This window comes from Agathobacter rectalis ATCC 33656 (genome assembly GCF_000020605.1).
Classification (GTDB): domain Bacteria; phylum Bacillota; class Clostridia; order Lachnospirales; family Lachnospiraceae; genus Roseburia; species Roseburia rectalis.
The window spans coordinates 3386271-3443941 of sequence record NC_012781.1 but is presented as its reverse complement, the minus strand read 5'-3'; the positions used below and the strand labels follow the sequence as shown (position 1 = coordinate 3443941).

Below are 57671 nucleotides of genomic sequence, written 5' to 3'. Positions count from 1 at the left end.
TAAGAAAATACATGGTCTGTTCAGTGGTGGACAGTTCAACGGTTCGTCCGGATATGAGGAGGCAGCCTGTCAGGGACTTATCGCCGGCATTAATGCAGCAATGAAGATACTTGGCAAAAAGCCATTGATACTTGACAGGTCAGAAGCGTACATAGGTGTGTTGATAGATGATCTGGTCACTAAGAAAAATAGAGAACCTTACCGCATGATGACTTCAAGAGCGGAATATCGTCTCCTTTTAAGACAGGACAATGCAGATTTGCGCCTCACCGAGAAGGGATACGAGGTTGGCCTGATTTCAAAGGAAAGATATGACTATGTATGTAAAAAGAAAGAGCTTATTGACAAAGAAATAGAGAGAGTGTCGCATGTAAATATCGGTGCAAGGGCTGATGTACAGGAGATTTTGAAGAAATACAACAGTATAGAGCTAAGCAACGGAACCACACTTGAGGAGCTTATCAGAAGACCTGAGCTGGATTATGACAAGCTTGCTCCGATAGATCCCGACAGACCTAAGTTATCGGATGACACAAGAGAACAGATTAATATTCTTATTAAGTACGCAGGGTATATTTCAAGACAGATCAAGCAGGTCTCTCATTTTAAGAAGCTTGAGAAAAAACTGTTACCTACTGATTTTGATTATAATACTATTTCGGGTCTGAGAATTGAAGCACAGCAGAAGCTGAATGAATTTCAGCCGCTTAGTATAGGTCAGGCATCCAGAATTTCAGGTGTCACACCGGCTGATATATCGGTTTTACTGGTATTTCTGGAACAATTAAAATACTCAAATCCTGATTTATTTTCTAGATTAAACCCAGATAATACAAGCGTTGAACAATAATAATGGAGAATAAAATATGAAATATGATTTCACACACTTCACTGATGAATTATCAAAAATTAAATGTACATTAAATAATTCACAATTAGAGCAATTTGAGCTATATTATGACATGCTTATCGAAAAAAACAAGGTTATGAACCTTACTGCCATCACAGATTTCGACGAGGTAATAGAGAAACACTTCCTTGATAGCTTGTTTTTATGCCACACATTAGATTTAAACGCGGAAAAAAACATCATTGATGTCGGAACCGGAGCTGGTTTTCCCGGTATTCCTCTTAAGATAGCTTTTCCTCAGCTTAAGATTACTTTATTAGATTCACTTAATAAGAGAGTTGGATTTTTAAATGAAGTTATTGAAGCGCTTGAGCTTAAGGATATTGAAGCAGTCCATGGCAGGGCAGAGGATTTTGCCAGAGATAAGGAACACAGGGCAGCTTATGATATTTGTGTATCGAGAGCAGTTGCAAATCTATCTACTCTTTCAGAATACTGTCTGCCGTTTGTGAAAATGGGAGGCTGCTTTGTGTCATATAAATCAGGTGAGTGCGAGAGCGAGGTGGCAGATGCAAAGTCGGCCATTTATCTGTTGGGAGGAAAGCTGAATAAAATAGAGCAGTTTGGCTACTCGGATAATCATCGCTCTTTTGTCATAATTGATAAGGTTATGAATACGAGCAACAAGTATCCGAGAAAAGCCGGACTGCCTTCAAAGAAACCATTGTAAAAAACCGTTATAATTGTTGAAGAATAGTTATAGGCGGTGCCTTATTTTAGATTAAAGTATAGAATTAGTTAGTAACAATTTTTTTAATAATTGAAGCTGTCTTCTCCGGTAACTCTAACTGAGGATAAAGCTTTGCATTTGCAATATGGATGATGTCGCATTTACTGTTTAGCTTATGGTAATTGTTGATAACATCCATATTATTTTTTATTCCTGTTGAAGCTATAATTGATACATCTTTGTCCAGGTTCTTGAGAGCGGGCGCGATATTAGTATTAATGTAGTTTGATAAAATGCTAGAGTAAAGATATTTGCCGCGGCTTTGCCCTTTATGTGCGGACTCATAGTATGCATCCTTCATATTATCTGATATGAGCTGGCTTCTTGAAATAAATTTATTTCTGAAGAGTAAATCTACCTTGATAGGGCTCATAAGCTTATTGTATATAAATGTACCTACGATTGGTAGATTAATTATGTTCTGCTTAAATTTGGTGCTCTTGTCAGGTATGCATTTAAGCTGTTGCAATGATACAGGGTTTATAAGTATGATTTTATTAAATAAATCCTTTGACAGAGCATTTGCCATGATTACAGGAGCTGTTGAAAGATTGGTTGCAGCTACGTTAACAGGCTTTCCGATTACGTCATCTACAAAGGCTGTGATAATCTGTACATACATGTAGCTTGTATATTGGATGGAAGGCTTGTCCGAGCGGCCACATCCAAGTAAATCAATTGTGTATATGGTATTGTTCTTTGCAAGCTTTTTAGCTACTTTAGCCCATTCTTCACCGGATGCTCCGGAGTCGGTGTCGTGTATTAAAAGTATTGGCTTACCGGTGCCGGTTTTTGTATAAAAGATATTTCCTTCTTTCCATTTGTAGTAGTGGCCATTGTCTACTTTGAGTGCATTTTTCCTTTCGGCATTAGAGTCTACAACTCTGTTGTATATATGCATTCCGGCAATCACTGCAGATGTGAGAAAAAGCAGATTTTTTGTACTTTTTTTCATGTTATAACCTCCTTGTTTTTATCTGAAAAATTTGATATATTGATTTTGTATTCTTATAACTATATTATAACAAAAAAGAAGTTTTATACAATTATTTTTTATAATTGCTTTTAAATATAGTAAAAATGATATATAATTATATCGTAGATAAATTAATTATACAAACAAAAGTTCGGTGATTATGGTTAAAAAATATTTAGAGAAAACAAGAGATGAATTTTATGACAGCAAGTATGCGCTTATAGAAAAGCTTACTGCCGCTGAGAATCATTTTAAAGAAAATATCAAGATTATCCAGATGCTTGAAGGAAAATCCGATGAAAGCTTTGAGGCTTTTACTCCACGTGAAATCAATTCATATAATAAGAGTAAAGTTAAGGAACTTAAGGAAGAACAGAAGCTGATTGAGCCTCAGATAAAGTCTTTACACAAACAGATATCTGATGTTGATTGCAAGATTGATGAAATCAACAGTGTTATCAGAGTGTATAATTCTGATGAGACAACTAATGAAGTAGAAATTTCAGAGGCCATATCTGATGTTATCAACGAAGAGGATAGTGATGCTTTTAAGAGGGTGATTTTACAGACTGTTGAGAGTGAGAGACAGCGTATCGCTCGTGATTTGCACGATTCTACTGTACAGAGTCTGACATCACTCACTCACAAGACAGAGCTTTGTCTTAAACTTATGGATGTTGACCCTATCAGGTGCCGGCTTGAGCTCACGTCTCAGGGAAAGATACTGAAGGATATTATCAATGAGCTTCGAAATATGATTTATAATTTAAGACCTATGTCATTTGATGATATTGGATTTAATATTACTGTTGAGCGTGCGCTTGATAAGCTTCGCAATTCAAATAATATAAGATGCAATTTCAAGACATCAGGTGATGAGTATATGGTAGACAGTCTTGTGTCACTAACCTTACTCAGGGTCATTCAGGAGGCTTGCAGTAATTCTATCAAGCATGGTCATGCCAAAGAAATTAATGTTTCATTAAAGTATGAACCAAAATCACTTACTTTGACGATAAAGGATGACGGAGATGGTTTTGACACATCTGCTATTCCTGAGTTTACAAGAGAAGATAATTCAGGATTTGGATTGTCTATGATGAAGGAAAGAATTTATCTTCTTTCCGGTAAAATATCTATTTCATCAAAACCTGGTGAGGGCTGTATAGTTAGGGTAATTATACCTGTAAATAAGGAGGATTAAATTATGGCTATTAACATTATGATTACAGATGATCATTCTATGATCAGAGAGGGACTTAAAAATCTGCTGGAGCTCGACGGTGATATCAAGGTTATTGCTGAGGCAGAGAATGGTGAGGATTGTCTTGATAAATTAAAGACTTTTAGACCTGATGTATTACTTTTGGATATCAATATGCCAAAGATGAATGGTCTTGAGGTATTAAAAGCATTAAAGGACAGAAAGTCTAAGGTAAAGGTACTTGTTCTTACTGTTCACAATGAGACTGAATATCTTATGAAGGCTGTAGATATCGGAATCAATGGATATGTATTGAAGGATTCTGAGTCTGCTGAGCTTAAAAAGGCTATTTTCACTATTGCTGATGGTGAGACTTATATACAGCCTAGTCTTATTCCGGCTCTTAATTCTAAGATGATTCAGAAAAATGAGGATGAGCTTAAGATAGATGCTCTTACTAAGAGAGAGATGGAAGTACTTAAAGAAATGGCTGTTGGTAAGTTTAACAGAGATATTGCTAAGGAAATGAAGATTAGTGAGAGAACTGTTAAGAATCATATTTCAAGTATTTTCAAGAAGCTTGAGGTTACTGATCGTACACAGGCTGCGGTATTTGCAATCCGTAACAACATTATTCAGATTATGTAGTATATTTTACATTATTTATTTTACATTAAAGGAATGTTTCACGTGAAACATTCCTTTTTGATTATTTAATATAGTTTATTGACAGTAATACGGAATCCGTCATACATATACATTCCGCATTCGTTTTACTCCGCAACTAAGAGTATGTAAGAAATCACATATAGGTTGAGACAATAGTACGCAACCGTCCATATTCGCCATCGTGGCTCAGTATGGACTCGCTCGTACATCCGTGTACGAGCGTTGCTATGCATAGAAGTGATTTCAAACATACTCTAAGTTACTGCGTAGACTCGTTTGGAATGTATATGTATGCCGGATTCCTTACGCTGTGAATGTACTATAAAAATCCTATGGTATAATACTCGAGAATTAAATAATAAAATATAGTGTTTCACGTGAAACATTCCTCTTCTAATATATGATTTAATTTATAGTGATTAATATTGTTTATTGACAATAGTACGGTATCTGACATACATATAACATTCCGCACTCATTTTACTCCGTAACCAAGAGTATGTAAGAAATCACATATAGGTTGAGACAGTAGGACGCAATCGTCCATTTTCGCCATCGTGGCTCAGTATGGACTCGCTCGTACATCTGTGTACGAGCGCTGCTATGTATAGAAGTGATTTCAAATATATTCTAAGTCACTGCGTAGACTCGTTTGGAATGTATATGTATGACGGATTCCTTGAATTGTGGATTTACCATACATATATATTGAATTATACAAAATGTTTCACGTGAAACATTCCTTTATTGATTATTTAATATAGTTTATTGACAGTAGTACGGAATCCGTTATACATATACATTCCGCACTCGTTGTACTCCGCAACCAAGAGTATGTAAGAAATCACATATAGGTTGAGACAATAGTACGCAACAGTTCATATTCGCCATCGTGGCTCAGTATGGACTCGCTCGTACATCCTTGTACGAGCATTGCTATGTGTTGAAGTGATTTCAAACATACTCTAAGTTGCGGCGTGGACTCGTTTGGAATGTATATGTATGCCGGATTCCTTATGTTGTGGATGTGCTTAAATGTAATATAGTATAGTACTTATAAAAATAAATAAGGTGTGAATTTATATTATATAGGTTAATATTTTACGTTTTAAATTATATGATGGTGTATAATCAATTATTATGTAATTTGATTGTATAGAATTAAATAAAATATTAATTGATAAGTATAAGTATTAAATGATAAAATGGGAATGTTTCACGTGAAACATTTAAATGATATAATGAGTGAATACGAGAAAGCAATGTTTTAATAATTAGACTATTAAAAATTTAAATAAAGGATATAAAAGGTGACATAATTTGTATGAATAAAAAAGTTTTAATAATTAAAGGAAGTCCAAGAGCAGAAGGTAATACTGCAACAATGGCTGATGTATTTGCCAAAGGCACAATTGAAAACAATAATACTGTGACAGAACTTTTTTAATTGAAGATAGTATATTTCATGCTTCGGAAAAAATGAAAGTGAAGATGGCAGTATTATTTTGCGTATGACACAAGAAAACAGAGAATGTAAAAAAATAATGTGCATACATAGTGGAATTTTATAGCATTATACAGTTAAGAGTGATATAATAATTTGAGTGTGTAAGATTTCAATTTACAATTTAAAAATATGATGATTCGGCAGAAATTTTAAGTTAATTGCGAAAGGATTTATAATGGGAAGAATTATAGCAGTTGCAAATCAAAAGGGTGGGGTTGGAAAGACCACTACTTCTATCAATTTGGCAGCGTGTCTGGCTGAAAAAAAGAAAAAGGTGCTGGCAATTGATTTAGACCCGCAGGGTAATATGACAAGCGGCCTTGGTGTAAATAAGGACGAAGTGGAGAATACGGTATACAATCTCATGCTTGATGAGTGTTCAATTGCAGAGAGTATTGAAAATACGGTGGTGGACAATTTATATGTCATTCCATCAAATGTAAATTTGGCCGGAGCAGAGATTGAGCTTTTGGGCATAAATGATAAGGAATATATATTAAAGGGTGCAGTTGATTACATAAAAGAGGACTATGATTTTATTATTATAGATTGTCCTCCTTCACTCAACATGCTGACAGTAAATGCAATGACTACTGCAGATACAGTTCTTGTTCCTATTCAGTGTGAATATTATGCCTTGGAGGGACTTAGTCAGCTGATTCATACAATCAATCTGGTGCAGGAGAGACTTAATCCGGAGCTGCAGATTGAGGGAGTTGTTTTCACCATGTATGATGTCAGGACAAATCTGTCAAATCAGGTTGTAGAGACAGTAAAAGAAAATCTGGATACAAAGATTTACAATACAATGATTCCAAGAAATATCAGATTAGCTGAGGCACCATCATATGGTATTCCGATAAATATGTATGACAGTAAATCGGCCGGAGCAGAAAGCTACAGAAATCTGGCAAAGGAAATAATAGCAAGAAAGGATATTTAAGATAGTATGGCGGCAAAAAAAGGATTGGGTAAGGGACTTGATTCATTAATTACAGACAAGGTATCAAAGCCGGTAAAACCAAAGAGCAATCATGCAGCGGATGCTGTAATGATAGATATTAATAAAGTAGAGCCTAATAGAGAACAGCCTAGAAAGAAATTTGATGAGGATGCACTTATAGAGTTATCAGAATCGATAAAACAGTTTGGCATTTTACAGCCTTTACTTTGCCAGGAAAGGGATGATTACTATGAAATCGTCGCAGGTGAGCGAAGATGGAGAGCAGCAAAGCTGGCAGGTCTAAAGGAAGTCCCTGTCATAATCAAAAAATTGACAAATCAGCAGATTATGGAAATCTCCCTTATAGAAAATATTCAGAGAGAGGATTTGAATCCAATTGAGGAGGCTTTGGCATACAAGCGTCTGCTTGAAGAATTTAAACTGAAGCAGGATGATGTGGCAGAGAGAGTATCAAAGAGCAGAACAGCAGTTACCAATTCAATGCGTTTACTCAAGCTCAATGAAAAGGTACAGCAGATGGTGATAGATGAAATGCTCACTACAGGCCATGCAAGAGCATTACTTGGTATAGAAGATCAGAATCAGCAGTATGTGGTAGCACAACAGATTTTCGATCAAAAGCTAAGTGTCAGGGATACAGAGAAGCTTGTTAAATCATTACAGAAGAACAAGAAAAAGACAAAGTCCGAAAAAACAGTTAATCCTCAGATGGAAGCAATCTACAAGGATCTTGAGGAAAAGCTTAAAAAGAATATGGGAACAAAGGTTCTAATCAACAGGAAAAATGAAAATTCCGGAAAGATAGAAATAGAATATTATTCTCATGATGAACTGGATAGAATAGTAAACATGCTCAATTCAGTCCAAAATCAATAGAAATAATTAGATAGTATTTAGATTTTGTATATTTAATGAAAAAAATAATAAAATCATACAGAAAATGAGACAAAGAGACTATTTAAATTTTATGCAAAATATACGACAATATAGATAGGAGTAAAAAATGATTTCTGAATATTTAGGATTCGATTCCGACTACATTATATTAGGATTGGCGGGAGTGGTAATTATTCTGCTCATCCTCATAATCACAAATATGGTGCAGATCGGTAAGCTCAAAAAAAGATACAAAGTGTTTATGAGTGGAAAAACTGCAAAGTCATTGGAGGACACAATTATCAAGAGACTTGACGAGGTAGATGAACTTGTTGCAGCAAACTCATCAATCAAAAAGAATATAGAAGAATTATTTGCTAACATGAAGTGTTCATACCAGAAGGTAGGACTTGTGAAGTATGATGCATTCAATGAGATGGGCGGAAAGCTAAGCTTTTCACTTGCCATGTTAAATGGAAAGGATGATGGCTTTGTACTCAATGCCGTTCACAGTCGTGAGGGTTGCTATACATACATCAAGGAGATTGTTGGCGGAAATTCCATTATTGTTTTAGCAGATGAAGAGCAGGAAGCGTTGAATATGGCCAAGGAGGCAAATATGCCTGCAGAAAAATAACAATGGGGTGTTTTAGTTTATGAGGATAAAAGCAGTCAGCAGCTTAGTTGGCGGTGAAGTACTTGCGGAACCAATACTAACAGAAAAAAATGATATTTTAATACCAAATGGCACAAGGATTAAGCCTGATTATGTGCCACTTATAGAGTCACTTGGAATAGAATCAGTGATGGTAGAGGATCCGTATGAGAATTACGAAAGTCCGAATTCTATAGTAGACCCGGCTATTTTCGACAAATACGTGAAAAAAGTGCGTAGACTGATGGAAAGCCATATATATCATGATGGCAAATCCTTAAAGGAATTTGAAATAATCGCAAATGATATTGTCCATGATATAAATGATATGCCATATGACGTGATTGTTGATATAAAAGAGCGTAATTCGGACTTATATGAGCACACAGTCATGGTGACACTTTTATCAGTACTTGTTGCAAGAAAGCTAAAGCTTGACGAAAAGCGAAAGTATAACATAGCGGTGGGATGTTTATTACATGACATCGGGCTGCGTTTTATTGTCACACGATATAAAAACAGGGATTTTTCCAATGCAAATCCTGCGGAGCTTTTTGAATATAAAAAGCATACCATTTTAGGATATTCGGCATTGGATGAGGAAAACTGGATAGCGCCAATATCAATGAAGATGGTTTTATCACATCATGAAAATATGGCAGGCACAGGTTTTCCTATGAAGCAAAAGAATAAAGAACTGGAATGTAGAATAATTCAGGCATGTGATGCGTTTGATTCGCTGATAAGCGGTATGGAGTGTAAGCGCATTTGTGTGCAGGAAGCCATAAATCAGATAAAGGAAAATGATGGCGGCAGATTTGATAACAAAATTATTAAGTGCCTGCTATCATCAATAGCCAGATATCCTGTCGGTACAACAGTAAAGACCAATGCTGAAGAAGAGGGAGTAGTAGTTTCCCAGACAGTAGATCCGGAGAATCCTATTATCATGATTTTTGGAAATGAAAATAATGGCAAATTGATGCTTCACAACAGATTGAATCTCATGCTTGATAAAAACATTTCAATTCTTCAGGTAATTTAAAGAAAAGAGAAATAAGTAATGCACCAATTCCTCAGAGCAATAGGATTTTCAGATATAACAAAGAAACAGTTAAACGAGGTAATTAACAATATAATTGATAAGCCGGAAAAACTAAAGGTAACAAAGGATTTCGAGGGCAATGAATTTGCCGAGCTGTCATGTGATGTGGCACCCAATATGGGAATTACAGTCAGAGGAATATACAATGACGATGATAGCTTTGACATAGATTATTACTATCCGTATTTCACGGGAAGCGAAAAGACTACAAATGAGATAATAGATATCGAAAAGCACTCAGAGAAGGAATCATATGCAGGCGTATGTGATGACCCTAATCTCGGCGTAACACTTATATTTTATCTGCAGAATGTGTGTGATTATCTGTCAGAGAAGGCATACATAAACAGAGAGGTAAGGGCAAAGGGAGCAGTGCTCTCAGGACTATCAGTTGATGGCTGTATTTTGCTACCAATGAAACAAAAAAAGGCTAAAACATTAAATACAGTTGATTCAGACAAAAAAGATAGAAAGCAGCTGATTGCAGAGGCCAGGGATGGCGATGAGAGCGCTATGGAAAGCCTCACAATGGAAGATATAGATTTATACTCATCCATTACGAGAAGAATCCAAAACGAGGATATTCTTTCAATCGTAACAACATATTTCATGCCATATGGCATCGAAAGTGACCAGTACAGCGTGCTGGGAGATATTATTGAGTTAACAGAAGAAAAAAATATCATTACAAATGAAAAAATATATTGCATAAAAGTATCATGTAATGATATAATATTTAGCGTGTGTATAAACAAAAATGACCTCATCGGTGAGCCGATGGTTGGCAGACGTTTCAAAGGAAACATCTGGATGCAGGGTAGTATTTGTTTGTAATATACATTTGTTTTCATAGTTAAATGGATATAACAAGCGCCTCCTAAGCGCTAGTTGGGGGTTCGATTCCCCCTGAGAACAGTTGTTTGAAGCAGTAATGATTAAGAAAATTCATTACTGCTTTTTTCATTTTGGGGTGGAAAAATCTGTAAAACGGGTTTTCTTGTCTGAGAAATCAGACATGAGAGATATAAAACGCTCAGATTAGATTTACAAAAAATCTAGTCTGGGCTTTTTTTTAGTCCAGGGAAAAGGAGGTCAAACATGAATATAGGTAGTGAGAAACAGAGAGACCATGATGAAAAAGTTGTGGAGATAGAAATGAAGGACGTTTTTGACGTCTGCTCTTGACATGCCCGAAATCATGTCGTATATATATAGCAAGAGCTGGAATACTGATCCAGATAAGCATTGTTACAACAGACACAATTTCAAAATCAGAAATTGTTAATGCACAGGCAATGTACAGCAATACCATCGGAAATGAGATATAATATTGTTTTTTCATATTTCAAAAAGAGAATAAAGAAATGTCAGAAAAAAGATGTTATACAGTTCAAGAGTTACAGGAAATCTTAGGAGTCAGCAGGTCTACTATTTATAATCGTTGCTGATGAAGTCGATTCGGAACTTCTGGCAAAAGTATTGGCTAATCCAGAGATGTGGGCATTTCTCAATTCACTGGCGAAGACGATGAAGTAATGAAAAACACGATTAAAATGCGGGATAAACACTGCTTCTAAAGAACATAATATGATTATGGAATAGAGAGAAAAACAGAAGGGAACTGAATTCATATGTTTACGCATGAGATGATAAAATCTTTTAATCAGTTGGAGATGGATGTGTATAATTACATCATCAGCAATGAAGAGAAAGTAGTATATATGAAAGTACGCGAGCTGGCAGAGGAGGTTCATGTTTCAACAACGACAATCCTTCGCTTTTGTAAAAAGGTAGGATGCGAGGGATATTCTGAATTCCGTTTGAAATTAAAACAGGAGGTCAGCAGCAAGGAACAGAAGAAAATCAATTTGGATCTTACTGCGGTTAAAGATTTCTTTGAACGGGTGCAGACACAGGCATTTGCTGAGAATATCCAGGAAGCTGTGAAGTTACTTACAAAGGCATCGTCAATTATATTTGTAGGTGTGGGGAATTCTTCTTTTATAGGAAAGTATGGGGCAAGATATTTTAATAATGTAGGCTGGTTTTCATTTGCTATTGATGATCCGTTCACGCCAGTATTTCGTGGAAAAGGTGAGAGAATAGCTACAATCGCATTGTCTGTATCAGGAGAGACGGAACAGACACTGATGTTGGCAGAAAAGTTGAAAAGAAGAGGGAGCAGCCTGATATCTATTACAAATAAGGCAAACTGTTCTTTGGCGAAGATGAGTGACTGCAATATAAATTATTATGTTTCAGAGTATAAATATAAACAAGACGAAGATTATGATCTGACATCCCAGATGGCAGTCGTTTTTATTTTGGAATTAATCGGAAGAGAATTGAAGGGCGTCCATAACGATACAGATGATCTGTTTTAAAATGATATGGAAGACTTATTTCATTAAGGTTGTAGAATGTAATGGTACGAATAGTAACCAGACAAGTAACAAAAAAAACAGAATATACTAAAAAGTATCATAATATACAAAAAAGGAAAAGGAAAACAGTGCATTTTACACAATAAAGTAGAATGCCCTGTTTTTTTTATGTAACAAATTCCGTCTATATGGAACAGAAACCAGAAACAGGAAAAAGTACTGACAAAACGAAAAATACTTGTTATACTAGCACCATCAAAGCAAATGAGAAAAAAATAAGGGAGGAAACAATCATGGTAATTCGATTATTTTGTGCAGCAGGAATGTCAACCAGTCTTCTCGTAAAGAAGATGGAAGAGGCAGCAAAGGAAAAAGGAAAAGATGTTGATATCGTAGCATATCCATTTACAGAGATGGAACGCGTGATTGAAGGCGTGGATGTAGCACTGCTCGGACCACAGGTAGGATATCAGCTTGCCAGAGCAAAAGAGATCTGTGATCCAAAAGGGGTTCCGGTAGATGTGATCCCAATGCAGGATTATGGAATGTGCAATGGAATGAATGTTTTGAAATTTGCATATAAGCTTGCGAAAAATAAATAAGAGAAAACAAAGATACACAATTTAAAGCAAAAAACAGAGCAAAGGGTAGTAGCAAATGAAAGAGAAATTTAACGAAAAAGTAATCCCTGTAATCCTTAAGTTTATTAATACAAAGGCAATACAGTCAATAAAAAATGGTATGGTGACTTCCATGTCTCCTCTGATCATCGGATCAATCTTCCTGATCCTGTCAAACTTTCCGGTAAAGGCAGTTGTCGATGTATTAGAGTCTACAGGAATCAAACCAGTATTAGATCAGGTATGTGGCGCAACATTCTCCATCAGTGCGTTGATTGCAGTTATCGGTATCAGCTATAGCTATGCGAAACTGGAAAATCAGGAACCACTCAACTGTGGAATTATTTCACTGGCAACATTCTTGATTCTGATGCCTTCGTCCATAACAACAGAAGGTGGAGAAGTTGTTAGTGGAATTATTAATAAGACATGGACAGCAGGACAGGGAATGATTGGAGCAATCATTGTCGGATTGATTGTACCGCCTATTTACTGTTGGTTCTTGAAGAAAAATATACGTATTAAAATGCCGGCCGGAGTTCCGGAAGGTGTAACAAATGCATTCTCAGCATTAATCCCGGCATTCGTAATCCTGACAGGGGCTGCAGTAATTCACGGTATCTGTTCTATTGGATTCGACACAACAGGTATTGAAATTATTTACAAAGTTGTTCAGACACCACTTCAGAAAATGACAGACTCCCTTGGTGGAGCAGTTCTGATGTGCTTTACAGGACCATTCCTGTGGTTCTTCGGAGTTCATGGTTCAACAGTAGTTGGTGGAATCATGACAGGACTATTACAGGCAAACAGCCTTGCAAATCAGGCTATTATTGACAGTGGTGTAGAACTTACAATAGCAAACGGAGGCCATATTGTAACACAGCAGTTTTATGATCAGTTTATCAATATAACAGGTGCAGGTATCACAATCGGACTTGTAATGTATATGTTCTTCTTTGCAAAATCAAAACAGTTGAAAGCACTTGGTAAATTGGGAATTATTCCGGCATTATTTGGAATCAATGAGCCAATTCTGTTTGGTGCTCCAGTCGTTATGAATCCAATGCTTGCAATTCCGTTTATTGGAATGCCTGTGATCGCATGTTTAATCCAGTATTTTGCACTGTATACAGGAATCTGCCCATTATATGGAGCAACACAGATCCCATGGACTTGTCCACCGATTATCTCAGGATTCCTTTTAGCAGGATGGAAAAGTGCTTTACTTCAGTTAGTGATCCTTTGTGTTTCATTCTTCGTTTATCTGCCATTCATTAAGAAGGTTGACAAGATGAATCTGGTTCAGGAGAAGAATCAGCCGGTAGAAGATGAGGATGAAGACTGGTAAAATCAGAATAAAAATAATAGCAGGATAGGAGAAAAAAATGAACGAAAAATTTGAATTGTCATGTTTTCAGATCATCACATATGTAGGTACAGCAAGAACACATTTTATCAATGCGATCCATTGTGCGAAAGAAGGAAAATATGATGAGGCAGCAGAGCTGATTAAACAAGGAGATGAAGCCTTTTCACTTGGACACAACGTTCATGCAGATCTTTTGGCAATGGATGCAAATGGTGAAATTTCCAATGGATACATGCTTCTGATGCATGCAGAAGATCAGCTTATGAGTGCAGAAGCATTCCGCATTCTTGCAGATGAATTCATTACACTGTATAAGAGAATTGATGAGAAATAATCATCAAGATGTAATTGAATATAGAAACAGAAAAGTTGGGGGCAAAAGCCCCCAACGCTATTATACAAAGTAATTAAGACAACAGGAAGGAAATAACAATGGGATTTCGAAAAGATTTTCTCTGGGGTGGCGCAGTTGCTGCCCATCAGCTGGAGGGTGCCTATGATCGAGATGGAAAAGGCTTGAGCATTATGGACGTTGTAACCGGCGGAGATGTAAATACAAGAAGAAGAATAACAGGTGAAATACTAAAAGGCGAGAATTATCCGAATCATGAAGCAATCGATTTTTATGATTACTATAAAGAAGATATCCGCTTATTTGCGGAAATGGGATTCAAGTGTTTCCGTACAAGTATCGCATGGACACGTATCTTCCCAAATGGTGATGAAGAACAGCCGAATGAAGCCGGATTAAAATTCTATGATGACATGTTTGATGAATGTCTGAAATATGGGATCGAACCAGTGATCACACTGAGTCATTTTGAGATGCCTCTGCATCTTGTACAAGAGTACGGTGGATGGAGAAACAGAAAACTGATTGATTTCTTCGTGAAATTTGCAGTAACATGCTTTGAGCGATACAAAGACAAAGTAAAATATTGGATGACATTTAATGAGATTAACAACCAGGCAGATATCGGTGATGGATTTATGCTTTATGCTAATTCCGGGATTATAATTAAACCAGAAGAAAATGCGGAAGAATTGATGTATCAGGCATCTCACTATGAACTGGTTGCCAGTGCCGAAGCGATAAAAGCTGGACATGAGATTAATCCGAAATTTCAGATTGGCTGCATGATCGCAATGTGCCCAATCTATCCGGCTACCTGCCGTCCGGAAGATATACTGCAGGCTGAAAAAGCCATGCAGAAAAGATATTATTATACAGATGTGCATGTAAAAGGAGAATACCCTGTAAATATTTTGAAATACTGGGAAAGAAAAGACCTTAAGATTGACGTAACAGAAGAAGATCTTGCAGTGTTAAAACAGGGCTGTGTCGATTACATCGGTTTCAGTTATTATATGTCTTTCTGTACAAAAGCAGAACCAGACAATCCGGAATATGATTACCGTGGAGAAAAGGATCGCATAAAGAATCAGTACGTAAAGGCAAGTGAATGGGGATGGCAGATTGATCCGATCGGACTGCGCTATTCATTGAACTGGTTTACAGATCGCTACAAAGTACCATTGTTTATTGTAGAAAATGGATTTGGAGCATATGATACGTTAGAAGAGGATGGAAGCATCCACGATCCATACCGTGTGGAATATCTGCAGCACCACATTTCAGAAATGAAAAAGGCGGTAGAGGAAGATGGTGTAGATCTGATGGGTTATACACCATGGGGATGCATCGACCTTGTCAGTGCAGGAACCGGTGAGATGGATAAGAGATATGGATTCATCTATGTGGATAAACATAACGATGGAACAGGAGACTTGTCCAGAAGAAAGAAAGATTCTTTCGAGTGGTATAAAGAAGTTATTTCAACAAACGGCGAAAATATCAATTAGTTAATTGAATGACTATTAAAAAAAGTGTCTATATCAAGAAACGATAAAAGGTTCTGATATAGACACTTTGACTAACCGATACATCAAGCAAGTTTCCATCAAGATATAATCTTGCATATTCAAGAGGTTCATCAATGGTGAGTGCGTTTAATGCACAGTCTGATCCTGGTGTGGTTTTTAAGTCCTTTTCAGCTTCCCAACAGTCAATGCGGAGCATATAGCCAACAGAGGTGTAAACATCAATACTGTTGCGCTTGGTCTTGTTTTTGCCCTTATCAGAGTTCGTAAACACTGGTGGGACGATATACCAAAGAGTTCTGTGATGGATTGCGTTTTGACAGAGTCCAATGTGAAATAATCGGACAAGGATGAAAAGAAAAAGGAGATTCTTATGGTAACAAATGAAAAAAATATGACCACTGGATCACCTGGAAAACTGATCATTACTTTTGCCATACCACTGATGCTTGGAAATATCTTTCAGCAGTTTTATACGATGGCAGATACCATGATCGTCGGACAGGTGGTAGGGGTTGAAGCACTGGCGGCAGTAGGCGCCGGAGACTGGCTGGTATGGCTGGTGTTCGGTATCATGACAGGTATCACACAGGGTTTTTCTATTCTGGTAGCTCAATTTTATGGAGCAAGGGAAAAAGAAAATCTGAAATGCGCGGTGGCGAAAAGCTATATCATGACAGCACTGCTTTCTGTGATTGTACTTGCGGTAAGTGAAGGGGCAGTTTATCATGTTCTTTTGTTTTTACAGACACCGGATAATGTCATTGACCTGACAATGCTATATCTTCGGCTGATCTTTGCCGGAATTCCGATCATAGCGGCTTATAATATATTTGCAGCGATTCTTCGAGCACTGGGTAACAGCAGATCTCCACTGATAGCAATGACCGTAGCAGCGTTGATCAATGTGGGACTGGACCTGTTATTTGTGGCAGTTTTTGGCTGGGGTGTAGCCGGAGCAGCAGTGGCGACAGTCATCGCACAGGGATTTTCAGCCCTGTACTGTCTGATGGTGTTACGGAAAATTCCGGATATCCGACTGGAAAAACAGGACTTCTACAGACAGCCGGCAATGAGTCTGCGGCTTTTGAAAGTGGCGACTCCTCTTGCAATCCAGAATTTGATCATCTCTGTAGGGGGGCTTACAGTACAGTATGTAGTCAATGGATTTGGATTCCTGTTTGTGGCTGGATTTACAGCATCAAACAAATTATATGGAGTTTTAGAGATGGCTGCCGTTTCATACGGATATGCAATTACAACCTATGTAGGCCAGAATCTTGGTGCAAAGAAATATCAGAGAATCCGGAAAGGTGTGCATAGCGGAACTTATATGGCATTGCTTACTGCTGTTGTGATCTCAGGTGTGATGGTGTTATTCGGACGCAATATATTGTCACTGTTTGTATCCGGCGAACAGGAACAGATCCGACAGGTGTTAGACATTGCATATAAATATTTGTTTATTATGGCAATTTTTCTATGGGTACTGTATCTGCTGTATGTATATCGTTCGGCGATTCAGGGTCTGGGTAATACCCTGATTCCCCTCGCCAGTGGCATTGCAGAATTTGCGATGCGTGTCAGTGTTGCATTATTGTTACCAAAACTGATCGGTGAAGACGGAATTTTTTATGCGGAAATTTGTGCCTGGACCAGCGCAGCTGTTTTATTGTTTATAAGTTATATGATTATTATACGAAAATACAAAGAGTATAACTGCTGACTGTTAAGTAAAAATAGTTCGACTCCATGGACAAAAAGGTGTATAATAAAATAAAACTTCAGTATATTAAGGAAAAAGATATTATAATCTTCCAGCAACTACGCAATGGCATTATGGGACAGACCATGAATCTTCAGGGTAAGGGAGGCCGCAAGATTTCGGTTGCGACTTATCGATTGTCGCAGAAGGTTGTCGGATTTAATTAAGAGGATAAAGGGGAATATAAGGGCAATTCGTTTGCAATTACACAAGTGAGGAGAAGAGATTATGGCAAGCATTCGAGAAGTTGCAAAGCTGGCACATGTAGCACCCAGCACGGTATCCAGAGCGTTAAATGGTAGCGGATATGTATCAGAGAAAAGCAAAAACAAAATTAAGAAGGCGGTAGAGGAGCTAGATTATATTCCTAATCAGTGGATCAGAAATCTGTATAAGAAAAGAACGGGTATTATCGGTGTTATGACACCGGATATTATCCATCCGTATTTTTCAACTCTTTGGAATTATCTTGAGGCAGAATTAGATCAATACGGATATAATGTGGTTATTTGTAATACCAGAGGAAATCAGGACAAGGAAAGAGAATATCTTGATACATTGGAACGTAATCTGTTCGATGGACTGATTGTAGGATCTGCGTTTCTTTCTGATGAATATTATATGAATATTGAGAAACCAATTATCTCACTGGATCGGATTATACCGGGAATCCCGCTGGTGACATCGGATCATCATCAGGGAGGAATTTTAGCGGGCGAATTGTTTTTGGAAAAAGGCTGTAAAAAAGTGATGTGCTTTAGTGATCCGACCAGGATGGAACTTGCCTCTGCCGATAGCGCGAGAGCCCTTATCGATGTGATGGAGAAGCATAATAGGGAGGTTATCATTGAATCTTTTCAATGGGAGGAAGTTATAAACTATCAATTGTGTATGAAACGTACCAGAACATTGTTGGATCAATATCCGGACGTTGATGGAATTATGGCTTTGGACTTGTGTGCAGCCGCCTTCCTCAAGACAGAAAAAAACAAAAAAATATTGGCTTATGATGGAACTTATGTCACGGACTTCAATTACCATTCGATTGATTCAATTGTACAGGATGCGAAGAAGGTTGCAAAGGAAAGTGTGAATATGCTTATTAAACTGATCAATGATCAACCACTTAAGAAAAGGGAAGTATTGGTTCCTGTAAAATATAAAAAGGGCGATACTTTGTAGAATGGAGAGCATTGGCACAAAGGAGTGTGTGAAACTTTTTCTGTAAATAGCTAATAACAGCAAGGTCTTCTATGGTAAAATATAAATCATAGGAGGCCTTTTATTATGGCAAGAAGAGGCTTCCAGCTCAATCATTATCATAGAAGATTATTATTTACAGACTTTTCTTCATAGTCTCCTTTTTCTAGTGATTTTTAATAAAAAATCAAGATGATTTTTGGATATAGTAACGAATCTGTGAATAAACTGCATTTTTATGTTGCAATATAGTTACGCATAGTGTATATTACAGATATGGAACAGTTCCACAAATGATGTGGACAGTTCCGTGGCACAAAACGAGGCATCCATAGAAGAAAAATTTTTTTTGATCAGATGTGGAACAGTTTCACAAAAAGGAGGAATATATATGAAAGCAAAGAAGTTAGTAGCAGTTGGAATGACAGTGCTAATGCTTGGGGGATTATTTGTGGGATGCGGAAATTCTGCAGATACCTCGACAGGAGCAAACAGTGGAAAAAATGTAAAGATTACAATTTTCCAGAGTAAGATTGAGGCAAATGAAGGATACAAGAAATTAATTGCAGCATATGAAAAGGATCATCCAAATGTAGAAATTAATCTTGAAGCTGTCACCGGAAATGATTTTGGCGCATCAATGAAAGCAAAGATGCAGTCGGATCCACCAACAATCTTTTCTGTAGCTGGTTTTTCGGACATGAAAGATTACGGAGACGTTATTGAAGATGTTTCTGATCTGGATATTATGCAGCACGCATTAGAAGGAACAACGGATACTTTTACAAAAGACGGAAAAGTATATGCCATTCCGTTATACATGGAAGGTTATGGATTCGTTATTAATAAGCAGATGTTTGAGGATGCTGGAGTTTCTGTAGATTCTATGATGAATTTCGAAGGCATGAAGGCCGGTTTTGATACTTTGAAAGAGAAAATCGATAATGGTGAGATGAAGGATAAATATCCGAATCTGGAAGCTGTTATGGAATACCCGACAAAGGAGTTATGGATTGCAGGAGACCATGACGCTAATGTTGCTTTAACACATGACTTTAAGACTCCGAATGAAGCATATGCGGCAGATTCGCTTCCGGGAACCGGCTTTGAAGACTATAAGAAAATGGTTGATTTTCAGGCCAGTTATACAACCAATGCCAACAATACGGCAAATCTTAATTCTGTAGACTACACAACATCATTAGAGGGTGGACTTGCCATTGAACGTGTTGCATGTATCAAGCAGGGAAACTGGGTAGCTCCAGCAGTAGAGACAACGGATCCGGAAGTCCTTCAAAAATTGGATATGTTACCATATTCTGTTCCGGGATATTCAGATGGCAAGTATTTTGTAGGTGTATCAGGATATTGGGCAATTCATAGCAAGGCAACCGATGCGCAGAAAGCTGCTGCAAAAGACTTCATCAATTGGATGTTCACCGATTCGGAAGCACAGAAAATTGTTGTGAATGATTGTAAGTTTATTCCTCCATATGATAATTTTGATGGAATAAAAGCATCCGATCCACTTTCACAGAGAATTATGGATGCAAATAATTCCGGAAATACCATGAACGGATGGGTATACAGTGGAGCTCCAAATACATGGGGTCAGCAGGTGGCTGGTGTAGAAGTACAGAAATATCTTGCCGGAGAAGCTGATTGGGATGAGGTTACAAAGACCTGTATCGAGCAGTGGAGTGAGTTAAGAAAACAACAGAACAACTAGTAAGAGTTAAAGAGGGTTCCGGGATAGAGCTTCTATCCCGGAAATTCAAATAAGGGTAAAATCCTTTGTTTGGAAAGGACGGATAGAAGAAGTATGAGAAAAAGTAAATTACGGTTTTGGGGCTTTTTGGCACCGTCATTAATTGCATTTTGTATTGTTGTAATCATACCTACATGTATTGGATTTTTCTATTCCCTTACAAACTGGAATGGAATTGTAGGCTCGGACATTAAGTTTGTAGGTTTTCAAAATTTTATTGACATTTTTACGAGAGATGACTCATTTGTACATGCTTTTTTATTTACTGCGCTTTTTTCGGTGTGCGCAGTTGTATTGGTAAACCTTGTTGGCTTTGCTCTGGCGTTGTTAGTGACACAGAAATTTAGAGGCGCAACGCTGTTACGTGGAATTTTCTTTATGCCAAATATGATAGGCGGATTATTGCTTGGATTTACTTGGCAGTTTATTTTTATATCGATTTTTGAAGCTTTTTCAAAAAAGACAGGAATTGCAGCCTTTAGCGGATGGCTGTCGAATCCGGAAACCGGATTTATAGGATTGTTGATTTTGACTGTGTGGCAGATGTCGGGATATATGATGATCGTATATATTGCGCAGATTCAGCAGATACCGGAATCGGTTAAGGAGGCAGCAAGAATTGATGGAGCAAACTCATGGCAGCTCATGAGATATATCATCCTTCCGTTGATGATGCCTGCGTTTACAATCGGATTATTCTTATCTATTTCGAGTTCATTTAAAATGTTTGATCAAAATTTAGCTTTGACACAAGGTGGACCATACAAATCAACAGAAATGATTGCGTTAAACATTTACAATTCTGCCTTTGGAGCAAATGAATTTGGTTTTGCACAGGCAAAGGCAATCGTTTTTCTGATTATTGTGGCAGGAATCGGAGTTACGCAGTTGGTTATAACAAAGCGCAAGGAGGTTGAAATGTAATGAAGAAAAAAATCGCTTATGGAGTAACAGGACTTATTCTTGGATGCATTTTTTTGTTTCCGATTTATATTTTGATTATGAATTCGTTCAAGACGACCAAGGGGATTTTTACAGATGTGTTGGGATTTCCGGCGAAAGGAACATTCACACTTGAAAACTATAAGAATGCGTTTCAAGAACTGGATTACATAAGATCTTTTATGAATTCGCTGCTTATCACGGTAGTGACAGCGGTTCTGGTGCTGTTGATATCGGCTATGGCGGCCTGGGTACTTGTACGTTATAAAACCAAAGCAAGTAAGATTATTTTTTTGATATTTGCCGGTTCTATGTTGATTCCATTTCAGTGTGTCATGCTTCCATTGGTTGGATTTGCAAGCAAAATCGGTTTGCTGTCTCGTGGTGGCTTGATCTTTATGTATATGGGCTTTCAAACAAGTATGGCAATCATAATGTTTCATGGGTTCATAAAAAATATTCCGGAGGAATTGGAGGAAGCCGCTACAATTGACGGGTGTGGTTCAATACGTCTGTTTATTTCAATCGTGCTTCCTTTGATGAGAACGATTATAGTCACGGTTGCAGTTATTAATGTTATGGGAACATGGAATGACTTCTTATTGCCATCGCTGATTATTAATAAACAGGGCTTACAGACGTTGCCTTTAAAAACATATCTGTTCTTTGGACAATTTGCAAAACGTTGGGATTTGGCTTCTGCCGGATTGGTTATGTGCATGGCTCCTATTATTATCTTTTATTTGTTTAGTCAAAAATACATTGTAAAAGGTATTACAGAAGGGGCAATAAAGTAAGGTGAGGAATTTGTGAATGAAAAACAATTGGTGGAAAGAGTCCGTAGTGTATCAGATTTATCCGCAAAGTTTTATGGATAGCAACGGAGATGGAATCGGAGATTTTAACGGAATTATCCAGAAGCTTGATTATCTCCAAAATCTAGGCGTAGATGTATTATGGATATGCCCGATGTACGCTTCTCCACTTGTGGATAATGGATATGATATATCGGATTATTACAAGGTAAATCCAATCTTTGGAACAAACGAGGATATGGAGCATTTAATAGAGGAGGCTCAAAAAAGAAAGATTAAAATCATATTGGATCTGGTGGTCAATCATTGCTCGGATCAGCATGAATGGTTCCAGAAGGCAATGAAGGATCCTAATTGTGAGGAAGCGTCTTATTTTTACTTCCGAACAACGGAGAATGATAAAGAACCGAATAACTGGCGATCCAATTTTGGCGGATCCGTATGGTCGAGATTACCAGATGGCAGATGGTATTATCATACGTTTGCGAAGGAACAGCCGGATCTGAACTGGGAATGCAAAGAGCTGCGTCAAAAAATTTATGAGATGATAAACTGGTGGTTGGAAAAAGGAATCGCCGGTTTTCGTATCGATGCAATTACCTTTATCAAAAAAGACTTAAGTTTTGCCAGTCGTCCTACGAATGATGGGGAACGATATCCGGTTGAAAATCTTACGGATTATAAGGGAATCGGAACATTCCTTGATGAGATGAAAGAACAGTGCTTTGATAAATATAACTGTATGACAGTTGCCGAAGCACCGGGGGTTGACGATGCTGCTTTTGAACGGTATGCCGGAAAGAATGGTTACTTTTCCATGATTTTCGATTTTGGATGGGAAAATATGGAAGGGGAAAATGATAAATCAAGCATTCATGCGGTAGAACGGTGGAAGAAAAAAATGTTTACACATGTAGCGCATAATAGCGGAATCGGTTGGAGTGCTATCTTTTTAGAAAATCATGATCAGTCCAGATGCCTGAACAAATTTCTGGAAAGAGAAAATATTAGTTTCTATAGTGCATCGGCACTGGCGAGTATCTATTTCTTTTTATATGGAACGCCTTTTATATATCAGGGACAGGAAATTGGTATGACCAATGTTAAGTGGAAGAATATTAATGATATGGATGATATAAGGGCGAAAAGAACATATGAGGAAGCGGTCGGACAGGGCAAGGATCCGGATGAAGTACTTGCATACTTTTCAGAGTTAGGAAGAGATAATGCAAGAACGCCGATGCAGTGGGATGACTCGGAAAATGGAGGATTTACGTGTGGAAAGCCATGGATTAAATGCAATGATAATTATAGAACAATCAATGCACAGAGTCAGGTGAATGATCCGGATTCATTATACAATTATTATAAGCGTTTGATTCAGTGTTACCATGACCATGCAGATATTGTGAGACAGGCGGAGTTTCGCCCGATGTACGAAGAATATCCGGGATTATTTGCATATGAAAGAGAAGTAAACGGCAAAGGTTTATTGGTAATCGTGAATTTTACAAATGAAAAGCTGATGTTTCAAAAAATTGATCAAAAATGTGAATTATGCAATTATCATGAAACGGAGTCCGAATGGTTGCAACCATATGAGGCGAGAATATACAGCAAATAAAAAATTCTATGTGTAAAAGAAAACATTTTGGCGTTAAATGAAATTGGACTGTCAGTCGATTAAACTTTTTATAAATACAGACCTCTCAGATACTGAAAAGTGTAATGGGAGGTCTTGTTTTTATTGTTTAAAATTCATTTTATGTAGCCATACAGCAACGAAATTGTCTGTTGCATTACATGAATGCTTGTGCTACAACACAGCTACGTAAGAAAAGTGAATAGAAATCTTCAGGGCAGGGTCAGATTCCCTACTGGTGGTATAGCCCACGAGCCGTTAGGCATGATTCGGTGAGATTCCGATAAGGAGAACCTCTTCGCAGAGATTCTCCTTGATTTTAAATGGTAGGTTTTGTAGGTCTTACTGTAAGCTGTAAACCGAGATGCTGAAAAATATTAAGCAGTGTTCCGAGATTCGGGGTTGTTTTGCAGGATTCGATCCGTGCTACGGATGATTGTGGAATACCACACATAGCAGCAAGCTCTCTCTGGCTAAGTCCAAGAGAAGTACGCTGTTCCACCATGGCACTTACGATGGAGGAAATATTTTCAACTTCATCGATGTCTTTTCCAATTTCAGGATCAACGGTTCTTACATGTTCCTTATAGTCATTCCAGGTTTTCATAATCATTCAGCCTCCTTTCGGGCAAGGTAATCATCACGTTCAGCCTTTGCCCGTTCAATTTCGCGCTTGGGAGTTTTTTGAGTTTTCTTGCGGAATTGATGCAAAAGCACAAAGGTATCATTTTGGAAATAAAAATATAAAACACGGTTATTGCCTGGGCGAAGCTCCCAGATATCATCATCAAGGTGTTTTGTGATATTTTCATTAAGCCGTGTACCATTATCTTCGAGGAGCTGGATGTACAAACTTATCTGCTTGTATTGAATACGGGCATCTTTGTTTGTAGCTGCTTTGACTCGAAGAGATTCAAGAAATTCCCAAAGCGCTGATCTGCCATTGGAATCTTCGTAAAATTCAATGTTGTACATTAGTATATGTTCTCCAAGTGGAAATATTTATTCTATATACATGATAGCATTTATGCTATCAAAAAGCAAATAAAAAATGAAAGAAGGAAACAAAATTTGAGTGAAAAAAATATAAAATTAGTAATTGCCGAGAAACCTTCGGTGGCGCAGTCTATCGCAAAGGTAATCGGTGCAGATAAGAGAGAGGACGGATACCTGGAGGGCAAGAGATTGTGTTTAAAGATGGAAAACTTGTCTGAGACGCAGCGAAGTAAATAAAATGAATAATATAGGAAGTCAGTAGTGCGTGAATAAACTGCTGGCTTCTTTTTTGATAGATACAGTCACTCCCAGAGAGTGTGCAGGATAGTAAAGTAATAATATCAACATGACGATATAGAAAATGCAGGGAAGCATTGTATTTCAAAGAGTTTGAGATACAATGCTTCTGCGTTTCTATAGGAGATAGTCGTTCTATGCGCAAAATAGTCATTTGATGCGGAGAATGATCGAGCGGAAGATTTGTTTGATATAATAAAGAGTGCCAGGTGAGACTTGTATGGTTTACAGGCATGAGAGCAATCAAAGACAGGAATGAAAAATATGAACATTATTATTTGTGATGACAGGATAGATGACAGAAAAAATTTGTCAGATTTGCTGTCAGACTATGGTGAAAAAAAGAATTATGAGTTTACTATTACAGAATATGATTCTGGAGAACAGTTATGCGAAGAACAATCGGCTTTGGAAGCGTGTCAGCTATTATTTCTGGACATCAATATGCAGGGGATGGATGGGCTGAAAACAGCTATGAGGATTAAAGAAAAATATCCAAAACTTCCAGTTGTGCTGGTGACGGCATACATGAATTACGCACTGGATGGATATAAGGTGAAAGCAAGCCGTTTTCTGCTGAAAGATAACCTTGCAGATACTATAGAAGAATGTATGGATGATTTGATAGCAGAAATTAATAAAAACCGTAGGATTCTCGAATTTCGTTTTGTGGAAGGAACGATAAAACTTTATGCAGATGACATCATTTATATAGAAACAGAGCTTCACAAAAATGTATTTTATACAGAAAAAGGGACATTTCAGATTTATAAAAAACTGGATGAACTGGAAAATGAATTCAAGGATATGGGATTCGTGCGGGCACATCTAAGTTTTCTTGTAAATATGAGGTACATCACAAAAATCAGCGGTTATGTGATGACACTTACCACGGGAAAAAAGATTCCGGTTCCCAAGGCACGATATGCACAGGTAAAGAGGGAATATATGCTGTATAAGGGAGAAGAATAACATGACATTCTGGGTATTGACATTTATTGCGGAAATGCTGGAAGTAAAAGGAACGCTATACTTTTTTGATACTTTTATGGAAAAAAGAGATGGCGGATATAGGAACAGATATAGATTTTTTGTTTATTGCGGAGTGCTTTATCTGGCAGCAGTCACAGGGGCATGGATCGGAATGTTAAAATGTATCCCGATTATACTGGTTATGTCTTTCCTAAATCTGGCTTATTATGAGGTCTCCTTCCGGCAGAGTTTTTTGTTTTCAATCATCAACTATACAATGCTTGTATTGATTGATTATGTGACTGTTTTGCTGGGAAGAGGAGGTTCAATCCAAGAAAAATGGTTTTTACAGGCACTGATATCAAAGACGGTTTTTATCATTCTGATGTTGTTTATCAGAAGATTTAGCAAGACAAGAAAAAGCTGCGGTCTGATTACAGGAAAAGAATGGTTACAGTTTTTCTGTGTTCCTGTATTTACGGTGGTCGGTTTCATTCTTATGTTTTATTCAGAAAACGATGATATGCAGAATGTATTTTTATTTCTTTCGGTGGGACTGGTTGCGATTAACCTTATCCTTATGGAGTTCATGCAGAATACCATTGAAAAAGAAGAGAGAATAAAAATTGCGGTACTTACGGAACAAAATCAGAAAAATCGTATTGCAGATTATCAGGATCGGGAAGAAATCTATGAGCGTCAGCGAAGAAAAATGCACGATTATAAAAATCAGCTTTCCACGATCCAGACATTGATAAAGAATGGACACACAGATGAGGCACTTTCCTTTACGCAGAAGCTGACAGAGAGCATAGCTGTCGAGATGTCGGCAATCAACACAAATCATCCAGTGGTGAATGCTATTTTAAACCAGAAATACCGCAGTATGCAGGAAAAACACATAGCAGTGATCCTAAAAGTAGGGGATTTGCAGGAGATCTGTCTGGAGGAGGAAGAGATTGTGATTCTGCTCTCTAATTTATTGGATAATGCAATCCGGGAGAGTGAAAAGGTACTGAAAAATACCGGAAAAGCGGTCATTCATCTGAAATTAGAGTGCGAAGATCATAAACTGATATTTGCGGTGAGAAATCCGGTGACAGAAAAGGTGGAAATTGAAAATGACACGATAAAGAGCAAAAGAGGGGATCATCACGGCATTGGGCTGTTAAATGTAAAAGCAGTTGTGGATAAATATGGCGGCGACATGGTGCTTTCCTGCGATGAAAATGAATTTAAGGCTGTGGTTATCTTGTAAAGAGATGGTCTTTGTGTGCGTAATATGGTCGTTTGATGATATGGGACTAGGAGAACAGGTTATTTTATCCGATAAAAAAATAGAGGAAATAAGTATGTTATGAGAATTTTAAAGAATGAATATGATAAATGGATAAGTATATATAGAGGTTAAAATATATGCAGAGAAGGTAGAAAATATGAGGTGAATTTATGGGAATTTTGATTTCAAATGCAACGAGTTCTGCCATTACAAAATATAGTGTATCGCTGAGAAGTGGAGAACCTGATTGGTCTATGATTCCAAGTACAGGGAAAAGCAATAAGTCACAGGCAGAGTTTGTCTCTGAGATTAAGGAACTGGCTCAGAGAGCTGCCAACACTACGAGTAAAACGGAATTAGAATCTATTCACAGGCAGAGAACAAGGTTATGTGCAGAATACATATCCGATGTATCCCCTGACAGAAAGGCATTATATCAGCAGGCTAAAAATGCGGTAAAAAGTCAAAATGGTAATCCGAAATGCAAAGGAATCGGAGAATTATCATTGCTCGATTTTCTGGAGAGGGCAGAGGGGAAAAATAACAACCTTGCGCAAAAGAAGTTTGCTCTGGCGGGAGGAGGCACACTGGAATGTCCGATTCTGACAGGCGAAGGATATGGTGCCGACATTTCTTATCAAGGAACAAAAGTGTTGACCTATCTGGGAGATAGTTATGGATGGGGATGCGAAAGAACTCCGGCTGAGCGGGAAAAGGAAAGAGAATTTTACGGAATGTACTTTAATGAATACCATACGCAAAAGAATGCCCAAAGCTCAGAAGTGAAAGAACTGCCAAACTATTTGGAAGAGAAAACGTCTTTTGATAGGAAAGTGTAAGGATATAGGTAAGATAACAGGTTTAATATGTGAGGTGACTTTAATGAAAGATTTTTCATGGAAAATTTTTGCTATAAAAACAATAATTTTTAGTATATGGGGTTTAAGTACACTTCCGTTCCTTTCAATTATTGTTCAATATATTGACTCAATAACTGGATTTAGTTCTGGAAACGGATATCATACCAATCACATGGATTATATTTTTGAAAGTCCTCTTGTTTATATGGGAGTTGTTTTTTGTATCAATATCATCCTAGCAATCGCTTACTTGATATATTGTTTTCTTAAAGCAAAACGGGAATGACTTTTAAATAAAATTAAAATAAAGTAAGGAAAGTTTATATTATAGACAAGTGTTTCGGGACAGAAACTGCGGGATAGCATTATATACAGACACAGAAAAGACATCATCAGACAGACATTCAACATTCATAGGATAGAAAATCTCTTGAAAAATGAAAAGATTGTGTTATAATACATTTAACAATTAAGCTAAATGTTAAATGAAGGAGGGATAGACTTGGGAATGCAAGACACGCTTCGTGCGATTGCCGATCCTACAAGGCGTGAGATACTTAATCTGCTCAAACATTCACGGTTGTCAGCCGGTGAGATTTGCAATCATTTTTCGGTTTCAGATGCAGCAGTTTCCCGCCACCTGTCCGTTTTAAAGGATGCTGATCTGATTCGTGATGAACGTGAGGGAAAATTTATCTATTATGAGCTCAATGCATCTGTGCTTGAGGAGATTATTTTATGGATTAGTGAATTAAAAGGAGAGGATGACTATGATCAGACAACATAAAAAAATGATATTACTCACATCAATTATAACGCTGTTTCCGATTTTTATCGGCTTGCTATTGTGGAATCAATTACCGGATTCGCTGGCAACACATTGGGGAATAAATAATGAACCAAATGGGTATGCATCCAAAACATTCGCTGTGTTTGGACTTCCGCTCATTATGTTATTGGGACATGCAGTGAGTGTGATTGCAATGAATATTGATCCTAAAGTAAAAAATATCAGTGAAAAAGTATACTTTGTTATCTTATGGATTATTCCATTGTTATCGCTTTTCGTTTGTAATGTACTCTATGGATATAATTTAGGATATCAGTTGGATATGGGATTCCTGTGTGGTCTGATGATCGGAGTTTTTTATCTGATTTTGGGAAATTTTATACCGAAAGTAAAGCCAAACTATACGATTGGATTTCGGATTTCGTGGGCATTATGCGATCCGGAAAACTGGTATCGCACGCATCGGTTTGGAGGAAAATGCATGGTGATCGGTGGGATTATCATGATTGTTACAGCACCATTCCAAAATATGTGGATACTTATTGTACTTATTCTCGTCCCTTGCATTTTACCGGTAATCTATTCTTATCTGTATTACCGCAAGATAATTTCATAATTATGTTATTCCATTTTACATTCAATCAGCGGGTAATATGCCCGCTGATTTTTTCGTCATTCATCCAGAGAAACTACCGATGGCAGGTGGTATATATTTTATTTATGCAATGTATGGTCTTTGTGTGCGTAATATGGTCGTTTGATGAGATGGGGCTAAGAGAACAGGTTATTTTATCCGATAAAGGAAATAGAGAAACTGAGCAGATTATTAACATTGGAAAAGTTATAATTTTTTGGAATAGAGATGGGAGGATGTTTTATGTCAAAGATTACAGATTATGCTTTTTTATTTCAAAAAACATTCGGGACATCAGGAGAAAATGTAATAGGCAGTTTTCAGTTGTCTCAGTTGAACAGCAGTTCTGTTCAGTCCCAGTTAAAAGCTGCCGGGTATACGCTTGAAAAATATGAGAGAATTTACAGACAGGCATTTTATGATGCCGCAAAAAAGGCTGATCCTAACTGGAAAATTGGTAAGCCAATCAAAGATGGTGCATTAGATAGTGTTACAAGAGAATTGGCAGAGTCGGGGAAATCTCCTGCACAGGCAACGCTTGATACTAAAATTTAACATATCAGGTATATTTGAATAATTAAAAAGAGAAAATTTTGAGCTGATTGGAGAAACAAAAATATGAACATTAGTTCTAGCCTGAATACCGTATCTTCATCATATGGTCAACAAAAAGGTAATCAAATGAAAACTCCTGCATCTGGGGAAAAGACATTTTATACGGCAGAAACACCGAAGGTATATCAGATATTTACAACAGATAATATGTTGTGGACAGGAGGTAATGGTACAGGTCTTTCTTATTGTCTTAAATATGCGGATGATTCGACGGATGAAAATCCTGTGGTGTTAGCGAAAGGTGTGGATGAAAACGGGAAAGAGTTTGAGCAAAGAATTTATATCAATGATGTTAATCCATCAAATGCTACAGTAGTCGAAATGCGTGCATTGGAGGCACATTACAAAGTGGAAAAGCAGGGAGGTTTCACGTCTCTGCCACTTGAAGCTGGTAATATGGGACTTAACGACAGAAGAGATTTTATCTCAATGTTCAAAAAAAGCATAGAAGATTTAAACAAATTGGGAAGGTTTGACTTATCGTTGCTTTGGACGAAAAGTATGGATGCTTATCTTGATTTGCCAAATACAAATAGTAAGTATAAATAAGGCTTAGTTATTTGGACATAGAAGGAAAAGAGAATTTAGAATAAACGAAGGAGATTGAGACAATGCAGTCAATATCAAGTTATATTAATCCTAATACAAGAGGACTTACATCTAATTACAAAAATACAGCTATTAAAGATAAGGAAACCTATAATGAGGCGATGTCGCAGCACTTACTAAATCCGGTAGAAGATTTGGTTCAAGTGTTAAAAACACCTATAAAATTGGCGAAGAGTTCGTCACTTAGCAGACAGAATAATTCTGTTAATATTGCGGAAGGGCAAAGAATCCGTGTTAATGGAGGTCATGTGATTACGGCTACGGCGCATGGAGTAGAGGTTTCTGGTGGAGATAATCCGTATGATACACAATCATATGTAAAAGCACAGAGAATGGCAGATGCATTGGCATCCATGCTGCGAAATGCAGGTGGGACAATGACTACTGTAGCACATTCAAAGGAGGAATATGCCCGGTATACAGAAGGAATTACGGATGTTATGTCTTATCTGGGTATAGACACTTCCAAAGATTTTACGGTCAATGGTATGAAATATAGCAAAAATAAAGATGGCTGGTATGAGTCAGAAGCGAATAGTGAGGCGCAGGCGGCATATGAACAGTTAAAAGCGAATAACAGAACCTATCAGTTTGCAGATGAAAAGACCAAAAAGCAGATTGCATATATTAGTGATTATTACCTTCAGACAGTGCCGGAGAGTGTAAAGGCGGCGTGGCAGGAAACATTGGAAGAAACTGGTTTTAATCCATTTCAGACGGATGTAACCAGTACATTAACGCAGTTATCTGTAGAGCAGGATTTTCTGACAGGTGGTGATGACAATATTTTTGGTGAAACGAAAGAAAGTTGTTTAGCAGCTATCGACAAAGTATTGGAGAGAATAGAAAATCCGTTGGCAGCAGTTACAGAGGAAAGGGCAGCATATCTGCAGCAGGAAAAAGAATTTTATACCGTACTGGCATCTAAAATAAGAGAATAAAATGCCGGGAGGAATTTAAAGATACAGATTATAAGACTTATATAAGGCAGGGGGATAATATGGTTACTGTAAATAATTCTGACTATTATAATAACATTCCAGCGGGCAGGGATTTAAACAACCTGCCCAATACTTCCAGCGCTGATACAACTGTAGGATATCAATATGATGGACTTACAGAGGAGGATCGTTTCGTACAAAAAGTTTTGCAGGAGCATTATGATAAAGTGTACAAAGAAAATTTGTCTCATTCTGATCCAATGGCATATATCGAATCAAAATATTGTGATGTGACCTCACCTAATTTTTGCTCATATATGACAGAAGATCAGCGTTCCATAGCTTACCGCAATGAGAAAAGAATGTTACAAACAGGAGGAAAATATTCGGCTGGATTTGCCCGGTATGATTATGCATTAAGGAATTACAAGGATGTATATACAGGTGGTTCAAGAAGTGTTGGTTATGTACGCAATACTGACAGGGAAAAACAGTATGCCAGAAGTGTTGTAAATCAGCAAATTTCAAATCTACTTTCAAAGAATGGGATATCAATATCAAAACAGGCAGATTTGGTATTTTCTATTGACCCATATACATATCAACTAACGGTGTCGGGAAATGCAGATAGAGATATATTATCGCAGATAGAAAAATTGCTGAATGAAGGAGATAATGCAAAAAATATTTGGACGCATGCGTGGATTTGTATGCATGATGCAGATAATGAAATTGTTAATTCGCAGGCAAATATGACAAAGGCAAACCAATATTCTTTATGGCATGAAGTGTATGAGACAACCGGGTATGATGCACGCAATGCGACATATAAAAATGGTACTTTTATTGCAGAGGATGGTACAGATTTACTTGCATTGTTTAAGGAAAAATCTAAAAATGGTGCAGGGTATGAACTTTATTCTAAGAGATGGCTGCAATATGCTAAAAATGGCTGGAAGAAAGAAAATGATTTGGTATTAAAAATAGGCTTTGACAGCAGTGGATTGTATGATATAGGGCAGGAAAAAGGATATGGAGCAGCACAGAATATGTGGATGAAAGGTGTTAGCCAAAGTATGTTTGAAGCTAGAGTGTGATTAATGGGAATCTCTTTTTCAAATATAGGAACAGTTGGAAGGGAACAGCTAATTACTTCTGGTAGTAATGGAGAACCAAACTGGTCTTATATTCCATCGAAAGGAAAAAGTACAAAAAAAGTGAATAACAGAACCTATCAGTTTGCAGACGAAAAAACCAAAAAGCAGATTGCTTATATGAGTGGTTATTACCTTCAGACAGTTCCGCAGAGTGTCAAGGCAGCATGGCAGGAAACATTGGAAGAAACTGGTTTTAATCCATTTCAGACGGATGTAACCAGTATATTAACGCAGCTATCGGTAGAGCAGGATTTTCTGACAGGTGGTGATGACAATATTTTTGGTGAAACGAAAGAAAGTTGTTTAGCAGCTATCGACAAAGTATTGGAGAGAATAGAAAATCCGTTGGCAGCAGTTACAGAGGAAAGGGCAGCATATCTGCAGCAGGAAAAAGAATTTTATACCGTACTGGCATCTAAAATAAGAGAATAAAATGCCGGGAGGAATTTAAAAAATGATTGGAAGTATAGGAGCGGAGAGCCGTTATTCAACAGGTTATAACAACCTAAAACCAAATCGGAACCAGAATAAGTGGGCTGACACTTTGGCTCAGACGGTGGATAAGGAGGATATTAGCAGTAGAGCGGATATCAATCGTGCTAAGAAAAGTACAGTGATGGATTCTTATCTGGCACTGTCAGGAAAAACGATAAATACTTTGAAACAGGAATATTCAGAGTACGAATCCGAAAATTATAGAATCGTACCCGATAATGAAGCTGAATGTTTTGATATATACAATAAAGACGGGGAGCGTTTGGGGGCATTTTCCTATTCTGATATAAAAATAAGACAGGATGAAACAACAGGAAAGCAGTTTTTGATTTCTGAGCATGGAACGATGAGTTACGATGCCCTGGTATTAGATGATGAATTAAAAGATGCATTGCAGAATGTAATGGATAAAGATTCGCTGGATGTGGAGACTTTGCAGGGATTTACATTAAATACACATTCAGATACCGGCATCCAGTATTTAGTAAAAGACGGTGAGGAAGGCAGAGGTGGCAAGGTTCTTCTGCAAAATGAAGCGGATCGGAAGAGGTATGAAGAATTAGCGGAGATGTATTTTGACAAATACCCTAATTTAATTGAGAGTCGGGAAGAAGGTTTTATCTGGGCTGATTTAGAGATTAGAGGAATGGCAAAACGGACAGATCAGGGAATTATATCCATAGGAGCTGATGGAATGTCATACAGTGACAATGAAAATTATAAAAACAATTGGAGTGTCCGGTTTTCTGGTTCTATGTATGAAAAGCTGTATGAATGGCTTCAGAATAACAAGGATAGCATGGAGGAAATCCATAAATTTTCTACATGGCAAAAGGTTTTTGACGAAATTGGTGGAACGTATGAAAGAGTCTGGTCGAAAGAAGAACTGGATCAGGGATATTTGAATAATTGAAAGAGGTGACAATATGAAAATATTTAATTACATGAATAATACGAATTCAATAATGGAAAAAAATACTGATAAAGTACAGAAAGGAAATAGTCAGACAAACGAAAAACATACAGTGGGGCAATCAGTGAAGCTTTCGATTTCTAATGAGGGATTGGAGTATTATCGTAATCGTATACAGCAGAGTGGACAGGAAAAATATGATGATGTGGTTCAAAGAAAGGAACTGTTAGCGAGTAAAAAAATCAGTGATATTGATTATAGTTATGAAATTCAAAAGAAGGCAGCACAGCAGAATCAAAATGTTGATACAGGAAAAAGTGCCTTAAATATTACTGACAAGGCAAATAATTATGTTAAAGCATACGCAGAATTATATGATGAAATTGTGAAGGGCTATGAAAATGGAACCAGAGAAATATATGTAGCTGATGAAAATGGACCTCGTAAGCTTACAAAGGATGAAGAGTTAAGCAATTTAGATGCTGCATATAAAAAAACAGTGGATGACTTTGTGACAATGGAGACAACCAATCAGCATGCCCGTGGAATTATTGGTGAAGAAATGAATAAAATTTCAAAAATTACCACAAGGTCAACTTTGGCATCAGCTTACATTGAGGAGCAAAAAACCAGGGGAAAGGACGAAATCCCAGAAAATTTAACTGAGAAAATGTATGGTGCAATTACCTCATTTAAGGAGAAATATACAATGATTCAGCCTAATAGAGAGCAGTTATTGATGAGCATTAAGATTTGATGATGTTAGTACTATGATTTACAAATAAAAATAGTAATTACATATCATATTGAGGCTGAGAGAAATTAAATATCCAAGTCGTTCAATATAATAGAAATTATTTTAAGTTTCAATAACAGGGAGGTAGGATTATGGCAATTACGGGTATCAATAACAGCAGTTACACATCGTATTATGCTTCAAATTATAAGAATACTGTAAAAAAAACAGATAGTGAAAAGGATAGTACAAATACAAAAGATGGCAACGTGACAACAAGTACAGTTGAATTAAAAACATCACGTCCCGGTGTGACAAAAACAGAGCAGATTAAGACAGGGTATAGCAATGTAAATGATTATTCAAAATACTTGCAAGGAAAATACCATTATATGAATACGGGAACGACTTCAATGCAAGGGGTTCCGACAACAGTATCCGTTTCAAGTGCATTTTTACAGAAGTGTATGAATGATCCAGAAAAAGCAAAGTATCTGGAGGAAAACTTAGCAGCCATTCCAGATTGTGCAAAAAGTGCGGTGAATGGATGTTTGGGCACTTTGACAAATCTGAGTTATATGATTGATGCAAACGGAAATATTTCGGTGGCAATATCTGGTACAAATGATCCAGATGGGAAAATAGCGAAAGAGAATGCTGAACGAAAGGCAAAAGAGATCAGAGAAAAAGAGGAAAAGATAAAAGAAAAAAGAGCTGCTAAAAAAGCAGAGGAAGAAAAAGCTGCAAAGAAACGTGCAGAAAAATCGGCAGAAGGAAAAGAAACGGGTGATTATACCTTATCCGTAACTGGTAATGATGTAAAAAGTATGACACAGAGCCTTGTAGCAGAATCTGTGAGTATTTCTGCACCTGATAGATCAAGTTTTGATATTAAGGCATAAGAGGGTTCGGTAAAAGGAAAATATCAAATTGGTTCATTGAGCAATGACAGTGATGTAGATTACCTGAAAATAGATGCAGGTTCTTTGACATCGAGCAAGATAGATAAAGAAGTATAGAAAGTGTGGACTAACTTAAGGAGGTTACCATGAAAGTTCAAGGAAATAGGTATATTAATAATCCAGAAATGATAAAAAATAAGGTTGAGAAGAAAACAACTGTTCCTCAGAATATTATTTCGGAGGATGATGTGAAAATCAGTGATTCAGCAAGAAAGTTAGTTGAGACTGCTCGTGATAAAGTCTCAGATTTTCAGGCAATGCATTTTTCGTCAATCAATGGAGAGATAAAAGAAATACCAGCAGAATACAAATGTGAAAATTTATTCAAATTAGATTTGAAAGCAACTTCCATTTCTGGAGAACAAAGTGCGTTTGAAGGCTGTTCGGAAAATCAGTCAGAGGTTTTTGAAAAATGGCTGGACGAAAATGCTTCTGAATATTTGACAGAAGATGAAATGAAAGATTTAAAAGAGAAGATTAATGCAATGACAGCAGATGTAGATTCTTTGAATGCTCAGGAGGGATATAGAGGAACTTCTTATGAATCTGTATTTTTGTTAAGTGCAAGTGAAGCGGGGCTAAGAAAAGTAAATGAAATGTATGTTCCAGAGCAATTACAAGCAGGTTTTTCAGACATGATTGACGAATATGTTCATTTTAATGATTCAGCACGTAATTCCATCATGGAGAGAATGACACCAGATTACATGGTTGTTGGAATTGGAAGCAAAACAGAATCTTATAAGTACAAGTCAGAAATAATCTCAGATGAGACAGCTTTTTATACAAATGAGAAGAAAGAGATAAGTGGTATCTGCAATCAGTTTTTAAATGGTAAAACAGATCAAAAATTATTTTGTAATGAGATGAAAGACCGTTTAAATGATTACTATGGAAGCAGGTATGAATTAAGGAATCAGCCAGAAGCTGTTGAAGGCAGAGTAAGTAATATGTTGAGTAAATTACAACATATGTATGCACTTTAGGATTATGATGGAAATATGCAATGGTTATTGCTGAGTGTCAAAATTCAAAAGATGATATCAGTATGGTGGTTTGCAAATAAAGTTACATATCATATTGATGCTGAGAGAAATCCAACAGGTAGCATAGTTGGAAGAACTTCAAATAATGAAGAAAGGAGTTACCATAAAATGGAGGTATCAAATAATTATAGCACAGCAAAATTATGGGGCACTTCGGATAAAAAAGTTTCTAAATCTTCTGAAAAAAACAAATGGAAATTAACGGATTCTTTAAAAGAGAAAATTGTTGAACTGGCAAAAAAAGATGCACAGGACAACGTATATATGGGAAATGCGTTTATGAATTTGCGTAAGATGGAAGTAAGCAAAGTGGCACCGAACAGGGCAGCCTTAATTGGAAAATTTAATCAATCAATGAATTCCGGCAATATGTCCGCAATGAAAGAAGTTGAAAAAGCTGATAAAAAATGGCTCTGTATTTTGTTCGGGATACCATATGAGGCAGAGTTTCAGGGAGAGGGAACAGGATCAGCAGCTCATGTATATAACGAATGTGGTGAAGAAGTTCTGACATATACAGAGGGAGTAGGCTGGCAAGAAAAGGAAACAAAAGCAGAGTCACAGGTACATTCGGCGTTAAAATCGACGTATTATGAGGCTTTTTGTGATGCAAGAAAAGCATTAAACAGTGAACAAAGAACTGGTGGTATGAATGAAAATATAATGTCACAAGACAATTTTGATATGAAAGCGTAAAGAGCGTGCGATTAAAATAATGGTTTATAAATAGGAGTGTTGTAAATCAGCAGATATCAAATCTGTTTTCAAAGAATGGTACTTTTATTGCAGAGGATGGTACAGATTTACTGGCATTGTTTAAGGAAAAATACTATTCTGATGATCACAGTGATTGGACTTATTATAATTCAGATTATTACTATCAATGCAATGACACCAATGCGGCATTGAGAGAATCTGCCTGGAAAATGACGGAAAAATGGGAATTGGGCGGGATTGACTGTGATGAAATCGAAGCAAATTCCAGCCTTACGTTAGACGGTGGTTTTGATTTTAACAGTATATGGAATTCGGATTTCAGAAATCAGGTCGGAAGGCGAAATCCGTAATGTATGGGATTTAATGGAAGATTATTATTCGGATACTAAAGACAATTCTAAAGTCAAAAATTTCCTGAGTAATATGTCTGTATTTACACGATGGTATTCGTATGAAACAGGAATCAATGACAGATTCGGTGATTATTGAGATAGTGAAAGATTAGGATAATCCGATATATATAAGGAGGTTTGTGATATTATGAATATATTTTTTAACAGCCGAATAAATGCTAATCAGTCATTGCTTAATGTTCTGTTTGGTCAACAACAAAAAGCGGCAAGCAGTCAAAACACTGGTTGTAGAGGCACAAGAGATACTTTAACGATAAGTGCATCAGGAAAGGAAAAACTGACAAAAAGTACAAGTGGAAGAACACATAATACAAGTATTGATAGCAGCATTGATTTAAAGTCCTATATAGCTTCAGCAAAAAAAACGAATCAAGAGATCATTGAGAATGCAGGAACACAGATTAATGCGAAAACAAGTGAATATATGAGTACAGGTAAAGCATTTAGGGCAGCATTAACGGAAAAGTATTCTAAGCTTGCTGCAGAAGCAAAAACACATTCTAACCCTGAAAATTATATTCATTCCAAGTATTTTGATAAGAGTTCAGAGTATTACGAGACGAATCTGACTGATACAGAACGTAGGATTGCATATAATTATGAGATGCAGATGTGCCGGACAGGAAAAATAAATGGTGTAAATTATCAGGATTCTTTGTTCAGGGGAATTGAAGTGGACGGCGACAGTGTAGATTCGGATAAAATCCAATTTGAAAGAGCATTGGTAAATTCGCAGATTTCAAATATTTTAAAGCAGGCTGGTGTAGACACATCTTCTATTACGGAAGATTGTATTTTTACTGTCGATCCATACAGTTACGAGATAACGGTAGATGGCGTGGATGAAGAAACAAAGGTGTTGATGCAGAATGCTTTAAATGTAGGTAATAATGGGAAAAATCTCTATAAGCATATCTATTATTGCTCAACACAAGATGGCTGTGAGAGTTCTCAAGTAACAGAGGAATCAAAGATGAAATACGAAGCATATCATCAGGTTTATAGTTATACAGGATATGGATTAGACAAACTTGAGGAAAAAAATGGGACATATTATACGGAGTCAGGAGAGAATATATTAGACTTAGTGGATAAGGCTGTTGAAGATTCTGGAAAAGTTCCGAAAGAGTTCAAGCAGCAAATGAAGAATTGGATACATGACCTGGTTTCAACTATGTCAACTAAAGGATGGAACAATGTGCCGGATATGACTTTAAGCATTTTATATGGAAAGAGTGGTTTAAAGGACATGAATCAGTTGATCACATATCAATATGAAGCTGATAGTACAAACAGGCAATGGTATTCTGTACTTTAGAAATATAATATTTTTGAAAAAATATAGGGAAGTGTGTCAAGTATAGTAATATAGTTTTTTAGATAAAATATATGATTCGAAATTTTTAAATTAAAAAATAAACAATAGAGGGAGGGAAAGCGTTTTAATAATGAATCTATATAAATCAAAAAACTATAAAATAAAGAACTATGAACAGAAAGGAATTATTCATGAAAAAGAGAAAAATAGCAACAATATTATTGGCAGCATGTTTGCTGTTAGGAAATGTCTCAGTAGCGAATGCGGCAAGTATTGATAATGGCAATAAAGTACATTTCAATACAGAAGATAACGACACGGATTTAACATTATTACAATCGAAAATTGCAACCGAAGAAGTGACTTGTGACTTTACGGATGCAACAAATGATGGAGCAAGTGCATATGCAGATACAAGAAGGGTGTCAAATAAATATATGTGGAGTGCAAGCACGATGGAATATAATTTCTCTGATCAGAAATGGACATCGAATACAGAAATTTTTAGTACATATGCAAAAACATCAGAAGGGTTTGTAATGTCTGGTTTCTTACTGAATCCAAAAGGTCAGAGCAACTATAATTCGGCATTAAGAGAGGGGTATCTGAATGATTCTGCATATGATGAAAATCAGGGACATTATTATCAATGTGTTGTTTCGGATGAGGACTGTAATAATATTACATTTATGTTAGAATCTAATGTTAATGTATTTATTTTTGACAATGATATAAATTTAATATATCGTTCATCGGATGAGGCGGGAGTTACCAGTTATTTTGACAGATATTATTCAACAACTAAAACGATTGCAGGAACGTCGAATAAGGTAATTAGTTTAGGTCTTATTGATGGAAATTATTATATTGTTTTTAAGGTAAAAGATGCAACAGCAACTACCGGTTATCATTATGGATATTATGCTGGACAACCATTGCCAATAGCACAAACAACAACCTTTTCGGATCTTACACATTATACAACAATAAAGTGGAATCGAAGCTCATCTAGCCAATCAGCAAGTACGCAAACATTGACCATTAATTGTCCTAGTGGAAGTGAAGATGAGTATGCATTGACAGGTGTGAAATTTTCGGATAAATCAAAAGCATTTGCTAATAATACATACGCATCAAGCATTGACTATTATTATACGCCAGCAACTGCTAGTTATTCAAAAAAACTAGCACAAACAGGTGGTTGGTGGAGTGACTTGGTTGACAATAATCCACCATCAGGATCAATTGATGGAAACTATGCAACATCTGTTACAGTACATTGGGTAAGTGGTATTTCTTATGTAAATGCTAGTTGCACTACAATGACACAGATGACATTGGATTATTTAGTTCCTTTCGGAATAATAGTGGGCTAAATATTTAGAAAGATAAATAAATTACGGATGGTATTTTTATACAATCCGTGGATTCCAAGAGGTGACGATAAGATGGGACACTATGTACATTATATAGGTGGCGGAATAGTAGATAGTAAAATATATGAGACAGGAAATGCAGCAAAAAGTTTTAAATCGCCGATGAAAGAATTAAATGAGCAAACGGTGTTAATAGAAAATGCCAAAACAAATAAGAATGATAGTTATCATCAGCATACGAAATACGATGATCAGGTAGATCGCTATTACAGTACATATGATATAGGAACATTGTTGCATAATAATGAAAGTTATTTAGAGGGAACAATCGATTCAAAATATGATGTAGATTACTATTCTTTTTCTTATCCGCAAAAAAGTTTTTACTCTAAAATGGGTATATCTTCAGAGATAACGATTTCATTGGAAAGCAAGAATAGTCAGGCATATAATTTAGTATTGTACGATTTATATGGCAATCAGATTGGAATAGCGACAGATGATGGACATGGTAATAAACAGCTTACGGTACCTAATTGGGACTGCGTTACATCAGATTATGTGATCAGAGTAGAAAATTCCAATATGACATCGGATTCCGGGGAAGGTTCCTATAGAATAAAAATTACGGAAACGAAAAACAGGGATACTTCAAGTAGTAATGTGCAGCACTCACAAGAAATAGCAAATGCAGATAATTCAGAAGAAAAAAATGCAATAAAGCAGAAATATGAAAAAACATATCAAAGCGAAATTGACAAATTACATCAGATGCAATTTGAAGCGTTGCCGGAAGATGAAAAATATTCGGGAACGGATAGTGTAGAAGAATTATTAAATAAGATGAAAAAGGGGGAGCAGTTAAGTGTGTCGGAAATGGCATATGTGAAAATATTTGCCAATTTATCTGATTATGAGAGAGCAGAGAAGTCGAATTATATAAAAAACGATTTTTATGCAGAAATAGAAAGAATAGCAAATGAAAAAGGAATTGAACTGCCAGATACATCATGGAAAATTGAAATAGATGTATCTGGAACTATTACGATTAACGGGGACATTACAGAAGAAAACAAAGAACAGATAAAAAATATGATATCGGAAAATTTTGCTGATGATATGTGGGAAAAATATATTCAGACAGCAGATATTTCTAACACACAATATAGATTAGTAAATGCTTACTATGAAGTGGAACAGTTCATTCAGAAAGCAACAAATGGACAGTATTCATTTGACGATATAAACGTAGATGACAATGGGAAGATTACCGGACTTCCAGAGAAAATGTGTAAAATAATGAACTCCCAGGAAGCCAATGCGAAATATGAGGAAATACGAGATAATATCTATATGCTGACGGATTATAAAAATCAATATGGATTGGAGGATATTCTTGCATTTAAGGCAGGGTATAATATTTCGGACTCTGAGGTAAGTACTGTGGGTACATCTGGCAATAATAGTGTTATGGATAATGCAGGATACTATAAAAATATGAAAACTATAATATAATGATAGAACCTAATAGAAATGGCGGGTTTAAAAGACATGAATCAGTTGATTACATATCAGTATGAAGCTGATAGTATGGACAGACAATGGTATTCTATACTGTAGCAATATAATTTGGGGGGAAAATATAGGAAATGTGCCGTCAAGATGATGGCACATTTTCTATATATATGATATTTATTTAGAGCCTATTTAGATAATATGCAGAGTACTTTATATTTATTTAATGGAAAAATAAAAATTACCGATATAGTAGGAAGATAGAAAGAAGGTGAGTAATATGCTGGAAATTGCTGTTTGTGATGACGATATGGCAGATCTTGAGCGTGCAGTGACTATGCTGCATAAGATTTTTACAAGCCAACAGATTGCTTATCATATAGAGCAATTTGTGTCTGCAAATCAAATGCTTGAAAATATCAGCAACATTGATATCGGAATTTTAGATATTTCGATGGAAGAACTGAATGGTATTAAACTGGGGAGAACATTGAAAGAAAAATTTCCGGATGTGAAATTAGTGTATATTACGAGTTATGAAGAATATTGTATGCAGGTCATTAACGAAGTTCACGCATTTTCATTTCTATGTAAGCCATTGGAATATGATAAATTGGAAACGCAGATGTTGGAACTGCTGGATCAACTGCCGGATACCGGAGCAGAAAAGGATTTTTATAAAGTGACGGACAGCAATGGGAAAGAGTATCTGTCGATTAAATTGAAACTCAGGGACATTTTATATTTTGAATACATAAAAAGATCAAGAAAAGTACTGATAGCGTTGTCTGATATCACATATGAGTATGACTGCATTTTTGAAAAACTGGTTGAGGAACTGCAGCCCTATGATTTTGTTGTGAATTGCAGAGGAAATCTGGTTAATTTAAGGCATATTGAAAAAATAAAGGGTTTTATTATTTATATGGATAATGGAAAAGAACTCCAGATTGCGCAAAAGAGAAGCAGCGATTTTAGAGAAGAAGTAAATAAATTTTTGCAGAAAAATTCATAGGAGAAACGATGAATACGATTTTACTGATATTATGTAATGCTCTTTCCTGTTTTATCATAAGTACCATACTGTTCCAGTTTATGAATGGAAAGTATAAAAAGAGTAGTCAAAGTAGATATGTATATATTGTGATCGAGACTGTCACAGTGATTTTTACAACCTGTATCAATATGCTCAATCATTCCATATTAAATTTGGTGGTCTGGGGCGTGTTGACGGGGATAATAGCATATGCTCTGTATTATGAGGATATGGATAAACCGTTAAGACGTATCATTGAATGTGAGGCATTGGTATTTTGCATGTCTGTCTGTGAATCATTAGGAGTGATTCTTTTACAATGTATTTTGCAGGCAGCAGATATAAAAAATGTGAATGAAACGATGCTTTACTGCCTTGAGGTAACATTTTCAAAAGTAATACTTATTTTTTTGTATTATACATTCATAAACAGGTTTGTGAAAAAGAGCGATATTCCTTATGCAAAGACAAGGTACATCATGTATGGAATTATACTCCTATACAATCTGATTAACATGGGTGTAATTGTAGAGAATTTTAAAAATGGAGAAGAAAATTATTTATGTGCAGTCAATATGGGGTGTATTGTTCTGGCAGATCTATACCTTTTATATTTTGTTAAAATGGCAGATGAAAAGAACTATTATGAAAAGCAGCTCATCGCTTTAGAGCAACAGGCAAAGGTACAATACGAATACTATTTGACGCAGACAAAAAAATATGATCAAACCGTCCACATATTACATGATGTAAATAAGCATATTAAAGCAATCGAAGGATTATATGGTGCAGAGCAGGGGAATACGGCAGGAGAATATGCAGCGGAAATCAGAGAACTGTTAAAGCCGCTCATTCCGGTTCAATACACAGAAAATCCGATCTTGAACATTCTTCTTACCGATAAAGAATCCGTTATGAGGGAAAAAGGTATTTCAGTAACCATAAAGGTGGATAATGTGAATCTGAATTTCCTTGCACCAATCGACATTACAACTATTTTTGGAAATTTATTAGATAATGCGATTGAGGCTGCAGAGAAGCTTGAAGGCGGGAAATATATTTCGATTAAGATTGGCTCATACCATAAAATGATAGCTGCCAGCATCGAAAATAACTGCGGGGAGGTAAAGTGGAAAAATGGTTTTCCGGTATCAGCGAAAGGAAAAGGCGGTGGAATAGGACTGCTGAATGTTCAGAGCAGTGTAAAAAAATATGATGGAAATTTAATATTGAAAAGTGATGGAAATAAATTTATTGCTGAGTTATTCCTCAATTCATAAAAAGTCTTACTTCGTGCAAAAAAATCGTACTTGGTGCAGAAAAGGTAAAATATTAGAAGTGGGTTGTCGATAGAAAAAGAAAAATAAAGCGGATGACAGATATAAAAAATTTAATGATAGGAGGCTTCGATTATGTCAAGAATTACGGACTACGGTTTTTTATTTCAAACGACATTTGGAACATCAAAAACAAATTTAGTCAACAATATTCAGTTGTCCCAAATGAACAGCAGTTCTGTACAGAAACAATTAAAAGCAGCAGGGATCGACACAAACAGTAAAAAGTATAAAGCAGCACTGAGTGAGATGATGAAAAATGGAAACGGTGCAATGTTTACAAATGTTCAGGCAATTAAGAACCTGATGAGCCAGTATGACAAAAATGGAGACTGGATTGATCCGAATACCGGATTAACAGGACTTGCTGTAACGGATGAGAACAGAAACAGTTATAAACATATCATTTCTATTCCAGAGAGCAGCCGGGAAGAAATGTTTGAACTGGCAAAGAAAGAATTCTTAAATGAAAACGGTACTTTAAATGGTGATACTACCAAAAGGGAGAGTGTATATAACAATTTATACAGAAAAATGGATAAGGATGACCGCTTATCAGCAGGCTGGACAATGGAACAATATGAACATCAATACAGACAGGCATTTGCAGAAGCAGCAAAAGCCGCTGATCCTACATGGAAAGCGGGTAAACCAATACCGGCTGGTGCATTGGATGGTATTACAAGAGAGTCTGTTGAGAGTGGCAAGAAGTCAGTAGATATAAAAATATAGGATGTTTTTATGCGGTATATATTTCATTTATGCAATGTTGGACTTTATGTGCGTAATATGGTTGTTTGATGAGATGGGACTGGGAGAGCAAGTTATTTTATCCTATAAAGGAAATAGAGGAATTGAGCAAATTGTTAACCATGAAAAATGTTTAGTCATATAGAAAAAATTTTGATCTGATTGGAGGAACAGAAATATGTATATTGGTTCTGGTCTGAATACCGTATCTTCATTGTACGGTCAACAAAAAGGTAATCAAATGAAAACTCCTGCATCTGGGGAAAAGACATTTTGTACGGTTGAAACACCAAAGGTATATCAGATATTCACAACAGATAATATGTTGTGGACGGGAGGTAATGGTACCGGTCTTTCTTATTGTCTTAAATATGCGGATGATTCGACGGATGAAAATCCTGTGGTGTTAGCGAAAGGTGTGGATGAAAACGGGAAAGAGTTTGAGCAAAGAATTTATATCAATGACGTTAATCCATCAAATGCTACAGTAGTCGAAATGCGTGCATTGGAGGCACATTACAAAGTGGAGAAGCAGGGAGGTTTCACGTCTCTGCCGCTTGAAGCTGGTAATATGGGACTTAACGACAGAAGAGATTTTATCTCAATGTTCAAAAAAAGCATAGAAGATTTAAACAAATTGGGAAGGTTTGACTTATCGTTGCTTTGGACGAAAAGTATGGATACATATCTTAATTTGCCAAATGCAAATAGTAAGTATAAATAGTGCTTAGTCATTTGAACATAGGAAAAAAAGAGAACTTGGATTACATATCATATTGAGGCTGAGAGAAAGCCAACAGGTGACACAGTCGGAAGAACTCCGGATAATGAAGAAAAAATGTGGAAAATAAAATGAAAAAAGTTTATCGATAGGGTTTCAGTATGATTCACATGATACAGATTATAAGGTAGGTGGTATAGTATGGTTACTGTAAATAATTCTGACTATTATAATAACATTCCAGCTGGCAGGGATTTAAACAACCTGCCCAATAATTCCAACACTGGTACAACTGTAGGTTATCAATATGATGGACTTACCGAGGAAGATCGTTTCGTACAAAAAGTTTTGCAGGAGCATTATGATAAAGTGTACAAAGAAAATTTGTCTCATTCTGATCCGATGACATATATCGAATCAAAATATTGTGATGTGACCTCACCTAATTTTTGCTCATATATGACAGAAGATCAGCGTTCCATAGCTTACCGCAATGAGAAAAGAATGTTACAAACAGGAGGAAAATATTCGGCTGGATTTGCCCGGTATGATTATGCATTAAGAAATTACAAGGATGTATATACAGGAGGTTCAAGAAGTGTTGGTTATGTACGCAATACTGACAGGGAAAAACAGTATGCCAGAAGTGTTGTAAATCAGCAAATTTCAAATCTACTTTCAAAGAATGGGATATCAATATCAAAACAGGCAGATTTGGTATTTTCTATTGATCCATATACATATCAATTAACAGTGTCGGGAAATGCAGATAGAGACATATTATCGCAGATAGAAAAATTACTGAATGAAGGGGATAATGCGAAAAATATATGGACACATGCGTGGATTTGTATGCATGATGCAGACAATGAAATTGTTAATTCGCAGGCAAATATGACAAAGGCAAACCAATATTCTTTATGGCATGAAGTCTATGAGACAACAGGGTATGATGCACGCAATGCGACATATAGAAATGGTACTTTTATTGCAGAGGATGGCACAGATTTACTTGTCTTGTTTAAGGAAAAGGCTAAAAATGGCGCAGGGTATGAACTTTATTCTAATAGATGGTTGGAATATGCTAAGAATGGATGGAAAAAAGAAAATGATTTAGTATTGAAAATAGGCTTTGACAGCAGTGGGTTGTATGATATAGGGCAGGAAAGAGGGTATGGAGCAACGCAGAATATGTGGATAAAAGGTATTAGTCAAAGTATATTTGAAGCTAGCGTGTAATCAATATTATATTGATTCTGAGAGAAATCCAACAGGTGGCATAGTTGGAAGGACTCCGAATAATGAAAGGAGATATGTTAATATGGCAGTTACAGGAATAGGAACATATGCGTCATATACGAATAGTTATGGCAATACACAAAATGCTGGAAACAAAACGGGCAGGACATATAAGAATGCTCATGAATATAAGAACTATTTAACACAAAAATACGAATGTTTACGAAGCAGGGATTATTCCGTAAATATAAACAGTTCTCTTTTGTCAAAGGCTATGGGAGATGAAAAGACAAAACAATGGTTGGAGTACAATTTATCGCTAATACCAAAAACAATAGAACAGTCAAGAGCTTATGTGGCAGCAAGAGGAGCAAAGATACTGAGTTATAGTATTACTATAAATGGATATGATAGCATGAGTTCTGTAATGTGTACTCAAGATGAAGTTGATCCGAGAACAGAAAAAGCAAGGAAAGAACTTGAAGAAAGACTCGAGAAAAGGAAAGCAGAAAAGAAAGAGACAGAGGAAAGACTGGAAAAACAGCGTGCCGAAAAACAGGAGCAGGAAGAACGGCAATATAATCTGAAAATTGATGGAAAAGATGTAGATGACCTGACAGGAAAAATGGTGGAATTGCTAGGTACTTCAACTTCTATAGGAGTGACAGAAAATGGAGTTTCGGCATTTGATGCTTTGGCATAGGAACTTTGATATGAAACCGTAAGGTGTGCAATTAAAATAATGACTTATGCTAGAACATAAAATAAACAAAAATAAATTTTTTGATTTTTGCAATGGAGATGTAAAGGGAGAAGATACAGAGACACTGAATCATTTTGATGAACATACAAGATATCAGTTTACAAGAATGCTGTATGCATATGGAACCGGAATGACCGGACAGAATCCTTTTGCCAATGATGAGAAAGTCGAGATTACAGCGGATATAGACAGTGCAACCCATACTTCCTTTTATGTGAATGGGCAGAAAGCGTTTACGGCAATTACGGGTATGTCATATCTCCCATCCGAGATTCAAACCTTTGGAACCGTACAGCAGCCATTTAAAACCAGAGGGTACAAACCATATGATCCCAGTACAAACAGTATCACGATTGGGGTTGGAAGCAGATTTAATCTTGGAAATGGATACAGCATGACGGTACAGGAAGATTTTGTCTGGGGCGAGGGCTATGGAAACGGAAGCAAGGCAGATGATGAAAGATGCAATATGATGATAGGTGGTCTGAACTCCCTGATACATTTTGCGGATCAGCAGTATTTTTCAAGTATGACAGATACATACACCGATTATATTTTAGATTTTCTTGCGTCACAGGGAGTGGATACAAGCAGAGAATTTGTGATAAACGGGACACATTGCGAACTGGTAAATGGGAAAATAAGTGAAGTTGGTAACGATTATGTGGTGCCTAGTTCCATTCAGCAGAAAGCAGTGAAAAGATATGAAGAAAGTATGTCACAGCTTTTGAATAGCGGAACTTGGTATAGATGGTCATAAAAGTAATAGATCACTTGGACCGTTATGGAGAGTGAATAGATTCCGAATGACAGAGGAATGAAAATAATTGGAGGTTGAGATGATGCAATCAATATCAAGTTATATTAATCCCAATACAAGAGCACTTACATCTAATTATAAAAATACAGTTATTAAAGATAAGGAAGCATATAATGGGGCGATGTTGCAGCACTTACTAAATCCGGTAGAGGATCTGGCACAAGCGTTAAAAACACCAATAAAATTGGCGAAGGGTGCTTCAATTAGCAGACAGAATAATTCTGTTAATATTGCAGAAGGACAAAGTATTCGTGTTAATGGAGGTCATGTGCTTACGGTTACGGCGCATAGCAAAAATGGCTGGTGTTGAGGAAAATGATATTGACAGGCTTTTAGCCAATCCACCAGAAAAGATTGAAATCGAAGTAAAGTATAAAATTGCTGTGACGGTTATGGAACTGCGATTTTGGCTAAAAGATTGTGAATCACCGATATAATCGGGATTTGTGAGTAGAGGGCACTTATGAAAAATAAAAGTATCAATCAAGTTTCCATAATAAATGGTGAAGATGGTCCCACAAGTGTTTTTATATTTGGAGAAGCTCAAAAGCAATCTCTAAAGATTAGAATCCGAAATGCTATCTATCAATCCAGACGAAAAAGGATAGAAAAGAGAATAGCGGCCAACCCGCATACCCTTGCGGAAGTGGTGCAATACGCAAAGGATCATTATGATTTAGTGGAAATCAATCCTGCCGCAACAAATTGGATAGAACGACAGAAAAATCTAAAAGCTAGTTTGATTATGCAGCATAAACCAGAACTTTTGGGCCAAAGGAAGGATATTCCAAAACCAGATTTTCATAATGAAGAATCTGTTAAAAATTTTTTGAATGAAATGGAAATTAGAAATAAATTGATTGACCAAATGCCTGATAATGTAATTCCCATGGATTTTCATTTATATGAAATAAAAATTGGTGAGGATTTAATGGAAATAGAGGTAGATTATACCTGGAATATATTTGGAATATCTTACTCTGGAAATAAGTCGGTCATAAAAAGGTTTAAGAAAATAGCCAGAGATTTATATTGTTATTATGGTGTCAGTGAGGAGGATATAAAGAACCGGACAAAAAGATATTCTTCACTGGTAACGGAATTGAGTTCATAAATAAGCAGTTAATTTAGCAACAACTTGTTGCAGATTCTAAAGTTATCTTGCATAATTAAAATATAAAAGATGTATATAAGGTCGGAACAGAGACCTTAAACCTGTTCCAGTGGTCGGGATGGAGACCGAAAACCCATTCCCATTGCGGAATAAACTGCAAATACAGTGATCGCGTTGCAGAAACCTGTGAGGCCTGCGACCGGGGGAGAACCTGCGGGGACTCCTCTTTTCTATATTATGGAGATGGTGTATATGCAGAAGATGCTTGATTTTATAACATAGAAGAGAGTACGTGTAATGCGGAGTAAATAATGGTCAAAAAACAATCGACATCCGACCTCACACACGTTATAATATAGATAATCTAATAAGAAAACAGTGTTATCATTACCGCATATTCAGTGAGAATGGTAGCCATAAATATGAATTCGCAGGAACGGAATGGTTGAACCCTCAGGGTGACAGTGTCACTCATTTGTCAGCGAGAGGTGCTTAACTTGGATGATTTTCAGTTTTCTTATTTTGACATGGATTTACAGGAAAGTCAGTAAAATCAAGTTGTTGCTTGACTTATGTTGACCAAGAAAAACATAGATTTTCTGTAGTGACTTGAACTCCTAAGCGCTAGTTGGGGGTTCGATTCCCCCTGAGAACAGTTGTTTGAAGCAGTAATGATTAAGAAAATTCATTACTGCTTTTTTCATTTTTGGGTGGAAAAATCCACCGAAAATCATTAAAAAAATGATTATTTCATCCACCCAAAATTAAAAATTTCCACCCAAATGAGAGGAAATGATGAAAAAGTTGTGGAGATAGAAATTGAGAGACTTCACGATTTTAAAAATCATCCATTTAAAGTTCAGGCTGACAGTCAGATACATGCTGGATGAGGAAGCAATAAATGTTATCGCATAGGCATATTTACTATGATATAATGTGGCTATGTGAGAAAAATTATTATTTAGAACTTATTTGCTTATATGATAAGCAGAATGGAGGCTTTGCGAGATGAAAGTAATCATTATAAATGGAAGTGCAAGAAAAGGAAACACTCTTACAGCGATTGAGGCTTTTGTAAAAGGAGCATCTGAAAAAAATGAAATTGAAATCATTGAACCTGACAAACTTAACATCGCACCATGCAAGGGATGTGGTGTCTGTCAATGCTCTAAGGGATGCGTTGATAAGGATGATACGAATCCTACAATTGATAAAATTGCTGCTGCAGATATGATTCTTTTTGCTACACCAGTTTATTGGTGGGGAATGTCAGCACAATTGAAACTTATCATTGATAAGTGCTATTGTCGTGGATTGCAGTTGAAAAATAAAAAGGTTGGCACGATTGTTGTAGGTGGTTCTCCTGTAGACAGTATCCAGTATGAGCTGATTGATAAGCAGTTTGATTGTATGGCTAAATATCTTTCATGGAATTTGCTTTTCCAGAAATCATATTATGCTACAGCAAAGGATGAGCTTTCTAAAAATCAGGATGCTATGAAAGAGCTTGAGGATATTGGAAAAGAACTATAAAGCTTGCACTGAAAATCAAGGTTGAAGAAATGGAAAATTGAAATTTGTGAGGGATAAAAATGCTATTATTGACACTTAATATGAATATGTTCAATTTTGTTATTGATGATAGTTTTAATGATTATTTTGACTCTATTTCCACTGATATAGCATTTATTCAAGAGTGTAGATATAATAGGATTAATGAACAATATTATGCAAAATGGGCGGGAAATTATGAAGAACCTATTGATAGACGATTTCATTTATCAGTAGCAATTAGTAAAGATGAGAATATTTCAAAGTCTAATAATGATTTGAAAGCTGATTACACGTGTATATTCGTAAAATATGCACTAAAAAGGAACCTGCATAAAAACAGATTCCTTAAATGAGGGAAAATCCCTGTCGAAGAATGGCAGTCCAGTTACTTTTCTGATAGAGAAATCTGACTATGATTACAGTCTGCTTTTCTTCATCAATCGTATAAAAGGCAAGGTAATTATTGATTATTACAAAATGAATGCCCCAGCTTGCCAGTACCGGATCATCTACCAGATGAAACTTCTGTGGCAGGTCGGCTAGTGAGCCTATCTGCTCAGTCGCAGCATCTAACAGATTATCTGCGGCATTCGGATTTTTGAGGGTAAATTCGATGTAATCCGCAGCACGCATAATATCGTGTTCTGCGGTGGAAGTGATATGAACCTGATAGCTCATCGACTGCGGCGGCTCCTGATATCAGCCATAGCTTCGGAAAATGGTCTGGTGTTACCTGTGGCAATATCGTCCATTCCTTCCTTGATCTGGCTGTAAAGTTCAAAGCGGCTGGTCAGTCCTTCGTAGGCTTCAATGCTCATAACGGCAAGGTCGCCTTTTCCATTCTTCGTGATGAAAACTGGTTCAGGATAATTATGACAAAATGTAGAAATTTCATTGTAATTATTCCTTAAATCAGCACTTGATTTGATTGCTGGCATAAAAACACCTCCCTATTTGATAACAAAATTATACACAAATTTTGTTATGGAGTCAATGGATATACTATTAGTGTTAGCAGGATAAACACAACTATTGGAAATGCTGTGGCAGGTCTGATATGTTGTATAACAATTACCGGAATTCCTTTTGGAAAGCAGTTTTTCAAAATCGCAAAATTGTCTCTGATGCCATTTGGGGCGGAGGTGGTGTAGATGGTGCGATTCACAGAGCAGCGGGACCGGAACTTCTGACAGAGTGCAGGACACTTCACGGATGTGAGACTGGAGGAGCAAAGATAACAAAAGCCTATAATCTGCCATGTGATTATGTGATACATACTGTGGGACCGATATGGAATGGTGGAAGTAATAGAGAAGAGGAGCTTCTTTCTAACTGCTATTTTAATTCTATGAAGCTGGCTAGGGATAATGGAATCAGGTCTATTGCATTTCCTTCCATATCAACGGGAGCATATAGTTTTCCGGTGGTACTTGCGGCAAAGATTGCGGTACGTACAGTTGCTAGATTTCTGCATGAGAATCCGGACAGCTTCGATTTGGTGGAATGGGTGCTATTTGATTCTCATACAGAATCGGTGTATAAAGCAGAAGTTACGCTCTATTATAATATACGAATTTAGTTTATTTGAATCAAAGCAAAAAGCTCAAAAAGGAGAGATTATTCATGGTTTTATTGGTTGTAGATGCACAGAATGGTATCGTGGATGAACGCTTATATGAGTTCAGAAAGTTTGTTGGTAATATCAAAAAGCTGATTGGAGCAGCTCGAGAACAAGGTATAGAAGTTATTTATGTACAGCATGATGATGGACCTGGTACTGGATTCTCTATCGGGGATGATGAGTTTGAGGTCTATTCCGAGTTTAAACCGATGCCTGATGAAAAACGATTTATTAAGTCTGTATGCAGTTCGTTCAAAAAAGAGAGTGGTCTGCTTGAGTATCTGACTGCAAAGGAAGAAAAAGACGTGATGATTTGTGGCATTATGACTGATTTCTGTATCAATGCCACGGTAGAGGCTGGTTTTGAGCATGGCTTACACATGATTGTTCCTGCTTATGCAAATTCTACGCAGGACAATGAGTACATGACTAGGGAACAGGCTTACCATTACTATAATGAATTTCTCTGGCCTGAACGATATGCAGACTGCGTACCAATGGACAGGGCATTGGAATTACTCAAAAAATAATATAGCGTAAACGGTCTTTGCTGAATACCTTTGTTATCGAAATACATTACATAAACTTCAAGATTATGTTGCAGTAAATTCAATAAATCAGTATCATATATTTATACATACAAACAGTGTAGAAGTTTTAAAATATGAATGCGGAATAAAACAGAGGATAAAAGGATATGAAGAACGATGAACCGGAGATAAAACCGGCAAACAAAAATCCTTTAATGGAGCATTACAGATGAAGACAGCAATAGTATATGCATCAGTGCATCACGGAAACACAAAAAAGATAATTGACGAGATAGCAAAGACAAACGATGTCGAGCTGATAGATGCGACACAGACTGTAGAGAAAGACTTGTTGGAAGGTTTTCGTGCAAGGGTTTTGATACGTTCGGACCGTTCAAGCTGATTGGCGGGGTATCAAAGGGGCATCCGGATGAGAAGGATATTGCGGCGGCTATAGAGTTTTACAACAGAATAAAATGGCAGCATGATTGCCATTGATACCATCGCCGTTGAGAATGAGGTTGCCGACAATATGTATCAGCGATCAGAGCTTGATTATCTGATTTACAATGACCCGGTAGCATACGCTGAGCTGATACTGAACGGCAATCCCGAAGCATATCTGAAAACTGTAACTGAATATAAATCTTTATACTAATATTGCAAGAGCCGCAGTCATGTGATTGGACTGCGGCTCTAATCTTTTATTCATATAGTCCGTTGTAACAAGGCAAGGGGTAATCAGTCTCAAAATCTCTGCACAAAGTAATAAATCGCTTGGCAGAAGTTGTTAAAAACTTATCTTTATGATGAATTATATGGAAATTTCGGCTGAAACTCAACCCCTCTACTTTGACAGTACAAATCAAGCCTTGTCGCAGAGCCGGAAGAATCATTCGATGCGGTAATACAGCAATTCCTAATCCATTGATTGCAGCATTGACCAGTGCTGTTGTGCTCGTTGCTTCCCATACTGGTGTAATGTGGATGCCAGCCTGTTCAACTACACGGTTAAACACCTCTCGTGTGCCACTGCCTTTTTCTCGCAAGAGAAATCGCTGTCTTTGAAAATCTTCTATGGATATAACTTGCCCCTGTGTCCAGCCTTTATCCGTACCGCATATAACACTCAAATGATCTTCCATGTAGGCTTCCGAAACGATATTTGGATCATGTGCAATACCTTCGATCAACGCACAATCCAATTCATTTGCCAAAATTTTTTGTTCCAGATGTTCTGATTGCTCAACGATAACTCTGACATCAAGCTCTGGGCAGAGTTCAGAGAATGCCTTTACATAGTTCGGTAAAAACTGCGAGCCGATGGTGATGCTTGCACCAATACGGAGAACTCCTTTAGAATCCCAATCACGCAACCCTGTTTCCATATCTGAAAACAAGTCGGATATATGTATCGCATATTGAAGAAAATGCTGACCTGCATCGGTGATTTGCAATCGTCTGCCGATTCTGTCAAACAGGTGTACTCCGTAATATTGCTCCAGTTCCTTAATGGCAAGGCTGACTGCTGGCTGTGTCATGTGTAAAACTTCCGCTGCTTTGGTGGAATTATATCCATTTTCGCATACGGTACGAAATATTATCATGTGTCGTATCGTCATAACAATCCCCTTATATAAAAATACTTATCATTTCTGTAAAATTATATTATTTCCCTTATCAGAAATCAAGCGGTATAATGTTAATAAACATAGAAAGGACGGCATTTTTAGAAGTGAATAGCTTGCAAAAATACAAAAAATTGTTTTTCTCCACTTTTAAACTGTGTGCTAGCACTTTTGGCGGTGGATTTGTAATCATTCCGTTGATGCGAAAGAAATTCGTGGAGAAACTTGGTTGGATTGAAGAAGATGAGATGATGGATCTGACCGCAATCGCACAGTCTTCTCCGGGCGCAATAGCAGTTAATGTTTCCATTTTGGTAGGTTATCATGTGGCGGGTTTCCTCGGCGCAATGCTCACGGTGCTGTCATCGCAACGGTTGGCTGTGTGTTTCCATCCTGTGTTATCGTAATGACCCTTGCCTATATCTATTATCGGTTCCGTGGATTGAATATGGCGCAGGGCATTCTTGCCGGACTTCGCCCTGCGGTCATTGCAATGATTGCATCAGCGGGTATCTCACTGTTGATTATGGCACTCTACGGACAGAGAACGCTTCCGAATGATTTGGCATCTTTGGACTTGATTGCTGCGATTATTTTTGTTATTGGCATTATTGTTTTAAGAAAGTGGAAACCGAATCCGCTTTGGTTATGGCAGGTTCGGGATTTGCAGGAATCATCATGTATTCACTTGTATAAGAGAGGAGGCGCAGTTATGAAATATACGATAAAGGCAGGAGTCCTTTATAAAAATGAATCTCAGCTTGCCTTGGTAAGAATAAAAAGTGCGTTGCTCGGTCCGCAAAGAAAGATTCTCAGCATCGCAGGTGAGCTGCTTTTGACGGCGGACGCCCGTTATCTCGATGAATCAAAAGCAAGTTCCGGTGATGTAAGAAATCGGGAATATTTACTGACCGACAACGAAAATCAGTTAGTCGGTTCTGCTCGCCCCGGATATGTAGATGGTGATGATCCCAATGTGGTGGGTTGGCCAATTTGCAGAATGCCAAGAGTTGACCATGCCAATATTGTTGTGAACGGCGAAGAATATCTTTTGACAATGCACAATAGCCAGAATTATTCTTTGATAAACGCCCACAATTCGGAGGTTCTTCGTATTATGCACAAGGGTATTGCAGGAGGATGGGCTGTGGAAGATATTTGCGGTTTTGTCCCGGAAATTATTTGCGGTATATTTATCTTTTGTAGATATATAGAACAAGAAAATGAATTTCTGATTGTGTAGAAAAGGTGTTGATATGAGTAAGTATTTGATTGAAAATTTATTTGGCATAGAGGGATGGAGCATTGCCTGGTATGGTGTAATTATTGCCGTCGGTATGGTTTTAGGTGTAATACTTGCAATTTACCGAGCCAGAAAACAAGGTCTCAAGGACGATCTGATATTTGACTTTATTCTTCTTGCATTACCTATTGCAATTGTCTGCGCCAGAGGATATTATGTCGTATTTGAGTGGAACAGTTATTCCGGCGATATTCTTACCATCTTCAAAATATGGAAAGGCGGGCTTGCCATTTATGGTGGAGTGATTGGCGGTCTGGTTACGGCAATTTTATTTTGCCGCCATCACAAATTTCCTTTGTTCCGTTTTCTGGATTTAGTCGTTCCAAGTCTTGTGCTTGGACAAGCAATCGGACGTTGGGGTAATTTTGTAAATCAAGAAGCGTTCGGCAATTTGGTTACAGATTCATCGTTGCAGTTTTTTCCTTATGCCGTATATATTGACGTACTTGGAGAATGGCATCAAGCAACATTCTTCTATGAAAGTATGTGGAATTTGTGTCTGTTGACTACCATGCTAATTGTCAGTAGAAAAAATCCAAAGGCAGGAACCCTGACCTGTATGTATTTTGTGATTTACGGTCTTGGAAGATTTTTGATTGAAGGACTGCGTACTGACAGTCTCTATCTGA

At 36.9% G+C, this 57671-nt stretch carries 65 protein-coding genes, 1 tRNA gene and 2 pseudogenes (2 of these 68 cut by a window edge); 61 read left to right on the top strand and 7 right to left on the bottom strand.

Annotation, left to right across the window (positions count from 1 at the left end; all coding sequences use genetic code 11):
- Both mnmG and rsmG read left to right on the top strand, forming a co-directional pair.
- On the top strand, positions 1-850 hold the final stretch of the coding sequence (gene mnmG, locus EUBREC_RS16475; RefSeq protein ID WP_012744414.1) for a tRNA uridine-5-carboxymethylaminomethyl(34) synthesis enzyme MnmG. 1091 nt of this gene lie to the left of the window's left edge; only the last 850 of its 1941 coding nucleotides appear in the window; its start codon lies beyond the left edge, outside the window; the stop codon is at positions 848-850.
- A 16-nt stretch (positions 851-866) separates the two neighbouring features.
- Positions 867-1580 carry a 16S rRNA (guanine(527)-N(7))-methyltransferase RsmG gene (gene rsmG, locus EUBREC_RS16470; RefSeq protein WP_012744413.1) on the top strand — a complete coding sequence of 238 codons (714 nt, stop codon included), beginning with the start codon at positions 867-869 and terminating at the stop codon, positions 1578-1580.
- Positions 1581-1644: 64 nt separating this feature from the next.
- Here rsmG and EUBREC_RS16465 read toward each other — a convergent pair whose 3' ends face one another.
- The gene (locus EUBREC_RS16465) at positions 1645-2595 is read right to left on the bottom strand and encodes an alpha/beta fold hydrolase (protein WP_012744412.1); all 951 of its coding nucleotides are present in this window, start codon (positions 2593-2595) and stop codon (positions 1645-1647) included.
- Positions 2596-2776: 181 nt separating this feature from the next.
- On the opposite strand from EUBREC_RS16465, the gene EUBREC_RS16460 reads away from it, so the two are divergent.
- The 14 genes from EUBREC_RS16460 (at position 2777) to EUBREC_RS16400 (ending at position 15835) form a co-directional block, all read left to right on the top strand.
- Positions 2777-3820, top strand: coding sequence for a sensor histidine kinase (locus EUBREC_RS16460; protein WP_012744410.1), 1044 nt, complete (start codon positions 2777-2779; stop codon positions 3818-3820).
- 3 nt (positions 3821-3823) lie between these two features.
- The gene (locus tag EUBREC_RS16455; RefSeq protein WP_012744409.1) at positions 3824-4468 is read left to right on the top strand and encodes a response regulator; all 645 of its coding nucleotides are present in this window, start codon (positions 3824-3826) and stop codon (positions 4466-4468) included.
- 1345 nt (positions 4469-5813) lie between these two features.
- A complete protein-coding gene (locus EUBREC_RS17630; RefSeq protein WP_012744408.1) occupies positions 5814-5936 on the top strand; it encodes a hypothetical protein in 123 nt (40 codons plus the stop codon).
- A gap of 235 nt (positions 5937-6171) precedes the next feature.
- Positions 6172-6939 carry a ParA family protein gene (locus EUBREC_RS16450; protein WP_012744407.1) on the top strand — a complete coding sequence of 256 codons (768 nt, stop codon included), beginning with the start codon at positions 6172-6174 and terminating at the stop codon, positions 6937-6939.
- A gap of 6 nt (positions 6940-6945) precedes the next feature.
- Positions 6946-7836, top strand: coding sequence for a ParB/RepB/Spo0J family partition protein (locus tag EUBREC_RS16445; RefSeq protein ID WP_012744406.1), 891 nt, complete (start codon positions 6946-6948; stop codon positions 7834-7836).
- A gap of 127 nt (positions 7837-7963) precedes the next feature.
- Complete coding sequence (locus tag EUBREC_RS16440; RefSeq protein WP_012744405.1) at positions 7964-8473, top strand: DUF4446 family protein; 510 nt, start codon at positions 7964-7966, stop codon at positions 8471-8473.
- A 19-nt stretch (positions 8474-8492) separates the two neighbouring features.
- Positions 8493-9536, top strand: coding sequence for an HD-GYP domain-containing protein (locus EUBREC_RS16435; RefSeq protein WP_012744404.1), 1044 nt, complete (start codon positions 8493-8495; stop codon positions 9534-9536).
- A gap of 18 nt (positions 9537-9554) precedes the next feature.
- Positions 9555-10430 carry a DUF3881 family protein gene (locus EUBREC_RS16430; RefSeq protein WP_012744403.1) on the top strand — a complete coding sequence of 292 codons (876 nt, stop codon included), beginning with the start codon at positions 9555-9557 and terminating at the stop codon, positions 10428-10430.
- A 9-nt stretch (positions 10431-10439) separates the two neighbouring features.
- Positions 10440-10511, top strand: a tRNA-Arg gene (locus EUBREC_RS16425).
- A 758-nt stretch (positions 10512-11269) separates the two neighbouring features.
- On the top strand, positions 11270-11980 hold the full coding sequence (locus tag EUBREC_RS16420) for a MurR/RpiR family transcriptional regulator (protein ID WP_416385910.1): 711 nt from the start codon (positions 11270-11272) through the stop codon (positions 11978-11980).
- 293 nt (positions 11981-12273) lie between these two features.
- On the top strand, positions 12274-12582 hold the full coding sequence (locus tag EUBREC_RS16415) for a PTS sugar transporter subunit IIB (protein WP_015517751.1): 309 nt from the start codon (positions 12274-12276) through the stop codon (positions 12580-12582).
- A 55-nt stretch (positions 12583-12637) separates the two neighbouring features.
- A complete protein-coding gene (locus tag EUBREC_RS16410; protein ID WP_012744398.1) occupies positions 12638-13951 on the top strand; it encodes a PTS sugar transporter subunit IIC in 1314 nt (437 codons plus the stop codon).
- A 37-nt stretch (positions 13952-13988) separates the two neighbouring features.
- Positions 13989-14306 (top strand): PTS sugar transporter subunit IIA, encoded by a 318-nt coding sequence (locus EUBREC_RS16405; protein ID WP_012744397.1) that lies wholly within the window; start codon positions 13989-13991, stop codon positions 14304-14306.
- Between the two features lie 98 nt (positions 14307-14404).
- Complete coding sequence (locus EUBREC_RS16400; protein ID WP_012744396.1) at positions 14405-15835, top strand: 6-phospho-beta-glucosidase; 1431 nt, start codon at positions 14405-14407, stop codon at positions 15833-15835.
- Positions 15836-15863: 28 nt separating this feature from the next.
- Here the strand turns inward: EUBREC_RS16400 and EUBREC_RS16395 are convergent, their stop codons facing one another.
- Positions 15864-16127, bottom strand: a complete 264-nt coding sequence (locus EUBREC_RS16395) for a DUF6061 family protein (protein ID WP_012744395.1) — start codon at positions 16125-16127, stop codon at positions 15864-15866.
- A gap of 99 nt (positions 16128-16226) precedes the next feature.
- On the opposite strand from EUBREC_RS16395, the gene EUBREC_RS16390 reads away from it, so the two are divergent.
- The 6 genes from EUBREC_RS16390 to EUBREC_RS16365 all read left to right on the top strand — a co-directional run bounded on the left by EUBREC_RS16390 (position 16227) and on the right by EUBREC_RS16365 (position 23967).
- On the top strand, positions 16227-17579 hold the full coding sequence (locus EUBREC_RS16390) for an MATE family efflux transporter (RefSeq protein ID WP_012744394.1): 1353 nt from the start codon (positions 16227-16229) through the stop codon (positions 17577-17579).
- A 267-nt stretch (positions 17580-17846) separates the two neighbouring features.
- Complete coding sequence (locus EUBREC_RS16385; RefSeq protein ID WP_012744392.1) at positions 17847-18800, top strand: LacI family DNA-binding transcriptional regulator; 954 nt, start codon at positions 17847-17849, stop codon at positions 18798-18800.
- 409 nt (positions 18801-19209) lie between these two features.
- Positions 19210-20547 carry an ABC transporter substrate-binding protein gene (locus EUBREC_RS16380; RefSeq protein ID WP_041254368.1) on the top strand — a complete coding sequence of 446 codons (1338 nt, stop codon included), beginning with the start codon at positions 19210-19212 and terminating at the stop codon, positions 20545-20547.
- A 93-nt stretch (positions 20548-20640) separates the two neighbouring features.
- Entirely contained in the window at positions 20641-21510 is an 870-nt protein-coding gene (locus EUBREC_RS16375) for a carbohydrate ABC transporter permease (RefSeq protein WP_012744389.1), read from the top strand.
- Positions 21510-22325: a carbohydrate ABC transporter permease gene (locus EUBREC_RS16370; protein ID WP_012744388.1), complete on the top strand. Its 816-nt coding sequence runs from the start codon at positions 21510-21512 to the stop codon at positions 22323-22325. Before EUBREC_RS16375 ends, EUBREC_RS16370 begins: the two co-directional genes overlap by 1 nt.
- Positions 22326-22341: 16 nt before the next feature.
- Positions 22342-23967 (top strand): alpha-glucosidase, encoded by a 1626-nt coding sequence (locus tag EUBREC_RS16365; RefSeq protein ID WP_012744387.1) that lies wholly within the window; start codon positions 22342-22344, stop codon positions 23965-23967.
- A 337-nt stretch (positions 23968-24304) separates the two neighbouring features.
- Here EUBREC_RS16365 and EUBREC_RS16360 read toward each other — a convergent pair whose 3' ends face one another.
- The gene (locus EUBREC_RS16360) at positions 24305-24592 is read right to left on the bottom strand and encodes a helix-turn-helix domain-containing protein (RefSeq protein ID WP_041254759.1); all 288 of its coding nucleotides are present in this window, start codon (positions 24590-24592) and stop codon (positions 24305-24307) included.
- A 2-nt stretch (positions 24593-24594) separates the two neighbouring features.
- Positions 24595-24960, bottom strand: coding sequence for a type II toxin-antitoxin system RelE/ParE family toxin (locus EUBREC_RS16355; RefSeq protein WP_012744385.1), 366 nt, complete (start codon positions 24958-24960; stop codon positions 24595-24597).
- Positions 24961-25071: 111 nt separating this feature from the next.
- On the opposite strand from EUBREC_RS16355, the pseudogene EUBREC_RS18445 reads away from it, so the two are divergent.
- From EUBREC_RS18445 to EUBREC_RS16205, 31 genes and pseudogenes are all read left to right on the top strand, one after another.
- Positions 25072-25164, top strand: a pseudogene (locus EUBREC_RS18445) (DNA topoisomerase III); the annotation flags it as partial.
- 378 nt (positions 25165-25542) lie between these two features.
- Entirely contained in the window at positions 25543-26250 is a 708-nt protein-coding gene (locus EUBREC_RS16350) for a LytR/AlgR family response regulator transcription factor (RefSeq protein ID WP_306718541.1), read from the top strand.
- A 1-nt stretch (position 26251) separates the two neighbouring features.
- On the top strand, positions 26252-27508 hold the full coding sequence (locus EUBREC_RS16345) for a sensor histidine kinase (RefSeq protein ID WP_012744381.1): 1257 nt from the start codon (positions 26252-26254) through the stop codon (positions 27506-27508).
- A 191-nt stretch (positions 27509-27699) separates the two neighbouring features.
- Positions 27700-28368 (top strand): hypothetical protein, encoded by a 669-nt coding sequence (locus EUBREC_RS16340; RefSeq protein WP_012744380.1) that lies wholly within the window; start codon positions 27700-27702, stop codon positions 28366-28368.
- A 529-nt stretch (positions 28369-28897) separates the two neighbouring features.
- A complete protein-coding gene (locus tag EUBREC_RS16330; RefSeq protein WP_330367474.1) occupies positions 28898-29176 on the top strand; it encodes an autorepressor SdpR family transcription factor in 279 nt (92 codons plus the stop codon).
- On the top strand, positions 29160-29795 hold the full coding sequence (locus tag EUBREC_RS16325) for an SdpI family protein (protein ID WP_012744377.1): 636 nt from the start codon (positions 29160-29162) through the stop codon (positions 29793-29795). The genes EUBREC_RS16330 and EUBREC_RS16325 overlap by 17 nt, the downstream gene beginning before the upstream one ends.
- 261 nt (positions 29796-30056) lie before the next feature.
- Positions 30057-30368, top strand: coding sequence for a DUF3879 family protein (locus EUBREC_RS16320; RefSeq protein WP_015568069.1), 312 nt, complete (start codon positions 30057-30059; stop codon positions 30366-30368).
- Between the two features lie 63 nt (positions 30369-30431).
- Positions 30432-30977: a hypothetical protein gene (locus EUBREC_RS16315; protein WP_012744374.1), complete on the top strand. Its 546-nt coding sequence runs from the start codon at positions 30432-30434 to the stop codon at positions 30975-30977.
- Positions 30978-31039: 62 nt separating this feature from the next.
- Entirely contained in the window at positions 31040-31978 is a 939-nt protein-coding gene (locus EUBREC_RS16310; protein ID WP_012744373.1) for a hypothetical protein, read from the top strand.
- 59 nt (positions 31979-32037) lie between these two features.
- Entirely contained in the window at positions 32038-33075 is a 1038-nt protein-coding gene (locus EUBREC_RS16305; RefSeq protein WP_012744372.1) for a DUF4885 family protein, read from the top strand.
- Between the two features lie 120 nt (positions 33076-33195).
- Complete coding sequence (locus EUBREC_RS16300) at positions 33196-33567, top strand: hypothetical protein (protein WP_306718540.1); 372 nt, start codon at positions 33196-33198, stop codon at positions 33565-33567.
- Positions 33568-33589: 22 nt separating this feature from the next.
- The gene (locus tag EUBREC_RS16295; RefSeq protein WP_012744370.1) at positions 33590-34543 is read left to right on the top strand and encodes a hypothetical protein; all 954 of its coding nucleotides are present in this window, start codon (positions 33590-33592) and stop codon (positions 34541-34543) included.
- Between the two features lie 13 nt (positions 34544-34556).
- Entirely contained in the window at positions 34557-35300 is a 744-nt protein-coding gene (locus EUBREC_RS16290) for a hypothetical protein (RefSeq protein WP_012744369.1), read from the top strand.
- 131 nt (positions 35301-35431) lie between these two features.
- Complete coding sequence (locus tag EUBREC_RS16285; RefSeq protein ID WP_012744368.1) at positions 35432-36181, top strand: hypothetical protein; 750 nt, start codon at positions 35432-35434, stop codon at positions 36179-36181.
- A 146-nt stretch (positions 36182-36327) separates the two neighbouring features.
- The gene (locus EUBREC_RS16280) at positions 36328-37227 is read left to right on the top strand and encodes a hypothetical protein (protein WP_012744367.1); all 900 of its coding nucleotides are present in this window, start codon (positions 36328-36330) and stop codon (positions 37225-37227) included.
- 15 nt (positions 37228-37242) lie between these two features.
- A complete protein-coding gene (locus tag EUBREC_RS16275) occupies positions 37243-37983 on the top strand; it encodes a hypothetical protein (protein ID WP_012744366.1) in 741 nt (246 codons plus the stop codon).
- 230 nt (positions 37984-38213) lie between these two features.
- Positions 38214-38354: a hypothetical protein gene (locus tag EUBREC_RS18125; RefSeq protein ID WP_306718539.1), complete on the top strand. Its 141-nt coding sequence runs from the start codon at positions 38214-38216 to the stop codon at positions 38352-38354.
- Positions 38355-38544: 190 nt separating this feature from the next.
- Complete coding sequence (locus EUBREC_RS16265) at positions 38545-39735, top strand: DUF4885 family protein (RefSeq protein ID WP_012744364.1); 1191 nt, start codon at positions 38545-38547, stop codon at positions 39733-39735.
- Positions 39736-39926: 191 nt separating this feature from the next.
- Positions 39927-41111 (top strand): DUF6947 domain-containing protein, encoded by a 1185-nt coding sequence (locus EUBREC_RS16260; protein ID WP_041254362.1) that lies wholly within the window; start codon positions 39927-39929, stop codon positions 41109-41111.
- 72 nt (positions 41112-41183) lie between these two features.
- Positions 41184-42626 carry a hypothetical protein gene (locus tag EUBREC_RS16255; RefSeq protein WP_015517468.1) on the top strand — a complete coding sequence of 481 codons (1443 nt, stop codon included), beginning with the start codon at positions 41184-41186 and terminating at the stop codon, positions 42624-42626.
- Between the two features lie 280 nt (positions 42627-42906).
- Positions 42907-43641 carry a LytR/AlgR family response regulator transcription factor gene (locus EUBREC_RS16250; RefSeq protein WP_012744360.1) on the top strand — a complete coding sequence of 245 codons (735 nt, stop codon included), beginning with the start codon at positions 42907-42909 and terminating at the stop codon, positions 43639-43641.
- An 8-nt stretch (positions 43642-43649) separates the two neighbouring features.
- Complete coding sequence (locus tag EUBREC_RS16245) at positions 43650-44942, top strand: ATP-binding protein (protein ID WP_015568074.1); 1293 nt, start codon at positions 43650-43652, stop codon at positions 44940-44942.
- 132 nt (positions 44943-45074) lie between these two features.
- Positions 45075-45731 (top strand): DUF3879 family protein, encoded by a 657-nt coding sequence (locus EUBREC_RS16240; protein ID WP_012744357.1) that lies wholly within the window; start codon positions 45075-45077, stop codon positions 45729-45731.
- A 196-nt stretch (positions 45732-45927) separates the two neighbouring features.
- The gene (locus EUBREC_RS16235; RefSeq protein ID WP_012744355.1) at positions 45928-46473 is read left to right on the top strand and encodes a hypothetical protein; all 546 of its coding nucleotides are present in this window, start codon (positions 45928-45930) and stop codon (positions 46471-46473) included.
- Positions 46474-46671: 198 nt separating this feature from the next.
- Positions 46672-47709, top strand: coding sequence for a DUF4885 family protein (locus EUBREC_RS16230; RefSeq protein WP_012744354.1), 1038 nt, complete (start codon positions 46672-46674; stop codon positions 47707-47709).
- A gap of 82 nt (positions 47710-47791) precedes the next feature.
- Positions 47792-48412: a DUF6033 family protein gene (locus tag EUBREC_RS16225; RefSeq protein WP_015517472.1), complete on the top strand. Its 621-nt coding sequence runs from the start codon at positions 47792-47794 to the stop codon at positions 48410-48412.
- Positions 48413-48458: 46 nt separating this feature from the next.
- Positions 48459-49232, top strand: a complete 774-nt coding sequence (locus EUBREC_RS16220; protein ID WP_012744352.1) for a hypothetical protein — start codon at positions 48459-48461, stop codon at positions 49230-49232.
- 79 nt (positions 49233-49311) lie between these two features.
- On the top strand, positions 49312-49602 hold the full coding sequence (locus tag EUBREC_RS16215; protein ID WP_012744351.1) for a hypothetical protein: 291 nt from the start codon (positions 49312-49314) through the stop codon (positions 49600-49602).
- The gene (locus EUBREC_RS17865; RefSeq protein WP_012744350.1) at positions 49589-49729 is read left to right on the top strand and encodes an HTH domain-containing protein; all 141 of its coding nucleotides are present in this window, start codon (positions 49589-49591) and stop codon (positions 49727-49729) included. The genes EUBREC_RS16215 and EUBREC_RS17865 overlap by 14 nt, the downstream gene beginning before the upstream one ends.
- A 26-nt stretch (positions 49730-49755) precedes the next feature.
- Positions 49756-50406: a hypothetical protein gene (locus EUBREC_RS16210; protein ID WP_012744349.1), complete on the top strand. Its 651-nt coding sequence runs from the start codon at positions 49756-49758 to the stop codon at positions 50404-50406.
- A gap of 1008 nt (positions 50407-51414) precedes the next feature.
- On the top strand, positions 51415-51939 hold the full coding sequence (locus EUBREC_RS16205; protein ID WP_012744347.1) for a flavodoxin family protein: 525 nt from the start codon (positions 51415-51417) through the stop codon (positions 51937-51939).
- Positions 51940-52305: 366 nt separating this feature from the next.
- On the opposite strand, the gene EUBREC_RS16195 is transcribed toward EUBREC_RS16205, so the two are convergent.
- Positions 52306-52638 carry a type II toxin-antitoxin system RelE/ParE family toxin gene (locus EUBREC_RS16195; protein ID WP_012744345.1) on the bottom strand — a complete coding sequence of 111 codons (333 nt, stop codon included), beginning with the start codon at positions 52636-52638 and terminating at the stop codon, positions 52306-52308.
- Positions 52635-52898, bottom strand: a complete 264-nt coding sequence (locus EUBREC_RS16190; RefSeq protein WP_012744344.1) for a type II toxin-antitoxin system prevent-host-death family antitoxin — start codon at positions 52896-52898, stop codon at positions 52635-52637. The genes EUBREC_RS16195 and EUBREC_RS16190 overlap by 4 nt, the downstream gene beginning before the upstream one ends.
- Before the next feature lie 105 nt (positions 52899-53003).
- On the opposite strand from EUBREC_RS16190, the gene EUBREC_RS18440 reads away from it, so the two are divergent.
- The 5 genes and pseudogenes from EUBREC_RS18440 to EUBREC_RS17395 all read left to right on the top strand — a co-directional run bounded on the left by EUBREC_RS18440 (position 53004) and on the right by EUBREC_RS17395 (position 54769).
- Positions 53004-53111: a YccF domain-containing protein gene (locus EUBREC_RS18440; protein ID WP_408629355.1), complete on the top strand. Its 108-nt coding sequence runs from the start codon at positions 53004-53006 to the stop codon at positions 53109-53111.
- Positions 53075-53539, top strand: coding sequence for a macro domain-containing protein (locus EUBREC_RS16185; protein ID WP_408629366.1), 465 nt, complete (start codon positions 53075-53077; stop codon positions 53537-53539). Before EUBREC_RS18440 ends, EUBREC_RS16185 begins: the two co-directional genes overlap by 37 nt.
- Positions 53540-53583: 44 nt before the next feature.
- On the top strand, positions 53584-54111 hold the full coding sequence (locus tag EUBREC_RS16180) for an isochorismatase family protein (RefSeq protein ID WP_015517479.1): 528 nt from the start codon (positions 53584-53586) through the stop codon (positions 54109-54111).
- Positions 54112-54340: 229 nt separating this feature from the next.
- Positions 54341-54609 (top strand): annotated as a pseudogene (locus EUBREC_RS18340) (NADPH-dependent FMN reductase family protein).
- Entirely contained in the window at positions 54596-54769 is a 174-nt protein-coding gene (locus tag EUBREC_RS17395; protein WP_012744340.1) for a DUF6061 family protein, read from the top strand. The pseudogene EUBREC_RS18340 and the gene EUBREC_RS17395 overlap by 14 nt, the downstream one beginning before the upstream one ends.
- Positions 54770-54815: 46 nt before the next feature.
- Here the strand turns inward: EUBREC_RS17395 and EUBREC_RS16170 are convergent, their stop codons facing one another.
- On the bottom strand, positions 54816-55718 hold the full coding sequence (locus tag EUBREC_RS16170) for a LysR family transcriptional regulator (RefSeq protein ID WP_012744339.1): 903 nt from the start codon (positions 55716-55718) through the stop codon (positions 54816-54818).
- A gap of 92 nt (positions 55719-55810) precedes the next feature.
- On the opposite strand from EUBREC_RS16170, the gene EUBREC_RS16165 reads away from it, so the two are divergent.
- The 3 genes in view from EUBREC_RS16165 to lgt are tightly spaced (at most 13 nt apart) and all read left to right on the top strand, a layout consistent with a single transcriptional unit that may run on beyond the window.
- Entirely contained in the window at positions 55811-56146 is a 336-nt protein-coding gene (locus tag EUBREC_RS16165; RefSeq protein ID WP_012744338.1) for a chromate transporter, read from the top strand.
- Entirely contained in the window at positions 56146-56982 is an 837-nt protein-coding gene (locus tag EUBREC_RS18115) for a chromate transporter (protein ID WP_012744337.1), read from the top strand. The genes EUBREC_RS16165 and EUBREC_RS18115 overlap by 1 nt, the downstream gene beginning before the upstream one ends.
- A gap of 13 nt (positions 56983-56995) precedes the next feature.
- Positions 56996-57671, top strand: partial view of a prolipoprotein diacylglyceryl transferase gene (lgt, locus tag EUBREC_RS16155; RefSeq protein ID WP_012744336.1) — the 5' portion only. Its footprint extends 101 nt past the window's final position; only the first 676 of its 777 coding nucleotides appear in the window; its start codon is at positions 56996-56998; the stop codon falls past the right edge of the window.

Bases quoted from the DNA above. Each gene is read 5' to 3' on its own strand.
- EUBREC_RS16365 (WP_012744387.1), top strand. From the start codon at position 22,342: ATGAAAAACAATTGGTGGAAAGAGTCCGTAGTGTATCAGATTTATCCG.
- EUBREC_RS16325 (WP_012744377.1), top strand. From the start codon at position 29,160: ATGATCAGACAACATAAAAAAATGATATTACTCACATCAATTATAACG.
- EUBREC_RS16245 (WP_015568074.1), top strand. From the start codon at position 43,650: ATGAATACGATTTTACTGATATTATGTAATGCTCTTTCCTGTTTTATC.
- EUBREC_RS16265 (WP_012744364.1), top strand. From the start codon at position 38,545: ATGAATATATTTTTTAACAGCCGAATAAATGCTAATCAGTCATTGCTT.
- EUBREC_RS16435 (WP_012744404.1), top strand. From the start codon at position 8,493: ATGAGGATAAAAGCAGTCAGCAGCTTAGTTGGCGGTGAAGTACTTGCG.
- EUBREC_RS16430 (WP_012744403.1), top strand. From the start codon at position 9,555: ATGCACCAATTCCTCAGAGCAATAGGATTTTCAGATATAACAAAGAAA.
- EUBREC_RS16275 (WP_012744366.1), top strand. From the start codon at position 37,243: ATGCAATGGTTATTGCTGAGTGTCAAAATTCAAAAGATGATATCAGTA.
- EUBREC_RS16290 (WP_012744369.1), top strand. From the start codon at position 34,557: ATGAAAATATTTAATTACATGAATAATACGAATTCAATAATGGAAAAA.
- EUBREC_RS16375 (WP_012744389.1), top strand. From the start codon at position 20,641: ATGAGAAAAAGTAAATTACGGTTTTGGGGCTTTTTGGCACCGTCATTA.
- EUBREC_RS16455 (WP_012744409.1), top strand. From the start codon at position 3,824: ATGGCTATTAACATTATGATTACAGATGATCATTCTATGATCAGAGAG.
- EUBREC_RS16360 (WP_041254759.1), bottom strand. From the start codon at position 24,592: ATGAAAACCTGGAATGACTATAAGGAACATGTAAGAACCGTTGATCCT.
- EUBREC_RS16410 (WP_012744398.1), top strand. From the start codon at position 12,638: ATGAAAGAGAAATTTAACGAAAAAGTAATCCCTGTAATCCTTAAGTTT.
- EUBREC_RS16465 (WP_012744412.1), bottom strand. From the start codon at position 2,595: ATGAAAAAAAGTACAAAAAATCTGCTTTTTCTCACATCTGCAGTGATT.
- EUBREC_RS16180 (WP_015517479.1), top strand. From the start codon at position 53,584: ATGGTTTTATTGGTTGTAGATGCACAGAATGGTATCGTGGATGAACGC.
- EUBREC_RS16250 (WP_012744360.1), top strand. From the start codon at position 42,907: ATGCTGGAAATTGCTGTTTGTGATGACGATATGGCAGATCTTGAGCGT.
- EUBREC_RS16280 (WP_012744367.1), top strand. From the start codon at position 36,328: ATGAAAGTTCAAGGAAATAGGTATATTAATAATCCAGAAATGATAAAA.
- EUBREC_RS16210 (WP_012744349.1), top strand. From the start codon at position 49,756: ATGAAAAATAAAAGTATCAATCAAGTTTCCATAATAAATGGTGAAGAT.
- EUBREC_RS18125 (WP_306718539.1), top strand. From the start codon at position 38,214: ATGACGGAAAAATGGGAATTGGGCGGGATTGACTGTGATGAAATCGAA.
- EUBREC_RS16390 (WP_012744394.1), top strand. From the start codon at position 16,227: ATGGTAACAAATGAAAAAAATATGACCACTGGATCACCTGGAAAACTG.
- EUBREC_RS16320 (WP_015568069.1), top strand. From the start codon at position 30,057: ATGTCAAAGATTACAGATTATGCTTTTTTATTTCAAAAAACATTCGGG.
- EUBREC_RS16205 (WP_012744347.1), top strand. From the start codon at position 51,415: ATGAAAGTAATCATTATAAATGGAAGTGCAAGAAAAGGAAACACTCTT.
- EUBREC_RS16315 (WP_012744374.1), top strand. From the start codon at position 30,432: ATGAACATTAGTTCTAGCCTGAATACCGTATCTTCATCATATGGTCAA.
- EUBREC_RS16400 (WP_012744396.1), top strand. From the start codon at position 14,405: ATGGGATTTCGAAAAGATTTTCTCTGGGGTGGCGCAGTTGCTGCCCAT.
- EUBREC_RS16380 (WP_041254368.1), top strand. From the start codon at position 19,210: ATGAAAGCAAAGAAGTTAGTAGCAGTTGGAATGACAGTGCTAATGCTT.
- EUBREC_RS16405 (WP_012744397.1), top strand. From the start codon at position 13,989: ATGAACGAAAAATTTGAATTGTCATGTTTTCAGATCATCACATATGTA.
- EUBREC_RS16215 (WP_012744351.1), top strand. From the start codon at position 49,312: ATGATGCAATCAATATCAAGTTATATTAATCCCAATACAAGAGCACTT.
- EUBREC_RS16415 (WP_015517751.1), top strand. From the start codon at position 12,274: ATGGTAATTCGATTATTTTGTGCAGCAGGAATGTCAACCAGTCTTCTC.
- EUBREC_RS16460 (WP_012744410.1), top strand. From the start codon at position 2,777: ATGGTTAAAAAATATTTAGAGAAAACAAGAGATGAATTTTATGACAGC.
- EUBREC_RS16340 (WP_012744380.1), top strand. From the start codon at position 27,700: ATGGGAATTTTGATTTCAAATGCAACGAGTTCTGCCATTACAAAATAT.
- EUBREC_RS16330 (WP_330367474.1), top strand. From the start codon at position 28,898: ATGCAAGACACGCTTCGTGCGATTGCCGATCCTACAAGGCGTGAGATA.
- EUBREC_RS16310 (WP_012744373.1), top strand. From the start codon at position 31,040: ATGCAGTCAATATCAAGTTATATTAATCCTAATACAAGAGGACTTACA.
- EUBREC_RS16350 (WP_306718541.1), top strand. From the start codon at position 25,543: ATGAACATTATTATTTGTGATGACAGGATAGATGACAGAAAAAATTTG.
- EUBREC_RS16230 (WP_012744354.1), top strand. From the start codon at position 46,672: ATGGTTACTGTAAATAATTCTGACTATTATAATAACATTCCAGCTGGC.
- EUBREC_RS16440 (WP_012744405.1), top strand. From the start codon at position 7,964: ATGATTTCTGAATATTTAGGATTCGATTCCGACTACATTATATTAGGA.
- EUBREC_RS16385 (WP_012744392.1), top strand. From the start codon at position 17,847: ATGGCAAGCATTCGAGAAGTTGCAAAGCTGGCACATGTAGCACCCAGC.
- EUBREC_RS17630 (WP_012744408.1), top strand. From the start codon at position 5,814: ATGAATAAAAAAGTTTTAATAATTAAAGGAAGTCCAAGAGCAGAAGGT.
- EUBREC_RS16305 (WP_012744372.1), top strand. From the start codon at position 32,038: ATGGTTACTGTAAATAATTCTGACTATTATAATAACATTCCAGCGGGC.
- EUBREC_RS16255 (WP_015517468.1), top strand. From the start codon at position 41,184: ATGGGACACTATGTACATTATATAGGTGGCGGAATAGTAGATAGTAAA.
- EUBREC_RS16190 (WP_012744344.1), bottom strand. From the start codon at position 52,898: ATGCCAGCAATCAAATCAAGTGCTGATTTAAGGAATAATTACAATGAA.
- EUBREC_RS16220 (WP_012744352.1), top strand. From the start codon at position 48,459: ATGCTAGAACATAAAATAAACAAAAATAAATTTTTTGATTTTTGCAAT.
- EUBREC_RS16235 (WP_012744355.1), top strand. From the start codon at position 45,928: ATGTATATTGGTTCTGGTCTGAATACCGTATCTTCATTGTACGGTCAA.
- EUBREC_RS16285 (WP_012744368.1), top strand. From the start codon at position 35,432: ATGGCAATTACGGGTATCAATAACAGCAGTTACACATCGTATTATGCT.
- EUBREC_RS16225 (WP_015517472.1), top strand. From the start codon at position 47,792: ATGGCAGTTACAGGAATAGGAACATATGCGTCATATACGAATAGTTAT.
- EUBREC_RS17865 (WP_012744350.1), top strand. From the start codon at position 49,589: ATGGCTGGTGTTGAGGAAAATGATATTGACAGGCTTTTAGCCAATCCA.
- rsmG (WP_012744413.1), top strand. From the start codon at position 867: ATGAAATATGATTTCACACACTTCACTGATGAATTATCAAAAATTAAA.
- EUBREC_RS16170 (WP_012744339.1), bottom strand. From the start codon at position 55,718: ATGATAATATTTCGTACCGTATGCGAAAATGGATATAATTCCACCAAA.
- EUBREC_RS16165 (WP_012744338.1), top strand. From the start codon at position 55,811: ATGTTAATAAACATAGAAAGGACGGCATTTTTAGAAGTGAATAGCTTG.
- EUBREC_RS16345 (WP_012744381.1), top strand. From the start codon at position 26,252: ATGACATTCTGGGTATTGACATTTATTGCGGAAATGCTGGAAGTAAAA.
- EUBREC_RS16355 (WP_012744385.1), bottom strand. From the start codon at position 24,960: ATGTACAACATTGAATTTTACGAAGATTCCAATGGCAGATCAGCGCTT.
- EUBREC_RS16295 (WP_012744370.1), top strand. From the start codon at position 33,590: ATGATTGGAAGTATAGGAGCGGAGAGCCGTTATTCAACAGGTTATAAC.
- EUBREC_RS16195 (WP_012744345.1), bottom strand. From the start codon at position 52,638: ATGAGCTATCAGGTTCATATCACTTCCACCGCAGAACACGATATTATG.
- EUBREC_RS16240 (WP_012744357.1), top strand. From the start codon at position 45,075: ATGTCAAGAATTACGGACTACGGTTTTTTATTTCAAACGACATTTGGA.
- EUBREC_RS16445 (WP_012744406.1), top strand. From the start codon at position 6,946: ATGGCGGCAAAAAAAGGATTGGGTAAGGGACTTGATTCATTAATTACA.
- EUBREC_RS17395 (WP_012744340.1), top strand. From the start codon at position 54,596: ATGATTGCCATTGATACCATCGCCGTTGAGAATGAGGTTGCCGACAAT.
- EUBREC_RS18115 (WP_012744337.1), top strand. From the start codon at position 56,146: ATGACCCTTGCCTATATCTATTATCGGTTCCGTGGATTGAATATGGCG.
- EUBREC_RS16370 (WP_012744388.1), top strand. From the start codon at position 21,510: ATGAAGAAAAAAATCGCTTATGGAGTAACAGGACTTATTCTTGGATGC.
- EUBREC_RS16450 (WP_012744407.1), top strand. From the start codon at position 6,172: ATGGGAAGAATTATAGCAGTTGCAAATCAAAAGGGTGGGGTTGGAAAG.
- EUBREC_RS16420 (WP_416385910.1), top strand. From the start codon at position 11,270: ATGGATGTGTATAATTACATCATCAGCAATGAAGAGAAAGTAGTATAT.
- EUBREC_RS16260 (WP_041254362.1), top strand. From the start codon at position 39,927: ATGAAAAAGAGAAAAATAGCAACAATATTATTGGCAGCATGTTTGCTG.